Origin of the sequence: Mycoplasmopsis felifaucium ATCC 43428 (assembly GCF_000687775.1) — a bacterium.
GTDB classification, from domain to species: domain Bacteria; phylum Bacillota_I; class Bacilli_A; order Mycoplasmatales; family Metamycoplasmataceae; genus Mycoplasmopsis; species Mycoplasmopsis felifaucium.
Window position 1 is genome coordinate 1 of the sequence record NZ_JHXS01000004.1, and the last position, 52,789, is coordinate 52,789.

Annotated in this window: 52 protein-coding genes, 1 tRNA gene and 1 rRNA gene; 42 read left to right on the plus strand and 12 right to left on the minus strand. The window is 30.2% G+C overall.

Annotated elements, in window-relative coordinates:
* Window positions 1-299: 299 nt before the first annotated feature.
* Entirely contained in the window at window positions 300-845 is a 546-nt protein-coding gene (locus T390_RS0100890; RefSeq protein WP_027334663.1) for a DJ-1/PfpI family protein, read from the minus strand.
* 26 nt (window positions 846-871) lie between these two features.
* The gene (locus tag T390_RS0100895) at window positions 872-1,777 is read right to left on the minus strand and encodes an MSC_0882 family membrane protein (protein ID WP_027334664.1); all 906 of its coding nucleotides are present in this window, start codon (window positions 1,775-1,777) and stop codon (window positions 872-874) included.
* Between the two features lie 410 nt (window positions 1,778-2,187).
* Here T390_RS0100895 and T390_RS0100900 point away from each other — a divergent pair, with 410 nt between their 5' ends.
* From T390_RS0100900 to rpmG, 15 genes are all read left to right on the plus strand, one after another.
* Window positions 2,188-5,046, plus strand: coding sequence for an OppA family ABC transporter substrate-binding lipoprotein (locus T390_RS0100900; RefSeq protein WP_027334665.1), 2,859 nt, complete (start codon window positions 2,188-2,190; stop codon window positions 5,044-5,046).
* Between the two features lie 12 nt (window positions 5,047-5,058).
* Entirely contained in the window at window positions 5,059-6,147 is a 1,089-nt protein-coding gene (locus T390_RS0100905) for an ABC transporter permease (RefSeq protein WP_027334666.1), read from the plus strand.
* Between the two features lie 12 nt (window positions 6,148-6,159).
* A complete protein-coding gene (locus T390_RS0100910) occupies window positions 6,160-7,506 on the plus strand; it encodes an ABC transporter permease (protein WP_235732215.1) in 1,347 nt (448 codons plus the stop codon).
* An 11-nt stretch (window positions 7,507-7,517) separates the two neighbouring features.
* Complete coding sequence (locus T390_RS0100915; protein WP_036435941.1) at window positions 7,518-8,609, plus strand: ABC transporter ATP-binding protein; 1,092 nt, start codon at window positions 7,518-7,520, stop codon at window positions 8,607-8,609.
* Entirely contained in the window at window positions 8,599-11,064 is a 2,466-nt protein-coding gene (locus tag T390_RS03690) for an ATP-binding cassette domain-containing protein (protein WP_084260946.1), read from the plus strand. The genes T390_RS0100915 and T390_RS03690 overlap by 11 nt, the downstream gene beginning before the upstream one ends.
* A 79-nt stretch (window positions 11,065-11,143) precedes the next feature.
* A complete protein-coding gene (locus T390_RS0100925) occupies window positions 11,144-11,632 on the plus strand; it encodes a DUF3899 domain-containing protein (protein WP_027334669.1) in 489 nt (162 codons plus the stop codon).
* Between the two features lie 104 nt (window positions 11,633-11,736).
* A complete protein-coding gene (locus T390_RS0100930) occupies window positions 11,737-12,924 on the plus strand; it encodes a YitT family protein (protein ID WP_027334670.1) in 1,188 nt (395 codons plus the stop codon).
* A 57-nt stretch (window positions 12,925-12,981) separates the two neighbouring features.
* Window positions 12,982-13,057: transfer RNA gene (locus tag T390_RS0100935), tRNA-Thr, on the plus strand.
* Window positions 13,058-13,136: 79 nt separating this feature from the next.
* Window positions 13,137-13,478 (plus strand): 30S ribosome-binding factor RbfA, encoded by a 342-nt coding sequence (gene rbfA / locus T390_RS0100940; RefSeq protein ID WP_027334671.1) that lies wholly within the window; start codon window positions 13,137-13,139, stop codon window positions 13,476-13,478.
* A gap of 139 nt (window positions 13,479-13,617) precedes the next feature.
* Entirely contained in the window at window positions 13,618-15,003 is a 1,386-nt protein-coding gene (locus T390_RS03695; RefSeq protein ID WP_051590833.1) for a BMP family ABC transporter substrate-binding protein, read from the plus strand.
* Between the two features lie 170 nt (window positions 15,004-15,173).
* A complete protein-coding gene (locus T390_RS0100950) occupies window positions 15,174-16,562 on the plus strand; it encodes a BMP family ABC transporter substrate-binding protein (RefSeq protein WP_027334672.1) in 1,389 nt (462 codons plus the stop codon).
* 267 nt (window positions 16,563-16,829) lie between these two features.
* A complete protein-coding gene (locus tag T390_RS03700) occupies window positions 16,830-18,449 on the plus strand; it encodes an ABC transporter ATP-binding protein (protein ID WP_051590834.1) in 1,620 nt (539 codons plus the stop codon).
* Window positions 18,439-20,904, plus strand: coding sequence for an ABC transporter permease subunit (locus T390_RS0100960; RefSeq protein ID WP_027334673.1), 2,466 nt, complete (start codon window positions 18,439-18,441; stop codon window positions 20,902-20,904). Before T390_RS03700 ends, T390_RS0100960 begins: the two co-directional genes overlap by 11 nt.
* Window position 20,905: 1 nt before the next feature.
* On the plus strand, window positions 20,906-21,892 hold the full coding sequence (locus tag T390_RS0100965; RefSeq protein ID WP_027334674.1) for an ABC transporter permease: 987 nt from the start codon (window positions 20,906-20,908) through the stop codon (window positions 21,890-21,892).
* A 207-nt stretch (window positions 21,893-22,099) separates the two neighbouring features.
* Window positions 22,100-22,252, plus strand: coding sequence for a 50S ribosomal protein L33 (rpmG, locus tag T390_RS0100970; protein ID WP_027334675.1), 153 nt, complete (start codon window positions 22,100-22,102; stop codon window positions 22,250-22,252).
* A gap of 67 nt (window positions 22,253-22,319) precedes the next feature.
* Here rpmG and T390_RS0100975 read toward each other — a convergent pair whose 3' ends face one another.
* The 3 genes from T390_RS0100975 to T390_RS03980 form a co-directional block, all read right to left on the minus strand.
* Window positions 22,320-23,213, minus strand: coding sequence for a 5'-3' exonuclease (locus T390_RS0100975; RefSeq protein ID WP_027334676.1), 894 nt, complete (start codon window positions 23,211-23,213; stop codon window positions 22,320-22,322).
* Window positions 23,206-26,142, minus strand: coding sequence for a DNA polymerase III subunit alpha (gene dnaE, locus T390_RS0100980; RefSeq protein ID WP_027334677.1), 2,937 nt, complete (start codon window positions 26,140-26,142; stop codon window positions 23,206-23,208). The genes T390_RS0100975 and dnaE overlap by 8 nt, the downstream gene beginning before the upstream one ends.
* A gap of 62 nt (window positions 26,143-26,204) precedes the next feature.
* Entirely contained in the window at window positions 26,205-26,879 is a 675-nt protein-coding gene (locus tag T390_RS03980; protein ID WP_027334678.1) for a leucine-rich repeat domain-containing protein, read from the minus strand.
* Window positions 26,880-27,098: 219 nt separating this feature from the next.
* Here T390_RS03980 and rplJ point away from each other — a divergent pair, with 219 nt between their 5' ends.
* Entirely contained in the window at window positions 27,099-27,614 is a 516-nt protein-coding gene (gene rplJ, locus T390_RS0100990) for a 50S ribosomal protein L10 (protein ID WP_027334679.1), read from the plus strand.
* Between the two features lie 26 nt (window positions 27,615-27,640).
* Window positions 27,641-28,012: a 50S ribosomal protein L7/L12 gene (gene rplL, locus T390_RS0100995; protein ID WP_027334680.1), complete on the plus strand. Its 372-nt coding sequence runs from the start codon at window positions 27,641-27,643 to the stop codon at window positions 28,010-28,012.
* Between the two features lie 44 nt (window positions 28,013-28,056).
* On the opposite strand, the gene T390_RS04055 is transcribed toward rplL, so the two are convergent.
* The gene (locus T390_RS04055) at window positions 28,057-28,317 is read right to left on the minus strand and encodes a hypothetical protein (protein ID WP_156930734.1); all 261 of its coding nucleotides are present in this window, start codon (window positions 28,315-28,317) and stop codon (window positions 28,057-28,059) included.
* A 69-nt stretch (window positions 28,318-28,386) separates the two neighbouring features.
* Here T390_RS04055 and T390_RS0101000 point away from each other — a divergent pair, with 69 nt between their 5' ends.
* The gene (locus T390_RS0101000) at window positions 28,387-28,653 is read left to right on the plus strand and encodes a hypothetical protein (protein WP_156930735.1); all 267 of its coding nucleotides are present in this window, start codon (window positions 28,387-28,389) and stop codon (window positions 28,651-28,653) included.
* Between the two features lie 162 nt (window positions 28,654-28,815).
* On the opposite strand, the gene T390_RS0101005 is transcribed toward T390_RS0101000, so the two are convergent.
* Both T390_RS0101005 and T390_RS0101010 read right to left on the minus strand, forming a co-directional pair.
* The gene (locus T390_RS0101005; protein ID WP_027334682.1) at window positions 28,816-29,055 is read right to left on the minus strand and encodes a hypothetical protein; all 240 of its coding nucleotides are present in this window, start codon (window positions 29,053-29,055) and stop codon (window positions 28,816-28,818) included.
* A gap of 217 nt (window positions 29,056-29,272) precedes the next feature.
* Window positions 29,273-29,668 (minus strand): hypothetical protein, encoded by a 396-nt coding sequence (locus tag T390_RS0101010; protein ID WP_027334683.1) that lies wholly within the window; start codon window positions 29,666-29,668, stop codon window positions 29,273-29,275.
* Between the two features lie 306 nt (window positions 29,669-29,974).
* Between T390_RS0101010 and rpoB the strand changes: the two genes are divergently transcribed.
* Window positions 29,975-33,634, plus strand: a complete 3,660-nt coding sequence (rpoB, locus tag T390_RS0101015; protein ID WP_027334684.1) for a DNA-directed RNA polymerase subunit beta — start codon at window positions 29,975-29,977, stop codon at window positions 33,632-33,634.
* On the plus strand, window positions 33,627-38,090 hold the full coding sequence (locus tag T390_RS03710; protein ID WP_051590835.1) for a DNA-directed RNA polymerase subunit beta': 4,464 nt from the start codon (window positions 33,627-33,629) through the stop codon (window positions 38,088-38,090). The genes rpoB and T390_RS03710 overlap by 8 nt, the downstream gene beginning before the upstream one ends.
* A gap of 36 nt (window positions 38,091-38,126) precedes the next feature.
* On the opposite strand, the gene T390_RS0101025 is transcribed toward T390_RS03710, so the two are convergent.
* Both T390_RS0101025 and recA read right to left on the minus strand, forming a co-directional pair.
* Complete coding sequence (locus T390_RS0101025) at window positions 38,127-38,960, minus strand: TIGR00282 family metallophosphoesterase (protein ID WP_027334685.1); 834 nt, start codon at window positions 38,958-38,960, stop codon at window positions 38,127-38,129.
* A gap of 98 nt (window positions 38,961-39,058) precedes the next feature.
* Window positions 39,059-40,042 carry a recombinase RecA gene (gene recA, locus T390_RS0101030; protein WP_027334686.1) on the minus strand — a complete coding sequence of 328 codons (984 nt, stop codon included), beginning with the start codon at window positions 40,040-40,042 and terminating at the stop codon, window positions 39,059-39,061.
* A 183-nt stretch (window positions 40,043-40,225) separates the two neighbouring features.
* On the opposite strand from recA, the gene recU reads away from it, so the two are divergent.
* The gene (recU, locus tag T390_RS0101035) at window positions 40,226-40,720 is read left to right on the plus strand and encodes a Holliday junction resolvase RecU (RefSeq protein ID WP_036435944.1); all 495 of its coding nucleotides are present in this window, start codon (window positions 40,226-40,228) and stop codon (window positions 40,718-40,720) included.
* Here the strand turns inward: recU and T390_RS0101040 are convergent, their stop codons facing one another.
* Window positions 40,721-40,996, minus strand: a complete 276-nt coding sequence (locus T390_RS0101040) for an HU family DNA-binding protein (RefSeq protein WP_027334688.1) — start codon at window positions 40,994-40,996, stop codon at window positions 40,721-40,723. It lies immediately after the preceding gene.
* 563 nt (window positions 40,997-41,559) lie between these two features.
* On the opposite strand from T390_RS0101040, the gene rpsJ reads away from it, so the two are divergent.
* The 20 genes from rpsJ to rplO all read left to right on the plus strand — a co-directional run bounded on the left by rpsJ (window position 41,560) and on the right by rplO (window position 51,128).
* Window positions 41,560-41,865 (plus strand): 30S ribosomal protein S10, encoded by a 306-nt coding sequence (gene rpsJ / locus T390_RS0101045; RefSeq protein WP_027334689.1) that lies wholly within the window; start codon window positions 41,560-41,562, stop codon window positions 41,863-41,865.
* Window positions 41,866-41,920: 55 nt separating this feature from the next.
* The gene (rplC, locus tag T390_RS0101050) at window positions 41,921-42,730 is read left to right on the plus strand and encodes a 50S ribosomal protein L3 (RefSeq protein WP_027334690.1); all 810 of its coding nucleotides are present in this window, start codon (window positions 41,921-41,923) and stop codon (window positions 42,728-42,730) included.
* Entirely contained in the window at window positions 42,730-43,677 is a 948-nt protein-coding gene (gene rplD, locus T390_RS04255; RefSeq protein ID WP_051590836.1) for a 50S ribosomal protein L4, read from the plus strand. The genes rplC and rplD overlap by 1 nt, the downstream gene beginning before the upstream one ends.
* Entirely contained in the window at window positions 43,677-44,153 is a 477-nt protein-coding gene (gene rplW, locus T390_RS0101060) for a 50S ribosomal protein L23 (protein ID WP_027334692.1), read from the plus strand. The genes rplD and rplW overlap by 1 nt, the downstream gene beginning before the upstream one ends.
* Window positions 44,154-44,219: 66 nt before the next feature.
* Window positions 44,220-45,065, plus strand: coding sequence for a 50S ribosomal protein L2 (gene rplB / locus T390_RS0101065; RefSeq protein ID WP_027334693.1), 846 nt, complete (start codon window positions 44,220-44,222; stop codon window positions 45,063-45,065).
* Window positions 45,065-45,340 (plus strand): 30S ribosomal protein S19, encoded by a 276-nt coding sequence (gene rpsS, locus T390_RS0101070; protein WP_027334694.1) that lies wholly within the window; start codon window positions 45,065-45,067, stop codon window positions 45,338-45,340. Before rplB ends, rpsS begins: the two co-directional genes overlap by 1 nt.
* 2 nt (window positions 45,341-45,342) lie before the next feature.
* Window positions 45,343-45,684: a 50S ribosomal protein L22 gene (rplV, locus tag T390_RS0101075; protein ID WP_027334695.1), complete on the plus strand. Its 342-nt coding sequence runs from the start codon at window positions 45,343-45,345 to the stop codon at window positions 45,682-45,684.
* Window position 45,685: 1 nt separating this feature from the next.
* Window positions 45,686-46,360 carry a 30S ribosomal protein S3 gene (gene rpsC, locus T390_RS0101080; protein WP_027334696.1) on the plus strand — a complete coding sequence of 225 codons (675 nt, stop codon included), beginning with the start codon at window positions 45,686-45,688 and terminating at the stop codon, window positions 46,358-46,360.
* Entirely contained in the window at window positions 46,338-46,763 is a 426-nt protein-coding gene (gene rplP, locus T390_RS0101085; protein ID WP_027334697.1) for a 50S ribosomal protein L16, read from the plus strand. Before rpsC ends, rplP begins: the two co-directional genes overlap by 23 nt.
* Window positions 46,763-46,963 carry a 50S ribosomal protein L29 gene (gene rpmC, locus T390_RS0101090; RefSeq protein ID WP_027334698.1) on the plus strand — a complete coding sequence of 67 codons (201 nt, stop codon included), beginning with the start codon at window positions 46,763-46,765 and terminating at the stop codon, window positions 46,961-46,963. Before rplP ends, rpmC begins: the two co-directional genes overlap by 1 nt.
* Complete coding sequence (gene rpsQ, locus T390_RS0101095; RefSeq protein WP_027334699.1) at window positions 46,963-47,229, plus strand: 30S ribosomal protein S17; 267 nt, start codon at window positions 46,963-46,965, stop codon at window positions 47,227-47,229. The genes rpmC and rpsQ overlap by 1 nt, the downstream gene beginning before the upstream one ends.
* Window positions 47,230-47,231: 2 nt before the next feature.
* Window positions 47,232-47,600 carry a 50S ribosomal protein L14 gene (rplN, locus tag T390_RS0101100; protein ID WP_027334700.1) on the plus strand — a complete coding sequence of 123 codons (369 nt, stop codon included), beginning with the start codon at window positions 47,232-47,234 and terminating at the stop codon, window positions 47,598-47,600.
* A gap of 12 nt (window positions 47,601-47,612) precedes the next feature.
* Window positions 47,613-47,942 carry a 50S ribosomal protein L24 gene (gene rplX, locus T390_RS0101105; protein ID WP_027334701.1) on the plus strand — a complete coding sequence of 110 codons (330 nt, stop codon included), beginning with the start codon at window positions 47,613-47,615 and terminating at the stop codon, window positions 47,940-47,942.
* Between the two features lie 2 nt (window positions 47,943-47,944).
* Window positions 47,945-48,490 carry a 50S ribosomal protein L5 gene (rplE, locus tag T390_RS0101110; RefSeq protein ID WP_027334702.1) on the plus strand — a complete coding sequence of 182 codons (546 nt, stop codon included), beginning with the start codon at window positions 47,945-47,947 and terminating at the stop codon, window positions 48,488-48,490.
* Between the two features lie 2 nt (window positions 48,491-48,492).
* Window positions 48,493-48,678 (plus strand): type Z 30S ribosomal protein S14, encoded by a 186-nt coding sequence (locus T390_RS0101115; RefSeq protein ID WP_027334703.1) that lies wholly within the window; start codon window positions 48,493-48,495, stop codon window positions 48,676-48,678.
* Window positions 48,679-48,680: 2 nt separating this feature from the next.
* A complete protein-coding gene (rpsH, locus tag T390_RS0101120) occupies window positions 48,681-49,076 on the plus strand; it encodes a 30S ribosomal protein S8 (RefSeq protein ID WP_027334704.1) in 396 nt (131 codons plus the stop codon).
* Window positions 49,077-49,086: 10 nt separating this feature from the next.
* The gene (gene rplF, locus T390_RS0101125; protein ID WP_027334705.1) at window positions 49,087-49,626 is read left to right on the plus strand and encodes a 50S ribosomal protein L6; all 540 of its coding nucleotides are present in this window, start codon (window positions 49,087-49,089) and stop codon (window positions 49,624-49,626) included.
* 24 nt (window positions 49,627-49,650) lie between these two features.
* Entirely contained in the window at window positions 49,651-50,001 is a 351-nt protein-coding gene (gene rplR / locus T390_RS0101130) for a 50S ribosomal protein L18 (RefSeq protein ID WP_027334706.1), read from the plus strand.
* Window positions 50,001-50,666 (plus strand): 30S ribosomal protein S5, encoded by a 666-nt coding sequence (gene rpsE / locus T390_RS0101135; protein ID WP_027334707.1) that lies wholly within the window; start codon window positions 50,001-50,003, stop codon window positions 50,664-50,666. Before rplR ends, rpsE begins: the two co-directional genes overlap by 1 nt.
* A gap of 27 nt (window positions 50,667-50,693) precedes the next feature.
* Window positions 50,694-51,128 carry a 50S ribosomal protein L15 gene (gene rplO, locus T390_RS0101140; RefSeq protein WP_027334708.1) on the plus strand — a complete coding sequence of 145 codons (435 nt, stop codon included), beginning with the start codon at window positions 50,694-50,696 and terminating at the stop codon, window positions 51,126-51,128.
* A 104-nt stretch (window positions 51,129-51,232) separates the two neighbouring features.
* On the opposite strand, the gene T390_RS0101145 is transcribed toward rplO, so the two are convergent.
* Entirely contained in the window at window positions 51,233-52,219 is a 987-nt protein-coding gene (locus tag T390_RS0101145; protein ID WP_027334709.1) for a histidine-type phosphatase, read from the minus strand.
* A 282-nt stretch (window positions 52,220-52,501) separates the two neighbouring features.
* On the opposite strand from T390_RS0101145, the gene T390_RS0101150 reads away from it, so the two are divergent.
* Window positions 52,502-52,789: ribosomal RNA gene (locus T390_RS0101150) — 16S ribosomal RNA — on the plus strand; the annotation flags it as partial.

A 52,789-nucleotide genomic window follows, 5' to 3' on the forward strand; every position in this document is an offset into this window, starting at 1 on the left:
TAGGTTATTTATCTGCTATTGATGTTTACACAAAACTTAGTCAAGAAAACCCGTGAAATGAAATACCAGAAAATGAAAATTTATACGGATGACAAAAACGAGGACACGCAAGCAACGCTAATAGAAACAAATTTTTTAAAAAGCTAATAGATTAATTATAAAAATTGAGATGTCTATCTTGATTTTTTATTATTTAAGTTTTTTAAAATATATAAAAAAGATATACCTTGTAAATAAGATATATCTTTATTTTGATTGTAGCTTTTGAAATTACAATCTGGGAGCTGGTTTCCCAGCTTTTATTTTTCGTGATTTCCGTATACATCGTTTTTTATTTGTTCATATAATTTGTTTCCAAAAACCACTTTTATAATTAGCAACCCTAACGTTAAAGCAGCAGCTGGGCATTTACCTGTGATAATTTTTTTGTCTGCACAAGCATAGGCAACTCTTCTGTTTTTGCCTGCTAATAAATTTTCAATTGGATATGATACATAGGTGTTTTCGTCAGTTATAATGTCATTTTCATATAGTACATTTGGTGCATCACATATAGCAAAAATGTATTTATTGTTTGTTTTAAATTCTCTAATTACATTTAAAGCTTCTTCATCTTTTCTTAAAAAGTTAGCTCCTTTACCGCCTGGGATGAAAATTGCATCAAAATCATTAAGTTTAAACTTATTAACCATTTTTAAAGATACAATGCCGTGTTGTCCGGTAGCTTCTTTAACTTCAGGATTATAAAAAGTAATATTTACATCTTTAGTTCTGTTTAACACACTTAAAACATCAACCAATTCCATATCATTAAATTCTGAGTGGACTAACACTAATAAATTCATAAATCTCCTTTATACAAAAAGCAGCATTATACTGCGGAAGCTGCTTTCTTTCTTCTTAAAACTCCTCTTCAAATTGCTACAATCATTAATGCAAGTGGAAGAAGTATTGTTAAGATAACAACAACAATGTAAATTCTAAATCACATTTTATTGCGATCTTTTTTAGCTTTTTCAATTGCTTCGTGAATTTCTACGGATTTTTCACCAAGAAAATCACTAATATCTGCTAAACGTTTTTTATCAAATAATTTAATTATTATATAAGCACCAACTAATGAAGCCATAATAATAACACTTATAATGCAAAAAAGTTGTGTATTACCGAATGCTTGATCTAATCATACTCTTCATTCAAGATTAATATGGAAGACACCATTAGGTTTTCCTGCTTCTCATGCACCTGTTTTATATAGCCCAAAGATAATTAAGGTTAATAATCCTAAGTATGTTAATATGAAAATTAATCCTCATAATAAATTGATATCTTTAAGTACTATTCTTTTATAAACAATATGGAAGGTTGTACTTGATGTATAGTCTCCAGTAGACATTGCGTCGCGATATTTCTGAACTGTATGCGTTCATTGTACATTTTCTATTGCATTTTTTGTGCCTGTTACCATAGCAAAAAATGCAATAGTTCCAAATAATATTAAGTATCCATAAAGTGGTTTTTGATCGCCTGTATTAAAGAATCAAACTTTAAAATAGGCTAATATGAAAAATACAATTGAAGAAATCATTATTGAAAATGCTATTGACATCAAGGAAATCTTAAGGATTTTCTCTGATCTAATTACGTTATAAATCCTTGGAGAAAATTGTTGTTTAGGATCTTGATGTATTTTTTTATTTGAACTAGAGATACCTAATTCTTGATTATTTTGAACAATTTCTATCGTTTTGTTATTTAAAATTGGCTTGTATTTCATATTTCCCTTTGTTAATTAATATTATATATAAGATCAGAACAATTCTCTTTATTATATTTTGCAAGTTAAAAGTTTTAGGACTGTGAAATAAATTTTCACACTGTAAAATAAAAATATTTTTTAGTTTTTTGAATAAAGCTTTATAATTAACGTGTTATGAAGAACATATTTACATGTACACAAATTATTATGAATAAGAACATTAAGTTTTACTTAATGCCATTTTCGTCTTAATTTCCTGTGTTTATGTATTACTACAATATAGCTATAAAAGTAAAAAAATAATAGGTACAGGAACTAAGGTTTCTGTACTTTTTAAAAATTTCATAACAACGATAATATATTAAATTAAAAGAATATAATTTTAGAAAACTAAATAAATAATGTAATTATTTATTAGAAAGGAAATTATGAAAAGAAAATTAAGTGTCCCTTTATTTGCTGCTTCTTTATCAGCAGTTCCACTGGCACTTACTGCTGTTGCATGTGGAAATACACAAAATAAAGCAGCTGATGCAGATAAAGATATTGTTTCGCAATTATTAGACGCAGACAATAAATGAACAGATAATGCAATTAAACCTACTGATGCTAGCGTATCAGATACTTTAGCTCAACGTGGTATCTTTAAAATGTATATTTCTTCAGAACGTCAACCAATTGCATCATACTTTTTAGATAGATCTATTGGATATGGTGGATATACAGGAAGCTCAAGGGAAAATGTTGCAAGTCCTTTAATTAGAACTGAAACAATGCTTCGTCCATATGTAATTGATTCAAATGGTTTAAAAATTGTTCGTCCATCAATTTGAAGATATAAATTAGAATATGGTTCTAAAGTTGTTGTAACTACAAAAGATAATCAAGTTCATACTTTTGACAATGATGAATATGATGTTTATCCTGAAGCTGAAGGCACTGTTTCAGTTAATGGTAAAAATGTAGAATACTATTCAAGAATTCTTTACCAAGTTGGTTCAAATAACGCAAGAAGTATTAACTCAAAAGCTTTTGAAGATGTTTTAGCAAATGCTAAAAAACTTCAAATTGTTGTACGTCCAGGTCTTAAATGATTAACTCAAAGCGGCACAGAAACTAACTATGATGTAACTGCGGATGACTACTATATTTCATGACTTAGAACAGCGTATTTATCAAGCGGTACACGTGCTGAAGCACTTGGAAAAGCTTGGGGATCACAAAGTTTAACTCATGAACAAATTTTAGCTAAAGCTGCAAAATTAGATAGCGACGCTAACTCATTACTAGAAACTGGATCAAGATACTTTACTGAAGGTCAAGAATATCCAAACGAATATCTTTTCTCTTTATACAACATTAAATCAGAAGATTTCTATGAAAGAGATAAATTTATTACTCAAGTAGATGGTCAAGATGCTCTTACATTTAACGTAAGCAATGAAAATGAACAAGCCTATTTTAAAGACTTATTCGCTCAAATCGCAAATGATCAAACCTTTTTAGCTGCACCAAGTAAATATATAGCTGAAAAAGCTAAAAACTTCACAATCAAACCATTCCAAGAAGGTAAAACAGCTGAATTACAATCATTATATGATACCGTTAAAGCTTTACCAGAAGATAACCCAATTGTTAAAGCGGGTATTTACTGATATGGAATTAACTATGAAGATACACTACTTTCAGGAAGATATTTATTCGGCGGATATGATTCAGGTTCACAAACTGAAAAATGAGTTAAAAATGAAAAATACTTTGATGCACAAAATACAAAAACTAAAGAATACCAACTAAAATACAAAAACCAAACTGACGATAACCAGTATAAATCAGTACTATACAACGAATATTCACGTGGTTTAGTTTCAAGAATTAATCCAAATGACTTGAATGAAAAAGACAGATTGGAAGCTGGTAAAAATAGAAAAACTATTGGTGAATACTACACAAAATACTACAATACAAACAGCTCAGCATATACAATGATGCCTTTAATTCTTCCAAAAACATTTGAAATTCCTAAGGATTCAGGAGTTGATTCATTTAACTTCAATGAAAACTACTCTAAATTAGTTTATGGTATGTCAAGACAAGAAATCATTGACGGATCTCAAAAAGGTGAAGACTTTTATACCAAAATATTTGCTGGAAATGGTTTAGTATTTAGAACATTAGTAAATGCGGCAATTAACTGAGAACAAGTAGCTTCAACAGTTAGTGATGGTATGAGCAAAAGCTGAGTTAGTGGATATGCTCCTGATGCTTTAATTGGTGCTTCTGATTCTAAAGATTTAACTACAGTTGACAAATACCAAGAAATTTCTGGTTTATTCGCCTTAGATTCAAACCTAAACAGATTACAACTTAATGGTGGTGTTTCATCAATTACCCCCGCAATGAATGCAGAACTTATTACTGACTTGCAAGATGATGCATTAAGAATTAGATCATATGGCTATGATCAAATCAAAAAACAAATTACAGCTTTACTTGATAAATTTTATGCAGATAATAACATTCCAGAAACACAAAAAATTGAATGAGTAGTACCATTTAGATACATTAACTATAACCCAGTTACATATAAAGATTTATTTGAAAATGTTGTTCCGAACTTAGTTAGAAGTTTAGATGAAAAAGGTAGACTTGCTCCTTCATATCAAAAATACAATGAAGGTAAGGAATTATGAAAAAATGTTCAACAATTTTCATCTGTTCAATTAGCTGGTTGAGGTTATGATGTTAACAGTATGGGTTCTGGTATTGATGGATTCTTAAATAGTGCACAGCTTAATATAATTTTAGGTGTAGTTGGAAATAGCGAAAAAATTGCACAAAAATTACAACCTGCTTTCCCCGAGCTTGTTAAATTGGCTAAAGAATATGCAAAATTTGCTCAAACATCAACTGATTTAACTGGCGGTGTGCCTGTTTCAATGTTTAAAGACATAGACTTAAGAACGCTTTCAGCATTTAGAAAGAACTATGAACGTTACAAAGTAGATAATGGACAAGTTGTTACAACTCTTACACCTGTGCATGCAAGTTTATCAACTGCCACAACTAAATTTATCGTAGCTTATGCTTCAAAATTATCAACTGACGAAGTTATTAAATTAGCAAATGAAATTTCAAACTATGTTGGACCACTTATTGACACTGAAAGAAGAATACCTAAAGACTTTACACTATCATTTGTTAACCCATATGTAAACTTCCCTTACTTTGGTGTTAATGCCTTATGATTTAGTGATATTTCTTATGCTAATGATTCTGTAAAATAGAGTTTTTAGTAAATGACTAGATATTTATTAAAGAGAATAGTTTTGGCTATTCTCACTCTATTTATTATTTTAGTTTTTTCATATACATTAATCGTTAGCTTTATTGAAAACCCTTTTCAAATTCAGCTCCCTACTATAACAAATGTTAAGGACAGGGAAAGAATTTTACAGCTATCAAAAGAATATGATAGCGTTCCTATTTTCCAAAAAGTTATTACTTATTTTGGAAAATTCTTTAAAGGGGATTTCGGAGAAATATATTTCTTAAAAACAGATTACAAAAACATTCCTGACTTGTTCTTTAAGCCTTTAAAATGAAGTATTATGGTTTCGTTACCTTCATTCGTTTTTAGTTCAATTTTAGGAATCTCTTTAGGTGTTTTTGCAGGTTATAAACGGGGGACTATTTGAGATAGCATTATAAATATTTTTGTATTTATCTTTGTGGCTATTCCTTCGTTTATTATTGCTCCTTTCTTAATAAATTTATTTACAAAAGCAGGCTTTCCAAACAGCTTCGTTGCTCCAGGAGCAACTATTAGCAACGGAAAAGCAACAATTGTAGATTCATTCTATAGTTTAATTCCTGCTATTATCGTTGTTACATTAGGTTCTCTTGCTGTTTATACTTTATATTCAAGAAACCAAACTGTTACCGTTTTAACAAGTAATTACATTTTGATTGCTAAAACTAAAGGTTTAAGCGGCACACAAATTTTCTTTAAATATGTTTTAAGAAACATTTCAATTCCTTTAATTGCATTAGTATTACCTTCTTATATTGGATTGCTTTCTGGAAGTATTGTAATAGAAAAATTTTGATCAATTCCAGGTACTTCAAGCATTATAGCTTCAGCATTCCCTAAAGGCGAAATTAATGTTGTTATGTTTAATATCTTCTTCTTTACAGCTTTATCATTATTTACTGAAATTATTGTAGATATTTCATTTACCATTCTTGATCCTAGAATTGTTTATGAATCAGGCAGTGGTTTTGATTTAGTTAGATATATTAAAGCTTCACACGCTAGAAGAATGAAATTAAGAGAAATCTTTAAACAAAATAAAAATGTTGTTTTTGCACAACAAGCACAAGAATAGGAGGTAGAAAAAATGAATTACCAGATTAACCCTCAGTTATCTGCTGAAGAGTTTAATAAAAAATACAAAATAAATAAAGAATTCGCAGCTAAACTAGTTTTTTCAGAAAATTCTAAAAGTTCTAACTCCATAGCCGGAAAACCTAAAATTTTAGCTATTGAAATTCTTAAAAGATTTTTCTCAAACCCTGTTGTTTTAATTTCTACTATTGTATTTTTAGGAATTATTATTACAGCCATTGTAGTTAAATACACCTCACCATATTTACCGGGCCATAGACTTGATGCTGAATGAAAAGCAAAAGGATACCAAATTACAGGTACATCTTTAAACAGTATTAAATCAATGCCTCCTTCATTTGCACCGATGAAAGAATTCACAGGAAGAAATAATGAAGTAATTGTAAATATAAATCGTTTTACAAGCAAAGATTACATCTTCTATGAATATCTTAAACCATATTTAATAGAAGGCAAAACTTACATTATTGACCCTGCAAGTGATTCTCAAAACCCAATTTACAAAGTTGATATTTATAAATATTGACAAGCATCTGAAATTAACGCTTTTATGGCTAAATTAAGAAAAGAAACTTCTCATCCATTTAACTTAACTAAAGGTGAATTAGATGGATTCTACTTACAAGCTAAAGATGCTCTTGATCAAGTTTCAATTACTACTGTATTTGGAACTACCGAAGAAGGTTATGACATCTGAACTACCGTTTGAGCAGGAACCTTAGAATCGTTATGAATCGCATTAATTGTTGCTACTGTTGAAACAATCATTGGAGTATTCGTTGGTGCTATTTTAGGTTTCTATGCCGGAAAATGAATTGACACAGTATTCAGTAGATTAATTGAAATTTTCCAAGCACCTCCTTCAATTATTTGACTTTTAATGTTTGTTTCTATTTGAGGAACAAGTGCACCAGTTTTAATTGCTGGATTGCTGTTTGTAGGTTGAACATACCCAATTTCGTCAACTCGTTTATTTATTATTACTGTTAAAGATGAAGAATATATAACTGCTGCAAAAAGTATTGGTGCATCACCAATGAGAAGAATTTTTGACCACGCTTTACCTGCTGTAGTTGGAAAAATTTCTCAAAGTTATGTGCGTAGAATTCCATCAGTAATTATTAGTATTGCTTCACTTGCTTTCCTTGGATTCTTCAATGATCCAAATTCATATAACCTAGGTAAGTTTATGCTAGATAATATTTCATTAGCATCAATTAACCCTTGAGTTATGATCTTACCTGCAAGTATCCTATTATTTATATCAATTTCCTTACAATTCGTTGCATTAGGTTTACACGATGCTTTAGATCCTAAAGTAATTAAACTTAAAAAATAGAAAGAGTACTTATGAGTATAAAAATTGACTTTTTAAAAACAGATACACTTAGTGAAAATCAATTGCTTAAAGTTCGTAATTTAACTGTTGATTTCCGCAATGGTAAGAACTCATTAATTAGAATTGTAAGAGGAATTGACTTAGATATTACAAATGGTCAAATTGTAGGTTTAGTAGGCGAATCTGGCAGCGGTAAATCAGTTACATCAAAAGCATTAATAAATGTAAATGAAGCTGCTTTAACGGCCTTTGATGAATTAATTGTTGACAACTTAGATCTTTCAAAAATTAAAAAACCAAAAACATGAGAAGCAATTAGAGGACATTACATAGGCTATATTCCTCAGGACCCTCTTACGAGCTTAAATCCAACTAGAACTATCGGGAACCAACTTCTTGACGCATTAAACTTAAATAAAGACTGAAAAGGAAAAAGCAAACGTGAAAAACGTGCTTACTTAATTGGCTTACTTGGTCAATTCGGCATTCATGAACCTGAAGAAATTTTTGGTAGATATCCACATACGTTAAGTGGTGGTATGAAACAACGTGTGGTTATTACGATGGTTGTTGCTTTAAAACCAAAATTAATTATTGCAGATGAACCAACTACTGCACTTGATCCAACTGTTCAAGCAAGTGTTTTAGCTTTATTTGAACAAATTAGACAAGATTTCAATATTTCAATTATTTTAATCTCTCATAACATTAGTGTTGTTGCTAAATTCTGTGATTATATCTATGTTATGTATGCAGGTAAAATTGTTGAAAGAGGCACTAGAAAAGACATTTTCACCAATCCCGCACATCCTTATACTTGAGCATTAATTTCAGCTATACCTGAAAATGATGACGAACGTTTATATTCAATCCAAGGTACGCCTCCTGATATGGCTAACTTATCTTTAGGTGATCCGTTTGCACCTCGTAATGATTTTGCGATGGAGATTGACTTTGAAAAAGAACCACCTTTGATTCCGATTAATGATCATCATGCAGCTGCTACATGATTATTACATCCTGATGCTCCGAAAGTTGAAAAACCAAAACAACTAGAAATTAGACTTAACCACTTTAGAAAGGTATTTAAAGATGAAGAATAGTGATCGTGTTATTTTAGATATTCAAGGTCTTAAAAAATATTTTTTCAATAATGGTAGAGTAAATAAAGCTGTTGATGGTGTGTCATTTAATGTTAAAGAAGGTGAAATTGTTGGTTTAATTGGTGAGTCAGGTAGTGGTAAAACTACAGTTGGTAAATCACTTTTAAGAATTTATGATGACTTTAATGGATTTGTTACCTTAGAAGGTAAAATTATAAGCGGTAAGAAGATCAAAAGCAGAAGAAATAAATTCATGCGTAAAAATATTCAAATGATCTTCCAAGACCCACACGCTTCATTAAATGGCCAAAAATCAATTTTCAACATCTTAAAAGAACCTTTAGTTGTTAATAACATTATTAAAAATAAAATTAATGATCTTTTTTCAGACTGAAAAGATGTTAAATCTAACTTCAAATATACTTTTATAAGAAAAGCTAAAAAGTTAAAAATACAAAACCTTAGATCAATCAATGATTTAGCGAAAGATTTCTTCCCTAAATGAACAGATAATTTTACTGACTTTTCATTTGACTGAGTTAATAATTCAATTGAAGATAACTTTGTTTCATATTTTGCTTACTTAGAAGAAAAACAAAACATGGAAAGTAAGATTATCAACGACATGTATTCAAATACGGAAGAATTAACTAGTTTCTATTATCAAAAACAAGCTATGTTCCGTGATAGTAATCTTACAGATGATGAAAAGCAATTAATTGACGCAACTAAAAATTATGAAAAAACTAAAGCGTTATCTAAAATTTCAATTAATAAATATAATGCTTTATTAAGAATTAAAGAGTTAGAAAAACAACTTAAAGAACTTCAAAATAAGTTTAATGATGATATAACTGCAACAAAAAGTGCATATACAAACTTCATCGGTGAAGCTAAGAATGATTACAAAATTGCAAATTATTCTAAAATGTTCACCTATGATCCCGAATTTTACTTTTTCAACTATAAAAAAGCCTTAATATTCAAAAAGAAACGTGAATATTTAAAACTTTGAAGAAAAGAGTTAAGATATCTTTCTGTTGAAGAACTTAAAAACTTAATTGCTAACTTAGAAAGATACAGTGAGTTATTTTTCCAAGAGCATCTTGAACGTATACCGCTTATTAAAAGTGATTTTAGACAAGTAGCATCCTTTAGTATAGAGCAAAATTATAATTTTGACTACTCAAAATATTTAATTATTAATGCTAATACATTAAGAGAATACGAAGAAGAAGTTTTACGTATCAAAAAAGAATTAAAAGACTGTAAAACAATCTTAAAAATCAAAGAAACACCTTCGGCTACTCTTGAAGATGTTAAAAAAGCTGAAGAAATTTATTTTAAAGCTAAAGAACATAAAGAATTTGAAGATAATAATTTTGCTGAATCGATTAAAGCTGATATTCGCAAACTTGATAAAGATATTAATGATCAATCCTTCTTATATAAAAATCTTAAATCACAACAAACATATACAGACAAGCAATTTGCATTAATTAATAAACAATTCTTTGATAAATTACAAAGTGATTACAAAAAAGCTAAAGCCGCTTGCGACAAGAAAAATAAAAAAGAAGTTCAAGCATTACAAGCCTTTGCAAAAAACATTTCAATTTACAGAAATAAAATTCAAAACAAATTAACTACTCTTAAATCATTTGAAATTGAAGTCAAATATTTGATTAAAGACGTTCAAACAATTTACTTATTGTTAGGAATTAAAAAATCTAAAATTGATCTTGTTTCAAAATTAATGATTTCAAGATTATTAACTAAGTCAATAATTTATAAAGCTCTTGAAGATGTTGGTTTATTAAAACAATTTGCATATCGTTATCCACACGAATTCTCAGGCGGTCAACGTCAAAGAATAGTTATCGCTAGAGCCTTAATTACAGAACCAAAAGTAATTGTTGCTGATGAACCTATTGCTTCATTAGATATTTCAATTCAAGCTCAAGTTGTTAACTTGCTTAAAGATTTATGTCAAAAGAAAAATATCGGAATGGTTTTTATTGCTCACGATTTGAGTATGATTGAGTACATAGCAGATAGAGTACAAATAATGCACCTTGGTAAAATTGTTGAATCGGGTGATACTAAAGCCGTTTATGATAGACCAATGCATCCATATACAATTAACTTATTCAAAGCTATACCTAAGATATCTAATGCAAATGAAAAATTCCAAAATATCAATTTTGAATTAGACTACTTAAAAGAACAACAATATCCAAATGTTCCCAAAACTTATTTAGTTGAACATGAACACTTCTTGTTCGGCACAAAAGCTCAAGTTGAAAAATGAATTGCTCCTTTTAATTTAATAAATCCAAAGCTATATAGTTTTTTAAAATCAGACAATGATAATTCACAACTCCCTTATGACGGTAAAAATCATAAATGTGAAGATGTAGAGTACACTTCAGTATATAATACAAATAATGAATAGCCTAAAAAGGCTATTTTATTATGTTTTTAGTCAAAAATATCAATAAAATTAACAATTAAATAAATGTTATAATAGACATATGAAAGAATCGACAAAGGAATACTTCAGAAATTCATTTTCCTGAAAAAAATCTATTCATTTAATTGCTTCATTTATTATTGTTATAACTATTTGCTTAGTTTATTATTTTCTTAAAGTTAAGAAAAGTAATTTTACTTCCATAAGACTTGCAAAAGATTTTACTTTTATTATTGGAATTACACTTTTATCATATTCAGGTTTAATGTGAATACTTGAAATGGGATTCGGATTATCCTTATTTAAAGGAAAAAATAATAAATATAATCGTGAAAATGACATTATAAGAAAGCTAGAAGAAGAAAAGAAAAAACCTAATAGCGAAGAAAAACAAATTAGAGTTAAAATTTTAAATGAACAATTGCAAGAAGCGAAACAAGAAAGAATGCAAAAAGAAAACAAAAAACGCTATAACTTTGTATTAGTTTTAATTGCTGTAATTGCAATTTTGACCCTAATTACTGCAGGAATTTTGCAAGCCGTTAAATAATTTAATCTGTCAAATCATATATGACAGATTTTTATTTTTATCTATAAAACAGAAGTTTTGGAAATTTACAATTAAAATAATTATTTTTAAATATAATTTAATTTATGAGAAAAAAGCAGCCTAATACCCCTAAAACTAAATATGAAATTGAAAGAGTTAAAATTAACGAAAAACTTTTGCATTTTGCTTCAATTCATAGAGTAAATAAATTTTGGCATCAAAGTGTTTTTACAATTTTAATTGCTATTGTATTTGCTTTTCTTGGCATTATATTTGTTCAAAATACAGGTATTTATGGCTATGGTGTAGATGCTGTTTGTCATGGGATTGCTCGTTTTAGTGCTGGATTAGTTGACAAATATACCTATAATTCAGCCTTAGCTGAAAAATTGTTCATTATATTATTCTGATTAGTTAATATGTTGCTAAACATACCTCTGTTAATATTAGCCAGTTATAAGATTAATAAAAAATTTTCTATTTTAACAACCTTATTCTTGTTATTTATCACTGTTTTTGGTATTGGTTTTTCATTTATTCCTGGTGTTACAAATATCCAAATTATGGGGAGTGCGTTATCTAAAGATTTTGTTGAAAAGTCCCATAATGTAGTTCAAATTGCAACTTGATCAAAACCAGATGACGCTGGGAAACATTTAGCAATTGTTATGTATGGTTTAATATGAGCATTAATTCAAGGTATCGCAGCTGCTTTATTATTAATTCTTGATTCTTCAACAGCTGGTTTTGACATTTTAGTGGTTTGGTATGCTAGAAAAAAATTCCAAAATTTAAGTGGTATGTTTGCCATATTCCACGTGTTTAGTTTGCTTTTTGGAAATTTTCTAGGTACTTATATACCTGCTAGCTTATATGCTTCACAAGTAGATATGAAGCCTTGAACTGCAGAACTATTCTTTAATCCTAATTTCTGTAGTTCATTAATTATGATTTTAATTAATGGGCTTGTAGTTGATGTTATTTTTCCTAAATACAAAATGGTTAAAATTGAGATCTACTCAAATAAATATAAAGAAATTCTTAGTGAGATTTATTCACTTAAGGACAAACGTTTTGCGGCTAGCGTAGGCACCGTTAAAGGTGGATATAGTGGCCAAGAACAACAAAGTGTTATAGTAAATTGTTTCTATGTTGATGCTCCAATAATTATTAATATTGTCAATAAAGTTGACGAAGGAGCCTTAATTACAATCTATGACATCAAAAAGATGTTGGGGCACGTTTATATAACTAAAGAAATGAATGAAGTTAGAACACCTAAAACAAAATAATTTAAAGCTTGTTATATTATTATAGTTGTGGCTAAAATTTAATATAATAAGCTTAATGCCATCATAGCTCAGTCGGTAGAGCACATCCATGGTAAGGATGGGGTCGCAGGTTCGATTCCTGTTGTTGGCACCATTTGTTAAAGATCTTTGAAAGAAGGTCTTTTTCTTATTTTTATGACCAACCTTATAAAACAGTTTTATAGTAAAATATAATTATGAAAAGCATAAATGTTTTAAAAAGAGAGTCTCAAATTAGACAATTAATTGCCTCAATTATTACTCAAGATTTAACTAATTCTAATATTTACAATCCTACTATCGTTGACGTTGTTTTATCAGCAGACTTATCACATGTTAAAGTTTATTTAGCTTTTGAAGATAAAGAACAAGAAGGTTTACAAGCTGTACAAAACGCATCAGGATACATTAGAAAAGTTTTATCAAAATCATTAACCTGAAGAAAAGTTCCTGAATTACATTTTTACATAGACGAAGTCGAAAAACAAGGAATGAGAATAAACGAAATTCTTGAACAAATCAAGAGCGAAAATTAAAATAAAAACTATGTGTTTTTATTTTTTTATGCAATTTTTTCATTATTTTGCGATCATTAATGACTATAAAATTAACAAAACTTTTTATTAAGTAAAATTAAGATATATAAAACAAGAACTTTTATATCAAGGAGTTAAAATGAACAAAAAATTATTGATAGGTTTAGCATCAACATTTGCTATTGCACCTGTTGCTGTATCTGCTGGTTGCAACAAAGATCAATTCTTCAAAGAAGAACAAATGAAAGATGCAAACGGTACACCAGTTGAAGGAAGAAAAACTATATCTACTTTAGCATCAATTACATCTGATCCAGCATTTAAAGTTGGCGAAAATCAAAAGAACTTTAGAACGGTTTATATTTCTGGCGAAGGTTCAATTGAAGATAAATCATTCAACCAATCAGGGTGAGAAGCTGTTCACAAACTTTCATATGAATTAGGTTTAGATATTGCACAATCAAAAGGCAATAAAAACCTATTTAACAGTTATCGTCAACCTGCGTCAGATAGATTTGTTGAAGCATATACTGAAGTTATTGAAAAAGGTATTTATAAATATGTTGTAGTTTGTGGATATACACTATCTGCACCACTTGAAACAGTGTTTAAAGATGCAAAACTACTTAGAAAAATTAAAGACCAAAATATGTTATTTATCTGTGTAGACTTCACACCTGAATCAAGCGACCCTGCTGTTGCTAAAGAATTAAAAGACTACACAATTGCAGTTGAATATGATATTGCTGCAGCAGGATATATGGCTGGTTATGCTTTAAGTAACTATTTAAGTGAAAAATATCCTACAGAAGCTGCTAAAAGAACTCTTGGAGCATTTGGTGGATATAAATGACCATCAGTTAGCGATTTTATCATTGGTGCCTTCAAAGGTGTTGAAGATGCCAATAAAACACACTTAGATAAAACAACTAGATCAATTAAAGATTTAGTTAACTTAGATTCAGGTTTTGAAGCCGGTTCACCTAATGCTTTTGCTGCTATTGATGACATTAAAGATGCACAAGCTTGATATCCTGTAGCTGGTTCTATAACAACACAAGCCGCTAAAAAGTTAACTAAAGACCAATTCTTGATTGGTGTTGATGCTGACCAAGCTAAAGCTTTAACTAATACTAGAATATTTACATCAGTTATGAAACAAATTGGTCAAGCTATCTACAACATTTTAGGTAACTTATATACATATGGAGATGTTTCAAGAATTCCCGAATTAGCTAAATGAAAAGATACTAAAACAGCAGAATTCTTCGGATATAGTGTAGAACATCCAGGACAAAGATATGTAGATATTGCAGAAGCATCATTAATTGACGAAAATAACACTAAAATTGCTCAAAAATGATTAGACCAAGCTAAAAATTACTACCACGAAAATCACGTTGCAATTCAAACTGAAATCAAAGGATTGAAACAAAGATTTGCTAAGAATGGTGATGTTTCTGAACCTCAAATTTATCAAACAATTACAGATGGATTAGCTAAAGCAATTAATTCTCAAAAATAGTTTTATATAAAAAATCATTTTTTAAGGTTGAATATTTAAAATATTTGGCCTTTTTATTTTTGTCATATTTATAGGCAAAACTTTGAAAAACAAAAAAAAGAAATATAATTAAAATGTTAAATTCTTTAAGAGTTTAACAGTGTATACACAAATAAAATTTAGGAGAATTTATGAATAAAAAAATTCTATTAGGCTTAGCACCTGTCGCAACACTTGCTCCAGTAGCAATGACAGTTAGCTGTGGCGAAACAGATGAATTTTTCAAAGAAGGGCAAATGAAGGATGCTAATGGCCAAGTTGTTGAAGGTAGAAAATCTATTTCAACATTAGGTCACATCGCTTCAAACCCATCATTTAAATTAGCTGACAACCAAAAAAATAACAAAACAGTTTTCATTACTGATGAAGGTACAGTTGAAGATAAATCATTCAACCAATCAGGATGAGAAGCTGTTCACAAACTTTCATATGAATTAGGTTTAGATATTGCTAAATCTAAAGGTAACAAAAAATTATTTAACAGTTACCGTCAACCAGAAGCTGGTAAATTATTACCAACATATGAACAAGTAATTGGTTCAGGACAATACAAATACATCGTTTTATGTGGATTTACACACGGTAAACCTCTTGAAACAGCATTCAAAAATGAAAAATTATTAAAATTAATTGAAGAAAAAGGAATGATTTTCATTTGTGTTGACTTCGCTCCATCTTCAGATGATGCTACTACAGCAGAAAAACTTAAGAAACATTCAATTTCAGTTATGTTCGACACAGCTGTAGCTGGCTATATGGCTGGATACGGTTTAGCAAATTACTTCGCTGAAAAATATCCAACAGATGCAGCTAAAAGAACAATTGGTGCCTTTGGTGGTATTCCATGACCAGCAGTTTCAGACTTTATTATCGGTACATTCGCAGGTATTGAAGAAGCTAATAAAGCTAACGCAGGCAAAACAACTCACTCAATTAACACAAGAATTAACTTAGACTCAGGTTTTGAATCAGGATCTCAAAAGAGTTCACAAGCAATTAACGAAATTAAAGCTGCTCAAGCTTGATACCCAGTTGCTGGTTCATTATCAGTTCAAGCTTCTAAATTATTAGACAGCGACAGATTCTTAATTGGTGTTGATGCTGACCAAGCCGTTTCACTTACAAATGTAAGAATTTATACATCAGTTATGAAACTTGTTGGTCAAGCTATATACAACATTTTGGGTAACTTATATACATATGGTGATGTTTCTAAAATTCCTAAATTGGCTACATGAGCTACAGATCACACAGCTAAAATGTTTGGTTATAATGTACAAGATGCAACACAAAGATATGTAAACGTTGCTCCAGCACACTTATTAAACGCAGAAAATGATAAATTAGCTGAAAAATCATTAAACGCAGCTGTAGCATACTACCAAGCAAATGCATCTACAATTAATTCAACATTAGCAGGCTTACAAGAAAGATTTAAACCATCAACAGGAATTGCTTACCCAGCAATCTTCCAACAAGTTACAGATGGTTTAGCTGCTGCTATTAACGCTCAAAAATAAAAACCTTAGTTTTCCCTCGCTTTTAGTGAGGTTTTTTATTTATTAATTTTTACAAAAATGACTATAAAATGATTAATTTAAAAAAATATGTAAAAATGTGCTAAAAATTATCTTTTTAAGTCTACGAATTCTAATTTTTTAAATAATATTTAAATATTATTTTTAGTAAAATAAATATAGATTTAATACTGATAAATATTTGTGAAGATTTCCTAAGATATCGGATGTTAAATCTTTCGATTAATATATTAAAAATAAGGAGGGTAAATGGAACATAAATATGCTGTTGAGTTTGATCATATAACCAAAGAATTCCCGGGAATAAGAGCAAATGATGATGTAACTTTTAAAGTTCAAAAAGGCCATATTCACGCTTTAATTGGTGAAAATGGTGCCGGAAAAAGTACATTAACATCTATTCTTTTTGGATTATATGAACCAACAGAAGGTTCTTTTAAAATCAATGGTAAAACTATGATTATTAAGGACCCTAACCACGCAAACAGCATTGGTATAGGTATGGTTCACCAACACTTTAAGCTCGTTGATGTGTATTCAAACCTAGAAAATGTTGTTATGGGTGCTGAATTTAATTACGGTTTCACTAACCTTATCGATTTAAAAACAGCAGCTCTTAAAGTTAAATCAATTCAAGATTTATACAACTTGCATTTTAATTTAAAACAAAAAACTGGTAAAGCAACTGTTGCAACACAACAAAAAGTTGAAATTATGAAAATGCTTTATCGTGATGCAGAAATCTTGATTTTTGACGAACCTACTGCTGTCTTAACTGATCAAGAAATTCAAGGTTTACTTCAAACAATGCTTGAATTCAAAAGAAATGGCAAAACAATCATCTTCATTTCACACAAGCTAAACGAAATTAAACAAGTTTGTGATGAAGCTACAGTTCTTAGAAAAGGTAAAGTTATTGGTACATACGATGTTAAGACTACCTCAATCGAAGAATTAGCTGAAGCTATGGTTGGTAAAAAGGTTGTTATGCCTAAAAATACTGCTCCTTTTGATCATGATAGTCAAGAAGTTCAACTAGAATTTAACAATGTTAGCGTTAAAAATACATATGGAGTTTCACTTAAGGATGTTTCATTCAAAGTTAGAAAAGGTGAAATTTTAGCCTTTGCTGGGGTTGAAGGTAACGGTCAAGAAACTCTTGAATATGCTTTAGATGGTATGTTAAAGCCAAATCATGGTTCAATTTTATCTTACGATCCAGATAAAGGCGAACTTGTTGATATTACAAAATGAAGCGTTGATAAGAAAAATAGAAAAGCTAAGATTAATGTTGTTCCTGGTGACAGACATAAACACGGTTTAGTGCTTGACTTTACAATTAGAGACAACTCAATTCTTAGATTATTAAATGATAAAAAATATGCTCCATTCGGTTGAATTAACTCTAAAGCTAAAGAAGCTCTGTTTAGGAATATTGAACATGATTATGATGTTCGTGGAACAAATGATGGTGACTCATTAGCAAGATCACTTTCAGGTGGTAACCAACAAAAAGCTATTGTTGGTAGAGAAATGTTTAATGATCACAATTTATTGGTAATTGTACAACCAACTCGTGGGCTTGACGTTGGTGCTATCAACTTAATTCACAGCAAAATTATTCAAGAAAAAATTAATGGTAAAGCAATCATTCTTATTTCATATGAATTAGATGAAGTTTTAGCATTAGCTGACACAATTGCTGTTATTAATGATGGTAGAGTTCTTAGTGTTAAACCAGCTAAGAATTACACAAGAAGTGAAATTGGTTTATTAATGGCTGAATCGAAAACAAACAGTGAAAAATCTGGCGAGTTAAGAGTAGATGAAAGCACAGAGATAGAGAAAGGAGATGAAGATGCAGAATAAATTACAAGCACCTACTTTTAGTGAAAAAGTTCGTAAGTTCTTTATGATGGATTCAACTAAGAAGTCTCAAAGAAGTATTTTTAACTCGTTATGAGCTGTCTTCTTTGGTATCTTAATTTCATCATTATTTATTGGTGTATTCTATCAAGAAAATCCTTTTGCTTACTTTGCAACCTTATTTGACCAAGGTTTTAGTGTTAACCAAACTGCACTTGTATATATCTTTATTGTTTACGGTGTAGCATCTATTGGTGTCGGATTTGCCTTTAAATCAGGATTATTTAACATTGGGGTATCTGGACAAATGGCAATGGCTGGTATCGCATCAATTCTTATTTTCAGTAAAGCAATTGGTGGTGGTGTTACAGGTGGTGGTGATGGCTTAGGCTTAGGTTTATTACTATTATCTATGCTTATAGGTTTTATATACTCTGCTATTGCAGGGGCACTTAAGGCATATTTTAAAATTCATGAAGTTGTTACTACAATTCTTTTAAACTGAGTTACAGTATTTATTGCTCAATTTTTCTTCAATAAATTCAATTTAGAATCAATTGGAATAGCAGTTAATGACTCAGGTAGATCAAACGTATTTACTATTACAGGTGTTCTATTTAACAAAGATAACTTCTGAATCTTTGGATTAGTATTCTTAGTTATCCTAGCTGCAGGTACATTTGTAGTTATGCAATTTACATCGCTTGGTTACAAAATCAAGATGAATGGTCTTAACAAAGATGCAAGTACATACGCTGGTGTTAACCAAAAATTAACAACTATTTTAGTAATGGGATTCAGTGGTGCCTTAGCTGGTTTTGCTGGATTTACGTACTTCTTTATTTATAACCAAGGTATGGAAGGAGCTAAGTTTACTCAGCCAATTTTAATTGGTTTTGATACTATAGCTATTGCCTTACTTGGCATGAACTCTTCAATTGGTATTTTAGTTTCATCTATTTTCTATGCAAGCTTACAAAATGGTGCTAATAACATTGCTGGTGTTCAAGAATATACATCATCAACAATCGTTGAAGGTGGTGACAAAATTGTTGTTGGTATTATCTTATATGTAGCTGCATTATCTGGTGCTTTATCTAACTTTAAACCAGTTGAATTCATCAAAACTTTAATTGCTAAATATACTCAAAAATCATTCAAGGAATATTGCAATAATAACTATCTTCCAAGAATACAAGAAATTAAAAGAGAATATAGAGTTGCTGTTGCTAGAGCAAAAGCATTAAAACAATATAACTCTGCAGAATATAAAGCAATTCTTAAAGAAATTAAAGAACATGAAAAATTAGTAGTTCAAATTTTACAAACTCAATCTAAATTCAGAAACAATCCTAAATTTGCTTTTGATGAAGCTAAATTTAAAGTTGCAAGCGAAGCATATAATAATGTCAAAAATCGTCTTGTTCAAATTGAAATTGAATTAGATAAACTTGGATACTACGAAATTCAAAAATTAAATAGAGAAAAAGCTTTCCATATTGAAACTTCAAAAATTGAATATCAATATGAAACAACTAATAAAGAATTTTTATCTACTTTAAGTGCAATTGATAATCACATTAAAGCTGAATATCAAAATATTGAAATGGTTCAAAAACTTAAAGCTCAAAAACTTGCTTTATTTGAAGAACTTAAAGCTCAAAGAGAAGCCTCAATTAAAGAATTTTCAAGTGAATTTGACCTTAAAATTGTTGAAGCGTCAAAAGTAATTGAACAAAACAAACAACAAATTGATACATTATTAGCTGAAAAATCTTCTATTGCAAAACAAATGAAGAACTTAATTAATGATTATGTTCATTCATTCAAGTTATTATCATCAAGAGAAATTGAAGCTATGTTTAGTGAATTATCTAAAGCTAAAATTAGTGCTAAAGAAAAATTAGATGAATTAGGTTATTCACAAATTGAAGATATCAAATTACTTTCAAAAGCTAAATTAGCACAAGCTAAAGTTAACTACAACAAACGTGTTAAATTGGCTGTTGATAGATACGATTTCTTATCAAAAGTTGTTATTGGATCATTAAATATAAATGTTTCTACAACATTCTTGGATAGTGTTGAAGCAAAAATTGAAAAATTAAAAGTTGACTATCTTGAGAGATACAATGCAGGTGAAATTTCTCAACAAGTATATGAAAATTCAATTGCTTCATTAGACGAAGAATATAAAACATTCTGTTCATATGATTCTGTAGCATTAATGTTGAATAAAAGACATGCTAAATTAGTTCAAAAAGAATTAGTTTCAGTAACTACAGAAAAAGATAAACTTAAAAATATATTAGAACAACATAACATCATTTATGAAAAAGTTAAAAATGAAAGAAAATGATTAAAAGAAGAATATTCTAAAGAACTTAACCCTGCTAAATTTGATCAATTTAGATCCCTATATGAACATATGGTTAAAATAGAAAGAGGAGGTCAATAATATGCAAATGTTTAGTGACTTTACAGTCTTAGTTGTGCTTTATTCAATTATTCTTGGCCTTGGTGCTTTCGCTGGTATTTTTTCTGAAAGAGCTGGAATTATCAATATAGGTATCGAAGGTATCATGTCAATGGGTGCTTTAGGTTATGCTATTGGCGGTGGTATATTGCACAAAATTTCACCAGGTAATCTAACAAGTGGATGATTACAATTTGTATTATTTGGTTTTGCCATTGCATTTGGTATTCTATTCTCGTGCTTACACGGTTTTGCTACGATTAAACTTAAGTCTGACCACACAATTAGTGGTGTTGCTTTAAACATTTTAGCTTTAGGTGTTGCTGTTGTATTATTAAACCCAAGTCTTTTAGGTGACAACAACAAACAAATTCCACTTGACGTGAAGGAATTAGTATTAGATTTAGGCGACAGAAGCAAAACGTATGGTTTTGAGACAATCATAAGCCTTAAGTTATTTATCTTCATTGGTTTAGCAATTTTAGCTTATGTATTGTTAAACAAAACAAGCTGAGGTTTACGTTTCAAAGCTGTTGGTGAAAACCCTCAAGCTGTTGACGTTGCTGGTTTAAACGTTTATAAATTTAAATGACAAGGTATTATCCTTACCGGTGTATTTGCTGGTGTAGCTGGTGGTATCTTCGCTCAAAACTTACAAGGTGCCTTCACAGGAACTACTTTAGGTTTAGGTTTCTTAGCTTTAGCTGTTATGATTATGGGGCACTGAAACATTGGTTATGTAGTATTATGTGCTATTGGTTTCTCATTATTCCAAACAATCGGTACATTTGCTGTTGGTTCAGGTTTCAGAACCTTAACAATCAACTTATTCAAGAAAGACTTAGACGTATATGGACCATTATTCCAAACAATTCCATATATCTTCACAATTGTCGCTCTTGTTGCCTTTAGTAAATTGAGCCCAGGCCCTGCTGCCGCTGGTATAAACTACGATAAATCAAAACGTTAATCATTATAAAAAATCAAGGCATATCCGCCTTGGTTTTTTGATACTATAAAACAGCCCTAAAAATAAATTATTTAATATTAAATTGCCTGAAAAAACATTTTATAAGCATTCTAAAAATTCTTATGAATATTTTAAGTTTTTAACGGTGTTTTTATTAAATTACTTTATAATATAACAAGTTTATAAATATATTATTAAGGAGTAATTATGCCAAGAGACGGATTTACATTAGTATGTGCTGACTGTAAAATGGAAAACTACATTAGCAAGAAAAACAAGAAAAATACACCAGAAAAAGTTGAAATGAAAAAGTATTGCTCAAAATGCAATTCTCATACTAATCACAAAGAAAAGAAATAATAATATATTCTTTTAATTCAAATATTTATATTTAAAAAGTTAACTTTCGTTAACTTTTCTTTTTTTATTATTTTAAATATGTTCAAAATGCCTTTAAAACAGCGTTTAAACCATATTTATTGAATGCTTCTGTAGTGCCTGCTTCATCAATATTGATTATGTATGAATCTATATTTTTATCCATATCAACATTTTCATTTAAGGTAGCTAATTGTTTACAGAAAAAACCGCTTTCTTTATCATTTAGTAGATTTTCTTTAACTTTTCCTTTTAATGTTTCAATGTTGTTATAAATATTTTCAAGTGTGCCAAATTCATTTAGCAATGTTATTGCTGTCTTCGGGCCAATGCCTTGAACACCTTTTAAATTATCAGATGAATCACCTGCTAAACCTTTATAATCAGGTATTTGTTCTGGATTAATTCCATATTCCTCTTTAAAGTTATGTAAATTAATAACCTTATAAGTTAAGTTGCCTCCGAAGCTCTTAGAAGTCTGTAAAATAGATGTATTAGTACAAACTAATTGTAATAAATCCTTGTCTTTTGAAAAAACAATGTTATCAAACCCTTTATTATTACTTGCCAAAGTAGCTATTAAATCATCTGCTTCATCTCCGATTTTTTCAAATCACTTAATTTTCATACTAGTTAAAATTTCTTTAACTGCATCAAATTGTTCATAAATAATTACAGGTGCCTTAGATCTGCCTGATTTATAGTCCTCGAAGATTTGATGTCTTTTAGTTTCACCGTGTGCATCGAATGCTATGAATAAATGTGTTGGGTTAACTAACTTTAATACTTTGAATAAAGTTTGAAAGAAAACATGAACTCCATTTGTGGTTATCCCGTTTGGTGCCCTCAGAACATTATCAGGAAAATTAGGATTAAAAGAAGCATAGAAAGATTGAAACATTAATAAATTTCCATCAACTAAAAGCAATTTATTTTTAGACATTTAACACTCCTTTTCATTTTTCTAAATAAATCTTTCCACCTTTACACATTATTTGGCATTCTAACAATTGTCCTTTTTTAATTGGACTCATATCTCTTAGTATATTATTTTGAACGAAGAAATTGTGTTCTAAAGAACTATCTTTAAGGATTATTAATGAGTAAGATTTATCTCTGAAGTTTTTAACTTCTGCCACTTCAGCAATTATTACGTATGAACCTGTTTTTTTGAATAATTGTGCAAGTCTATATTGATATTGTTTTTCTAATTTTGATGTCTTGAAAATGTTATAAATATTTCCTAAAAGTGTTTGTTCATTAAGACTTTCGGTTTTTTCATCATAGGTTGCAAAATCTTTAATATTTTCAGTGGCATTTTTCAAGCGTTCCCAATTTATAAGCTTTTTAGCTTCATTGAATTGAGTTATTTTTTTGTCAATTTGATTATATTCATCATCAATGAAATCACACACTTGATGTACATAATTTTGATTTCCAAAGTCTCTAAAAACACTTGCTTTCGCTAATGTATCTAGTGTAGCATTTTTTATCCCTGCAAATTTAAGTCTAAGCAGAATTTCTGTAAGACTTAAATTTTCATATGATCCATTTTTATAGATATCTTCGCTTATTTTGTTAACACCTTCAGTTCCGAAGCCTTTAATCATATTAAAAGGTAAATATATATCGCCATCATAAATTAGAGCACTATTTGTGAAATGCAAAATATTAGGCGAAAATACGCAGAAATTCATTCTTCTTAATTCTTTAACATATAAATCAATTTTCTTTTGATCTCCATAAGAATTAGAAATTAACGAAGCAAAGTAAACTTGCGGGTATCTAGCTTTATAATATGCCATTTTCATTGTTAAATAGGCATATGAAACTGCGTGAGATTTATTAAAACCATATTGAGCGAATTTCTCTATTTTATTGTATATTTCGGTTAAAATATTTTGACTTAAACCGTTTTTTAAGCCACCTTCAAAAAATTCTTTTTTGTATTTTAGAACGTCTTCTTCGTTTTTCTTACTTATAGCTCTTCTTAGCATATCTGCTCTAGCAAAAGACATATTTCCAACTTGTTGAGCAATTTGCATTATTTGTTCTTGATAAATAATAATTCCAAATGTTGGTACAACAATTGCGTCATATGAAGGATAAATTTTTTCAATTAAATCAGGACTCTGTCTATTTTTGGCATATTCAGAAATATAATCTTTTGGCCCAGGTCTAAAAAGTGAAATAATAGCATATAAATCTTCAAATGACTTAATGCCAACTTTCTTAATGGTGCTTTTCATTCCTGAGGATTCTAATTGAAATAATCCTTCGGTTAATCCTTGGTTAAGATAACTAATTGCAAGCGGATCTTGTAAAATTAACGGATCATTTTGCACTAGTTCATCAAATAATTTAACACCAGTAAGTTTATTCTCAATATTTTTTATTTCTGTCAGTGTTTTAAGGCCTAATAAGTCAATTTTAAGCAGACCAAAATTTTCTATATATTCCATCGGAACCTGAACCTGTTGGTAAACTTGAGATGAATTCACAAAAACTGGAACATAATTGCTAATTGATTTATCTGCTATTATAAAACCAGCAGCGTGAATACCAAATTGTCGTGGCAATCCTTGAATTTTCTTAGCGTGCTTATATAACTCTGGATATTCATTTATTTCTCTTTGGAATAATAAATTATTGTTATATTCATCTTCAATTGATTCTGATGATATAAAAGCATTTATTGATTTGCTAATTCTATTTATAGTAGCTAAATCTATATTTAAAATTCTGCCAACATCTCTAATAGACTGTTTAATTCCGAAAGTTTGGAATGTGGAAATTAATGCGGTATTTTCTGTGCCGTATTTATTACGCAAATATTCAAAAACTTCATCTCTTCTGTCGTCCTGTATATCAATATCAATATCAGGTCAAGAAACTTTTTGTGGATTTAAAAATCTTTCAAAAAGCAGGTCAAACCTTAATGGATTTATTTCAGTTATGCCTAAAAGGAATGAAATTAAGCTTCCAGCGGCACTACCTCTACCAGGACCAACTGATATATTTTTACTTTTAGCATATTCAATTAAGTCAGAAATTATTAAAAAGTAATTAATAAAACCTAATGATTTAATAATCTCAAACTCTTCTTGTATCCTATTTTTATAGATATTTTGGTAATTTTTTAATTCATTTTTATGTTTTTGAATACCATCATTAATTTTTTTAATAAATAGCTGTTCATTTTCAATATTTGAATTACAGAATGAAGCTAATCTTAACTCTTTTTTAGGGAATTTAACGTTACATTCACTAATGATTTTATTTATTCTATCGATAATAACGCTGCTGATTTCAAAGTTATCAAAGTAATTGAAGTAATATTTTGATAGTTCTTTGTTACCCAATTGTTGCAAAACGTTTAGAGTGTCATTATCATCAACATCAAAAAGCTTATTTTCTCTTAGAAAAATAGCGTTAGGTATAGTTTCATCAGATGAGTGTATAAAATAGCTGTTTCAGTCAATAAGATGATTAATTTTAGTTGTAGCATATAAACCTTTTTGAGGGTGATCTAAAATGAAAATATCATTTGATTTTAAATCATTTATTAAAATAACCTTACCTTTGCTTTTTTCTAAAATTAAATTATTAATAAACCTAAAACCATCATAATTTTTTGCAAGTAATATAAACCTATATTCTTCAACATCTAAATCAACGCCAATAATTGGTTTGATATGATACTCTGCACACTTTCTTAAAAAATGACCTAAGCCAAACATATTATTATAGTCAGTTAAAGCTACTGCCTCAAGATTATGTTCAGCAGATTTTTTGACCAATTCATCTATTTTAATGAGAGAATCTAAAAAACTATATTCAGTAGTGTTATATAAATTAGTGAATTTTTCCATAATACAATTATATTTATTTATGGTCTTTTATTATTGTAATAATAAAAAAAGAGCATTAAGCTCTAATTTTTAAATTCAATTTGGTTAGGTGTTAAACCTTGTTTTCAGTTTACTATAGATGAACTGCCTTCATTGATTTTATCTTCATTGATTTTTGAAAAGATAATTTTGAAGCTATCAGAAACATTTTGGAAAACGTTTGAACCTATAAATAACTTGTTTTCGCCAGTTATAGTTATTTCAAATTTGGCACCATTACAATCTTTAAAAGCATTATTACCTATGTATTGTAATGATTCGGGCATTGTTATTTTTTCTAATGATGTACATCCTTGGAAAGCTGCTTCGCCAATATTTGAAAGTTTAGAACCTTCTTCAAAAACTATTTCTTTCAAGTTGTTAGCATCTTTAAATGCACCAGCACCAATAGTTTGGATTGAACTTGGAATTGTTATTTTTGTTAATGTATTTAAACCATAAAATACTTCTGGTGAAATTGCTGTAACTGCTTTACCGTCTCAAACTGATGGAATAACTAGTTCGCTAATTACAACAGGGTTTTTTCCGTCAAATTTAATTCTGTCTACACCTGATACAAAATATGTTTTTGTTTGGCTATCATATTTGAAAGTAAGACCTGAATTATTTTCAACTGTTTTTTTACATCCTGCTGAAATAATTACTGGTGAAATTGCTGAAATTGATAATACTGATGTTAAGAAAATTTTTTTGTTCATAGTTCTCCTTATTCTTATGAATAATATTATAAATTAACTAATAAAAAATGTTAATGTTTTTAGTTTCATATTTTGCTAAGCATTATATAATATAAACTGCAATACATAAAGACAGTAACGGCTTAGCTTAAAAATGTTACCGAGTGTACAGATATTTATTTCACTCAAATTATGCTCTTGTATTGTAATTATTTATTTAATTATGAAAGGGGGATATTAATGCAATCATCAAATACAGTTAAAGAATCAGCTTTAAAATTAGCTAAAAGAGAAACTGTTGCTGAAATTAGTGCAAAATTAGCTTCAGCGAAATCAGTTATTCTTGCTGAATATCGTGGTTTAACTGTTGCTGAATTAAAACAACTTCGTATTGTTGCAAAACAAGCTGGTGTTGAAATTAAAGTATTCAAAAACAGATTATTCAAATTAGCTGCTAAACAAGCTGGTTATGATTTAGACGAACATTTAGTTGGTCCTAACTTATTTGCATTTAGTAACCTAGATGACAATGCTGCTGCTAAAGTATTAGTAAAATTTGCTAAAGAAAACAAATTACTTTTACCTAAAGCTGGTATTTTTGAAAACAAAGTTATTGATGCTAAAGGTGTTCAAGAAGTTGCTACACTTCCAAACTACGAAGAAGCACTTGCAATTCTTGCTCGTTCACTTATGGCACCATTACAACAACTCTCTCTTTCTCTTAACTTATTAAGTGAAAAAGAAGAACAACAATAATAATTAATTTTTAGAAAGGATTAATCATGGCAAAATTAACAAAAGAAACATTTATTTCATCATTAAAAGAAATGTCAATTAAAGAAGTTATGGAATTAGTTGAAGCAATGAAAGAAGAATTCGGTATCGACCCAACAGCTGTTGTAGCTGCTGCTGCAGCACCTGCTGCTCCTGCTGAAGAAGCTAAATCAGTTGTTTCAGTTATTATTAAAGGCGACAATGGTAAAAAATTAGCTATCGTTAAAGCTGTTAAAGAATTATTAAACATCGCTTTAATGGACGCTAACAAATTAGTTTCAACACTTCCTGCAACAATTAAAGAAAACATTCCTACAGCCGAAGCTGAAGCTCTTAAAGCTAAATTAGTTGAAGCTGGTGCTGATGTTGAATTAAAATAATATTCAATCATTTAAAAATTCTGGGCGACCAGAATTTTTGTTTATTAATAGGTTCTAATATAAATAGGCAAGAGAATTAATAATACTTTTCTGCCTATTTTTAAGCCTTTATTGGTTAAAATTACAATCATATTAATTAGTAGTTTTAAACCAATAAAGACAGGAACAACTATAGCTGGATATCAAATTAAGAAGACAGTGTTATATTTATAAAGTGGTAGTCTAAGATCTTGATATGTTTTAGCGAGTCAAGAGACATTGCTTATAAATATTAAATATGTGATAAATATTAAACACCGATTCATAATGAAGTCATAAAATTGTATAAAATAGCTATTTTGGTAATTTCCTTGTCAATTTTTAAAGTTGTAAATGTGTACGATAAGTCAAAAATCATAAATTTTAATAATCAAATTATTAAGATAGATAAATTTAATCAAAATAAACTTGAATCAGTTAAGTGTGTTGAATGTTTGTTTGATTCTTCAAAAAATACTATAAATGATGTTAATCAGGCGATAAGGAATATTAATGTAAAAATGGAAATTGATGAAAAGTTATTTACAACACCTTTAAGAATGTTATTTTTTGTTTCTATTTGTTGTGAGCAGAAGTTCAATATAAATAAATTGATGACATAGTAAATAATAGTTATTGGTGTTAAAACATAAAACGTAATTTGTGTATTTTTACCTAAAAAATAAAATGGCGGAGCACTAAAACAACAACACTATGAGAATCTTTTGGATCATTTTGATAACTTGGCATAAATAAACTATAGATAAGGAATGGTTTACCCGCATTTATTGTTTTTCAAGAAGATATTCTTGATCATCATTGAGTTGAAACGTCAAAACTTGGTTGAATATTTTGTCTGCCTTAATAAATTTACTTATTGCATTCTGTAACTGTTGCCAATATGCAACAATAACACCATTCCCATATATATGCCAAAGATCTCAAATAAATCATTCATTAAATATTAGTGTGGTTGGGTATCTGTGCCGTTTTGCGTATCAGTTTTCAACCTTAGCTAATTCCATGTATTTTTTGGTCTGTTTTTCGCCAAAAAAGTCGCTAGTTTTAAAAAATCAAGAATATTTAACCTCCTTTTCAGCATAAATTAATCCATTTGAATTAATATAGTTCTTATTAGAATCTAAACTAGCTTTTCTAAACTTATTTTCAAGTTTTACTTCAAAATGGTTTTTAAAATGTTCTTCTGTAAGAGAATTAGAATAATTTCTTTTATCAAAATCATTAATGTTTTTTTGATTTTTCTTTATTTATATCTAATTTGTTTATCTCATATTGTTTTATAACATCGTTATTGGTGTTATCTATATAATTTACCTTTTTGTGTTTTTTGAAAGGATGAATTAAGAAAGCATCATTATTTTCTAAATCTATTAAAACCTCACCAAAAGGATCGAAAGTTATTTTCAAACAGAGTTTTTTATCAAATATATAGACTAGTTCTATTGCTTGTATTTTGTAGTTTCTTCCTGGATTATATTTTGAAATTTTGTTTAAGTCAAAATTTATTAATGCTTCGTATTTATCGTTAATAAAATATTTAATGCTTTTAGTATTTTTGTGAGTTATTTGAATATTTTGATTTTCTGCATTATATATATTTTGATTTCACGTGTCCATATAATTCTCATTTACAGCTTTTTATATCTAAATTAGAACATTTTACATCCTTTAAAATTGATTACCTGGAAACGTTTACACTATAATTATTCAGTTTAGGCACATTTTATGGATATAACCGCTAGCACTGTTTTATAGTAATTTTAGGCAAAAATAAATTAATTTTAAAAAAGAGAAATACCTAACAATATTTCCCAAAAAATTAATATCAAATTTTTAAACTTTTGATAAAATTAAAATACATTTATTACTTAATAAAATAAGTACTATTTGTCGACTATATAAACACAAGGAGTATTGTAGAGTATGGACAACTTACAAAAACACGAAAATAAATACCCTTATAAAATTAGAAAATTTGGACCAATCACAGAAAGACGTGATTATTCAAATACTAAAGTTACACTTAATGTTCCAGATTTCTTATCAATGTCAAAAGAATCGTTTGAATGATTCAAGAAATCAGGAATTGAAGAAACACTTAGGGAACATTACCCAATTGTTTTAAATAACAAAAAAATCTCGTTGGATTACATTAATAATTCAGCACGTTTGGAAATTCCTTCTCGTGAATATGAAGCAGTTTCAGAAGCTAGAGCAAAAGGAACAAACTATGCATCTAAGTTATTTGCTAAGTTTAGAGTAACAAGCGACAAAGGTGTTGTTAAAGAAGATGAAGTTTTACTTGGAGAAATTCCTCTTATGTGTTCTGGAGGGAGTTTCATTATTAACGGTAGCGAAAAAGTTATCGTTAGCCAGTTAATTAGATCTCCAGGAGCATATTTTGGTTGTGGTGTTCGTAACAAACAATCAGATGACCTTTTCAACAAAGTAGAAATCTTACCTAGATTAGGTTCATGAATTGAAATTTCACACAAAGTTACAACAAAATTACCTGACTGAGTAAAAATTAAGATTGACAAAAACAAAAACGTTAACTTAATAACTTTCTTAGGCGCTTTAGGTCTTAATACAGCGAATATTCTTTACTTATTTGGGAATTCAAAAGTATTGCAAGAAACCTTAAAGAAAGATAAAAGACTTGAACCAGCTGGTTCAGAAACAACTTCTGGTCCTTCACATGAAGAAATAACAAGAACATGTCAAGATGACTTATTTAGAGTTATCCGCCGCGGTGATTTAGCTACAGAAGCTGCTGTAACTAACTTATTACCAAACTTATTGTTCAATAAAAAACGTTATAGTTTAAGTGCTACTGGTCGTTATATGTTAAACAAAAAACTTAACTTAGTTGACCGTATTACTGAAACATACTTAGGACAAGATCTTGAAATTAAAGATTGAAATAGTGAACTTGATGAAAAACCTATTTTAAACCTTAAAAAAGGTACATTTATTGACCATAATTTAGCTTTATTAATTCAAGCAAACTTTGATTCTGGTTTTCTTTCATCAGAAGAAATTCCTGGAATTAAGGCTGATGTTGTTTATGGTAAATTTTTAAATGATCCTGCAAGTACATCGCTAAAAAGACGTGTAAAAATGATCAAGTTATACGTTTATGCAAATAGAAAACAACTTGATGAAGGTAAAGAACCAACATTAGTTATCGGTAATGATCCTAAAGCAGTTGAACATCACTTATTGGTTTCAGACATTATTGCTGCAATTAATTACTACTTTAACTTAATTGATGGTATTGGACAAGATGATGATCCTGACTCATTAACAAACAAACGTATTGTTTCTGTTGGTGAATTATTGCAAAACCAATTAAATGTTGGTTTAGCTAAATTAGAAAAAACAACTCGTGAAAGAATGTCAGCAAGAGAACCTGAAAAGATTACTCCAAAGAACATTACAAATAACAAGTTAATTTCTAACCAAATGAAGACATTCTTTAACTCTTCAAAACTTTCTCAATTTATGGATCAAATTAACCCATTAGCAGAAATTTCAAACGAAAGACGTATCACGTCTCTAGGACCTGGTGGTCTTAACCGTGATACTGCCCAATTTGAAGTTCGTGACGTTCACTCAACTCACTATGGTAGAATTTGTCCAATTGAAACTCCTGAAGGACCAAACATTGGTTTGATCTTAAACTTGGCTATTTATGCAAACGTTAATGAGTATGGTTTCTTACAAACACCATACTTCAAAGTTAAAAATGGTGTAGTTGATTACAATAAAGTTGATTGATTAACTGCAGCCGATGAATTTGGTTTTAACATTGTTCAATCAACTGTAAATGTTGATGAAAATAATAGACTTGTTGATGAACAAGTTACAATGCGTAAAAATTACACATATATTATGGGTAAACCTGAAGATGTTGATTATATTGAAGTATCATCACGTCAAATGGTTTCGGTAGCTGCTGGATGTATTCCATTCCTAGAAAATGACGACGCTAACCGTGCTCTTATGGGTTCTAACATGCAACGTCAAGCAGTTCCATTATTAGAAACCGAAGCTCCTTTTGTTGCTACAGGTAATGAAGCTGATATTGCAAAATATTCTTCAGCAAACTTTAGAGCAAAAAGCGACGGAAAAGTAGAATATGTTGATGGTGCCAAAATCAAAATTAGAACTGAAAAAGGTACTGCTGAAACATATTACTTAAAAACATTCCAGCGTTCAAACCAAGATACAGTTATTCACCAAAGACCTTTAGTTAAAGAAGGTGATATTATCCAAAAAGGTGATTTACTTGTTGATGGTTCATCATTCAAAAATGGTGAATTATCTCTAGGTAAAAACTTACTTGTTGCCTTTACAACTTATAAAGGTTATAACTATGAAGATGCTGTTATTTTGAACGAAAGATTAGTAAAAAATGATGTACTTACATCAATTCATATTGAAGAACAAATTATTCAATTTAGAACTTCAAAAGCAGGTTCTGATGAATTAACTAGAGAAATTCCTAATGTTTCTAAACACTCAATTAGACACTTAGATGAACACGGTATTGTTTTAGTTGGTTCTGAAGTTACCCCTGGTGATGTACTTGTTGGTCGTGTATCTCCTAAAGGAGATGATAACCCAAGCCAAGAAGAAAAATTACTTGCGGCTGTTTTAGGCCAAAGATCATTAAATGTTAAAGATACTTCGCTTAAAGTTAAAAACGGTCACAATGGTACTGTTATAGGTGTTGAAATTTTAAGTAGAGAAAATAATGATCAACTTGAAGATGGTATTGATAAAATCATCAAAGTTTCTATCGCTGTAAAACGTAAGATTAGAGTTGGTGACAAAATGTCAGGCCGTCACGGTAACAAAGGTGTTGTTTCTATCATTCTTCCAGAAGAAGATATGCCACACTTAGAAGATGGTACACCAGTTGATGTTATGCTTAACCCTCAAGGTGTGCCTTCACGTATGAACATTGGGCAAGTTTTAGAAATCCATTTAGGTATGGCCGCTAAAACACTTCAATGTAAATTTGTAACTCCTGTTTTTGACGGGGTTAAAAAAGAAGAAATTCAAGATGTTATTCAAGAAGCTGGCTTACCAATTACAGGTAAACAAACTTTAATTGATCCAATCACTGGTGAAAAATTTGATAAACCTGTTTCAGTTGGTGTCATGTATATGCTTAAATTGAACCACATGGTTGATGACAAGATGCACGCTCGTAGTGTTGGTCCTTACTCACTTATTACTCAACAACCACTTGGAGGTAAAAGCCAAAATGGTGGACAAAGATTTGGTGAAATGGAAACTTGAGCTATTGAATCTTATGGAGCGACTAATGTTCTTCAAGAAATTCTTACATATAAATCGGATGATATCAACGGACGTAATCAACTTTATGCAGCTTTAGTTTCTGGTAAAGAATTACCTACACCAGGCACACCTGAATCATTCAACGTTTTAAGCTTTGAATTAAAAGGTTTAGGTATGAAACTTGACACAATTTCTGCTGATGAAGAAGATGATTATGACGTTCAACAACATTTTGATATAAATAATATTTCAGATGGAGGTCTTGATGAGTAGTTCAATATTTAACAAAAACTATCAAAAAGAAATTAGAAGAGTTAAACTTTCACTAGCTTCTAAAGAAGACGTAACATCATGATCTTGTGGGGAAGTTACAAAACCTGAAACAATTAACTATAAGAGCTATAAACCAGAAAGAGAAGGTTTATTTGACGAATTAATTTTTGGACCTACAACAGACTATAAATGTCCAATTTGTGGTACAAAATATAAGAAAAGTGATGAGGGCAATAAGTGTGAAAAAACACCAATGTGTCAAAAATATGAACCAACAATTTTACCTAAAATTGTGCGTCGTAGTAGAATGGGACACATTCACCTTGAAAACCCTGTTGTACACTTCTGATTCTTTAAAATAGATCACTCTATTATTGCGAAACTTTTAGGTTTAAGAGTTGCTAACTCAAGTAGAGTTGTATCTAAAAGCGACTTAGAAAAATTAATTTATTACAAAAGTCACATCGTGCTTGAAGATGGTGGATTGACCAAACTTCAAAAGAACGCTATTATTGATATTGCTGATGCAGCTATTATCTATAGAGATGCTCTTTTAGAAATTAGATCAAAATATGAAGAAGATTCTGAAGAATACGAAATTATTACTGAATCACTTTCAGAATTAGAACAATATGCAGTTTCAAAAACTGGTAAAGATTACGGTATTGACTTTTATGAATACAACGAATTAATTCATGAATTTAGTGATGCTAAAATTTCTACTGGTTCAAACGCTATTGAATACTTACTGGAACACATTAACTTAGAAGAAGAAGCAGAATTTGTTGAAGCTGAAATTAAAGCAATTAATGCTTCAATTGCTAAAAACGCTAACGCAGGTGCTAAAGTTCAAGAAAGATCAAAACTTTACAAACGTTTAGCGGTTATTAATGCTTTTATTACTTCTGGACAAGATCCTAAATCAATGTTAATTTATGACTTGCCAGTTATTCCTGCCGACTTACGTCCATTAGTTCAATTAGATGGTGGTCGTCATTCAACTAGTGATGTTAATGAACTTTACCGTCGTATTATCATTAGAAACAATCGTCTTAAAAAATGAGATGAAACAGATGCTCCTATGCTTATTAAGCAAAATGAGTATCGTATGATTCAAGAAGCTGTTGATGCTTTAATTGATAATGCAAGAAAGAAACCAAGTCCAGTTTCTTCAAAGGACAATCGTCCTTTAAAATCAATTTCTGACGCTTTAACAGGTAAAAAAGGTCGTTTCCGTCAAAACTTACTTGGTAAACGTGTTGACTATTCAGGACGTTCAGTTATTGTTGTTGGTCCAGAATTAAAAATGCACCAAGTTGGTATTCCTCGTGAAATGGCGGCTAAATTATTTGAACCATGAATTATTAAAGAATTAATTAATGGAAATAACCACATTAATTCAATTAAAGCTGGTAAAAAAGCAGTTGAAAACTTAGATCCAATTATTTGACCATACGTTGAAAGAGCGATTGAAGGTAGACCAGTATTACTTAACCGTGCTCCAACATTGCACCGTTTATCTATTCAAGCTTATGAACCTGTGTTAATTCGTGGTAAAGCTATTAAACTTCACCCACTTTCATGTACTCCATTTAACGCTGACTTCGACGGGGACCAAATGGCTGTTCACGTTCCAATCAGTGATGAAGCTGTACGTGAAGCTCGTGAATTAATGCTTGCATCTAAAAACATTTTAGGTCCTAAAGATGGTGAACCTATTATTAACCCTGGTCAAGATATTATTCTTGGTTTATACTACTTAACAATGGAAAAATCAGCTAAAGAAACTCCTGAGCTTGCTAAAGGTGAAGGTAAATTCTTTGCTACTTATGAAGATATGTTAAGAGCTTATGAAAATAAAGTAATTTCATTACATGCTCGTGTTGTATTGCCAATTACTGAAGTTCGTAAAAGAAGAATGAATGTAGATGCTGAAAGCAAATACATCATTTCAACTGTTGGTAAATTTATCTTCAATAGATCATTCCCTGACAGTTTTGAATTCATTTTCGGTAAACATGTTGAAGTTGAAAATGGCGAAAAAGAAGTTGTTTATACATCTGCAGATAAATACCAATTAAGCTGTTTTGTAGTACCATACGGAACAAACTTCGCTGAAGTTATTGAAAAAATGCCTCTTAATCTTCCTTTAGGCAAAAAAGATATTGCTAAAATTGTTCGTCGTGTTTATGAAAGATATGTTGCTGTTATTAATATGACAGACGTTGCTTCAATCATTAACCGAATTAGAGAAATTAATTTAGATGACGATACACTATTTAACGAATGTGGCTCACTTAAAGACTTTAAAGGCGAAAATCTTGATGTAAATCATGTTGAAATTCTTGAAAAAATAATTAAAGAAGAATACAAAAAAGTTGAAGAAGAAGTAATTAACAGAGAAAAACACGAAGAAGCAATTTGAACAGTTGATGATTACACAAGATTACTTCAAAGAGTATGATTCAAATATACAAATATCGTTGCTAGTGTGCTTGATTCAATTAAATCATTAGGTTACAACTTCTCAACTAAATCAGGAACAACTATTTCTATTTCAGATGTTATTACCTTGCCAACAACTAAAGGCAAAATTGCTTCTGGTGATGAATATGTTGAAAAACTTAGAGAATGCTACAACAATGGTTTAATGACAGATGATGAAAGATATAACGCAACCATTCAAAAATGAGCTCAAATTAAGGATGATATTGAAAAAGAACTTAAGAAAGTTACAAAACAATATCCAGATAACCCATTATTTATGATGCTTAACTCTGGCGCTCGTGGTAATTCAAGTAACTTCGTTCAGTTAGCCGGTATGCGTGGTCTTATGAACAACAACACTAAGATTTTAAAAGCCGATGCTGAAAATGAAAGAGTTGTTCGTTCTACTGTTGAAATTCCTGTTAAGTCTTCATTCCTTGATGGTCTTACAGCTTATGAATTCTATTCATCTACCCACGGTGCCCGTAAAGGCCTTACCGATACTGCCTTAAACACAGCTAAATCTGGTTATTTAACACGTAGATTAGTTGACGTTGCTCAAGGTATTGTTGTTAGAGAAGAAGACTGTGGAACCGACTATGGTGTAGTTGTAAAAGATATTAAAGATACAAAAACAAACACAGTTATTGAAAACTTATTTAGTAGAATTGAAGGTCGTTTCACTACAAAACCTATTTATTACAAAAACCAATTTGAAGATGCAAATCAACTAATTAACAAACAAATTGTTGGTGCTAACGAATTAATTACAGCCGAAATTGCTAACGAAATTGTAAACGAAGGCATTGAGGAAGTTGAAATTAGATCGGTTTTATCTTGCTACACAAAGAATGGTGTATGTAAAAAATGTTATGGTAAAGATTTAGCTCTTAACCGTGTTGTTAATATTGGTGAAGCTGTCGGTGTTGTAGCTGCTCAATCGATTGGTGAACCTGGTACACAGCTTACAATGCGTACATTCCATACTGGTGGGGTTGCTGGTGTTGAAGATATTACTGGTGGTTTTGGTCGTTTAATGGAACTTATTGATGCTTACGATTCTCCTTGAGGTCAACCAGCTATTATTGCTGAAGGTTATGGTAGAGTAGTAAACATTCAATTTGCTAGAGAAGGTCAAACTGAAAGTGATGTTCTTATTATTACTGTTGAATACAAACAAAGAAATAATGAAACATACACAACAACATATAGTACAAAAGCAGGACGTAAGCTAAGAGTTGAAATTGGTGATACTCTTAAACCAGGACAAAAAATTGTTGAAGGTCCTATTATCTTAAATGAATTACTTAAAGTTGGAGACACACGTTTAGTTCAAAACTACATTCTTAAAGAAGTTCAAAGACTATACCGTTTACAAGGTATTACTATTGCTGACAAATACATTGAAATTATTATCCGTCAAATGCTTTCTAAGATTTTAATTACTGATCCAGGTGATTCTAAATTCTTCAATGGTTCATTGGTTGACATCTTTACATATCAAAGAGAAAGTGCTAGATTAATTAATGAAGGCAAAAAACCTCCTTTTGGTGATGTTATTATCAAGGGCGCAAAACAAACTCCTTTATTATCTGATTCATTCTTATCCGCAGCATCATACCAAGAAACTCCAAGAATTCTTGTTAATGCTTCAATTAGTGCCCAAACTGACAGATTGAAAGGCTTAAAAGAAAATATTATTTTAGGTCATAAAATACCTGCAGGTACAAATACTAATTATGAAGAAAACGGTAAATATGACATTCGCGACCCTCGTTCATACTTCTCGGATAAATATGACCCAACTCGTGAAACAAAAATGTTTGTAGACGAAAATTCAGATTTAGATAAAAGTATTATCGATGACGCAAACGAAATGTTAAGTGAATACCAAACAGAAACAATTGAAACAGCTGATTATGATACTACTGGACTAGATTTCGATGATTCATTAGAATACAATGATTAAAAAACAAAAAACTAAGGCAACAAAAGCCTTAGTTTTTTAATATGGTCTAATATTGATTAGTTTAATAGAATTTAATTTTTTATTTGTATGTAATTTAATTACAGCACCATTTAATTGAGACGGATTTTTTGACGTTAAAAACTTCTTTTGAGCATTATAACGCATATGTTCATAAACTTCGTCAAAATTAGCTCCAATAGCACAATCATAAGGTCCACACATACCGGCATCAGTAAGATAGCAAGTCCCTTTTGGAAGTACGTGAGCATCATTGGTTTGAACATGGGTATGAGTTCCACAGATTGCATCAATTTTACCGTCTAGATATAAGCCAAGCACGTATTTTTCACTGGTAGTTTCTGCATGAAAGTCTACAAAGTGAAAATCAGTTTTTTCTTTGAACTCTATAATTGAGTCGATTGTGTCAAAAAAGCTATCTGCCGTTTCTTGTCCTCAAGGTTTTAATAATTTATTGAAAGTGATACCCATTAACGATGTTACACGTAGTGAAATATCGTTTTTTAAGTAAAAAACATTAGAGCCACTTCCGGGATATGAATTATCTATATTTGCTGGTCTAACTAGTTCGTTCTTGTTAATTATTGATAAAATATCATCTTTAGCTCAAACGTGATTTCCGAGAGTAAAAATATCTACTCCTGCACTTTTAAGTTTTTCGTAATCTGATCTATTTAAACCTTTGCGACCTGAAACATTTTCACTTTGAGCAATTACAACATCAATATTGTGTTTTTTTCTTAATTCAGGAAGATATTTTTTGACAATTTTGATACCTGAACTACCAAAAATATCACCTAAAAATAATATATTTAGCGTTTTTTCTGTGCGAATTTTATTTTCAACTTGCATAAAAACAAAACCTCAAATCTACGTTTTAATAACTCATAAATTATATTACATATTTAAAAGTAATTAAATGAATGTATAAACTAAACAAAATGCCTGTTTTATAGTATTTTTTGTTCAATTTCCTGTTTAAATTCTGGATTAGATTGCAAGAATTCCTTTAGTGATTTTTTGCCTTGAGCTAGATTTTTTTCATCATATGAGTATCAAGCGCCTTTTTTGACGAAAATACCTTTTTCACAGGCTAATTCAATTAATTCATTTAAGGTATCTATACCTTTTGAAAATAGTATTTCAGTGGTAAAGCTTTTATAAGGTGCTGCAACTTTATTTTTGACTACCTTTATTTTAATTTCATTTCCTGTGATATCTTTTCCATCGGTTATTGAGGTTGATTTTCTTACTTCTATTCTAATTGATGAATAGAATTTTAAAGCTCTTCCACCAGTTGTTGTTTCAGGGTTTCCAAAAATTACTCCAATTTTTTCTCTAATTTGGTTAACAAATAAAACTGTTGTCTTCTTTTTACTTAAGTTTGCAGTGATTTTTCTTAAGGCTTTAGACATCAATCTAGCTTGAATACCAATTTGCTGATCCTTCATATCGCCTTCAAGCTCAGCTAAAGGTACTAATGCGGCAACACTATCAACAACAATCAAGTCAATAGCTCCTGATTTAGCTAAAATATCTACAATTTCCATAGCTTGCTCACCGCTGTCGGGTTGACTTAAAATTAAATTATTTAAGTCAACGCCTAAATTTTTAGCGTAATTTGGATCAATTGCATGTTCTGCGTCTATAAAAGCGGCAATCCCACCACTTTTTTGAACCTCCGCAATTGCATGTAAACATAAGGTTGTTTTTCCACTACTTTCAGGGCCATATATTTCAACGATTCTACCCTTAGGATAGCCCCCAACGCCAATTGCATTATTCAATAAATAAGATCCAGTTGAGAACGTTTCTATCTTTTCGTCTATTTTATCTCTATTAAAAAGCATAATTGCTTCTTCGCCAAATCTTTTAGTAATTTCTTTTAATGTATCTTTAATTATGGTTGAGTTTTCATTATTATTTTTGTCCATTTTAATCCTTTCAACTATTAAAAATACATTTTAAAAGTTATGCCTAAAAGTTTAAAAAAATGAAAAAAACAAGCGTTTTTTATTTATAAAATTATAAACTTTCTAACATTTGAAAAATTCATTATTAAATTATTTTTCTTTTCCTTTTTAAAACTATTAGCGTAACAATCTAAATATAAAAATATGACATATAAAAATAGGGGAATGTTACTAGAAGATATTATTAACAGAACAATTTTATATTATTATGAAAATGGTATAGCATTCATTGAAAAGAAAAATCTTCCCATTAAATTTAAAGGAATTAAAACAATAAATAATCAACTTAAAGCTGAAGAAGCTTTTGTTTATAAAAAATCAACAGTTGACTATATCGGCTGTTTTAAAGGCAAATTCGTTGCATTTGAAGCAAAAACAACTAATGAAAATTATTTACCTATATCTAATATAAAAAAACACCAAATTGAATATTTAAAACAAATACATGCAAACGGTGGTATTTCATTTTTGATTGTGTTTTTTAATCAAACTAATGAGTTTTATCTATTGGATTTTGGCCATTTACTTCAAATGTATAATACAAAAGAATTCAAATATTTAGAAATTAAAAAAATAGGCAAAATCATACCTTTAGTATTTCCTGGCATTATTGATTTTTTACCTATTTTGAATATATAACTAGAAGTTAACTAGTTCTTTTAAATATTTAGATGGTGTAAATTTAACTACACGTTTTTCAGGTACTGATAATTCTTCTGAAGTAAATGGATTAATTGTTTCACGTCCTCTTCTAATTTTTGTTTCAAAAATACCTAAATTAGAAAGTTGAACTTTGTTTTCAGCGATTAATTCTTCTTTTAGCACAAATAAGAATGCATCGAAGTATTGATCTGCAACTCTAACTGGAACTTCTAATCTTTCAGCAACTGCTTTAATAAATTCTTTTTTAGTCATTTTAACTCCTTCTTTTTATTAATAATATAATACTATATTTTTAGTTTTACATTTATAAATAAAAACTTTTTTAACTATATTTAAGATATTAACGGAAAAATTATGAAAATTTTATATATATCATTTCTTACGAATTAAAGACTATATTTTTGTTTAACAACGCATTTCAAATTTGTTCTTTTATCAGCATATAATATTTTGTTATATACATTTTAAATATTTTTTGTTACTGCGATATCACAACGCTTATTTGTGTTTCATTTTCTAATTTATTTAACTGCAAAACTAAAAATATATTAATCTAAAAAACCGATTAATAGTTTCAAAATACTCAAAAACAATATATACTTGTATATATTGCGTTTTATTTTAAAAACCTTTATGTAACTTCATAAACATCTAATATTTTTTTATTTTTTCCTTTTTAAAAATGCATTTTCGTCTATAATTGAAAATGTAACTATTTACTAAGAAGCAAAAGGTTGTCAAATTGCCAATGTTGTCAAGGACATTTTGAGAAATTTTTGCGGAGTAAAGTTCATTAATGAACAAAGGAGGCAACGATGAGTAAATTAAATATCAAAGTGAAGAGTTTTGACCACTCACTTGTAGATTTTGCGGCAAGAAAAATTGTTGAACTTGCTGAAAAAACTAAAACAGAATTCAGTGGACCAGTTCCTCTTCCGACAAAAAGAGAAGTTGTTACAATTCTTAGAAGTGTTCACATTAACAAAAAATCACGTGAACAATTTGAAAGTAGAACTTTTCAAAGATTAGTTGTTTTAATCAACCCAGATTCAAAAACAATCGATCAAATTAAAAGACTTGAATTACCTTCAGGTGTTGAAGTTCAAGTATCTGAAAAATAAATTCCATCTTGTTTTAAACAAGCAATGGTCATCATAAATTTAAAGGAGATGAGATATGAAAGGAATCTTAGGACGTAAGGTTGGGATGACTCAAATCTACACAGAATTCGGTAAAAGAGTTCCTGTAACAGTTATTGAAGTTAAACCAAATGTTGTTACAAAAGTTCTTTCAGTAGAAGCTAATGGCTATGTAGCTACACAATTATCTACTGGTGAAAAGAAAGCTAAAAGAACAAACAAACCTGATGCAGGTCAATTTGCTAAAGCTAAAACAACACCTAAGCAATACACAAAAGAAATTCGTAACATGGATGGTTATGAATTAGGTCAAGAAGTAAATGCAAGCATTTTCGCTGCTGGTGAACTTGTTGACGTTATCGGTACATCAAAAGGTAAAGGTTTCGCCGGTACAATTAAAAGATGAAACCAACACATAGGACCTAAATCACACGGTGGTGGTGGTGGTAGTCAACCTATTAGACAAACTGGTTCTCTTGGTGATATTTCAGGAAACAGAGTTTACAAAGGTATGACAATGCCAGGTCATTTAGGTAATGTTAGAACAACAGTTCAAAACTTAGAAATTGTTAAAGTTGACTTAACGAACAATTACCTATTAGTTAAAGGTTCAATTCCTGGTGCTAAAAATTCATTTGTAGTTATTAAAGAAGCTGTTAAAGGTTTACCAGCTAAAGAAGCTATTAAACTTGTTGATGTTAAAGAAGTTGTTAAAATGAATGAACTTGTTGAAAGAGCAAAGAAATTCAATATTGAAGTATTAGCAGGAATGACTTCAGCAGAATTAGAACCACTTATTCTTAAAGCTGAAGAAGAAGCAAATGCAAAAGCTGAAGGAGATAAATAATGGCTGAACAAGAATTAAAGAAAACAGCTAAGTCTACAACAACTAAAAAAGCTACTGCTAAAAGTGAAACTTCTGTAGCAAAAACAACAAAAGCTAAAAAAGCAACTACAAACGAAATGAAAGCTCAAGAAGCTAAAGTTAAAAGAGCTACAAAGAAAACTGCAGACGAATTAGCTCAAACTAAAGTTAAATCAACTGCTTCAGTTGCAAAAGAAACTTTAGATGAAGTTAAAGAAACAGTTGCGAAAACAAAAAGAGTAAGCACAAAGATCGAAACAGCTAAACCTAAAGTTAAAGTGTTAGCTTCAAAATCTCGTGGTGTTGAAGAAGAAAGTTTTGCAAAGGTAATGGTATTAGACTTTGATTCTAAATCATTAAACCCTTCATTATTTGCTTCTGAAAAGATCTATGCACAAGCTATTTTCGACACAATTATGTCAGACCGTGCAGCAATGCGTCAAGGTACACATGACACCAAAACTCGTGCAGAAGTTAGAGGTGGTGGTAAAAAACCTTGAAGACAAAAAGGAACAGGACGTGCTCGTTCAGGATCAACAAGATCACCAATATGAGTAGGTGGTGGAACAGTATTTGGACCAACTCCAGAACGTAATTACAACTTAAAAGTTAACAAGAAAGTTCGTAAAGCTGCCTTCATTTCAGCTTTAACATTATTAGCAAAAAACAACGCTGTTATTGTTGATGACTTGAAATTAGAAAAAATTTCAACAAAAGCTGCTTTAAATAAATTAACATCACTAAAAGTTGCTAACTTAAAACACGTTTTAGTAGTTACAACAGATGAAGTTGTTTACAAATCATTAAACAACTTACAAAATGTTATTTGTGTTAAACCAAACTCTGTTTCAGTTGAAAACTTAATTTGAGCAGACGTATTAGTGTTATCTAATGAAGGTTTAGCAAACTTCGAAGGGAGAGTTAAATAATGGAACTTACACGTATTATTCGTAAACCTATTATTACTGAAAAAACAAACGAACAATTAAGTAAAAACGTTTATACATTCGAAGTTGATTACGCTGCAAATAAATACCAAATTAAAAAAGCTGTTGAATTCATTTTCAAAGTTAAAGTTCTTGATGTTAACACAATTAAAGTTGATAAAAAACCTACAAGATTAGGTCGTTTCTCAGGTTTTGATAACCGTTACAAAAAAGCTATTGTTAAATTAGCTGAAGGTTACTTAATTCAATACTACCCACAACAAGAAGAAGCTAAAGACGCTGAAAAAGCTGAATTAGACAAAAAAGCTAAAGCTGAAGAAAAAGCAAAAGCAACAGAAAAAGAAAATAAAGTTGCTGAAAAATTAGCAGCAAAAAAAGCTCAAAAATTAGAAGCTGCTAAAACAGAAAAAAAAGAAGCTAAAAAAGTAGCTCCTAAAAAAGAACCTAAAAAAGATTAATAAACGAGGATTTAATTTTGCTTAAAAGAAAAATTCCTCAACTATTTTTAAGCAAGGAGAAAAGAAATGGCAATTAAACATTACAAGCCAGTTACAAATGGTCGCCGTAATATGTCATCTCTTGATTACACAAAGAATTTATCTGGTCATGCACCTGAAAAATCTTTAATGGTTATTTTAAAGAAAAACTCAGGTCGTAATAACCAAGGTAAAATTACAGTTCGCCACCAAGGTGGTCGTGTAAAGAGATACTACAGAATTATCGACTTTAAACGTAACAAAGATAATATTCCAGCTATTGTTAAAACAATTGAATATGATCCAAACAGATCAGCAAACATTTGTTTATTAGCATACTTAGATGGAGAAAAAAGATACATTTTAGCCCCAGAAGGCATTAAAGTTGGACAAACAGTTATTTCAGGATCAAAAGCTGATATTCTTGTTGGTAACTGTCTTCCATTAGCAAACATCCCTGAAGGTACATTTGTACACAACGTAGAAATGCAACCAGGTGGTGGAGGTATTATTGCAAGAAGTGCTGGTACATCAGCACAAATCTTAGGTAAAGATGACAATGGTAAATATGTTGTTTTACGTCTAAAATCAGGTGAAACTCGTAGAATTTTAGCTCGTTGTCGTGCAACAATTGGTTCAGTTGGCAATGAAGAACATTTACTTGTTGACTTAGGTAAAGCTGGTAGAAATAGATACTTAGGTGTTCGTCCTACAGTTCGTGGTTCTGTAATGAACCCAATCGATCACCCTCATGGTGGTGGTGAAGGTAAACAACCAGTTGGACGTAAAGCTCCTCTTACACCTTGAGGTAAAAAAGCTCTTGGTGTTAAAACAAGAAAAACTAAGAAATCTTCAAACAAATTAATTTTAAGAAGAAGAAAGGACTCTAAATAATGTCACGTAGTCTTAAAAAAGGTCCATTTGCTGACGAACACTTACTTAAAAAAGTAGATGCTATCGTTGAAGGCAAAGCTCCAAAAAAACCTATTAAAACATGATCAAGACGTTCAACAATCTTCCCAAGTTTTATAGGTTTAACATTCCAAGTTCACAATGGTCGTCAATTTATTGATGTTTATGTAACTGATGATATGGTTGGTCACAAATTAGGTGAATTTGTACCTACAAGAACCTACAGCGGTCACGGTGCAGATAAAGGTAAAAAATAATTATGGCTCAACAAGCAAAAGCACACGTTAAAATTCAAAGAGTTTCAGCTCGTAAAGCTCGTTTAGTTGCTGATTTATTTAGAGGCAAAGACGTTAGAGTTGCTCTCGGTATTCTTAACAATACAAACAAAAAATCATCAGAATTATTTATTAAATTATTAAACTCAGCCATTGCTAATGCAACAAACAACCACGGAATGGATGCCACAAAATTATTTGTTAAAGAAGTTTTAGTTAATGAAGGTCCAACACTTAAAAGATACCAACCTCACTCACAAGGTAGAGCATACTCAATTTTCAAAAGAACATCTAACTTATCAATTACATTAGAGGAAAGAGAATAATATGGGACAAAAAGTTAATCCAAATGGTTTCCGTTATGGAGTTACTAAAGAAATTAACACTGTATGATTTGCTGAAAAGAAACATTACGGTGAAAACTTAGTAATGGATGCTAAGATTTACAAATTCTTCGATAAATTAGTTAGAAAATACCAAATTGGAAATGTTCAAATCAAAAGAAACCAAGCTAACAAAGTTACAGTTTTCATCCACTCAGCACAACCTGCTAAAGTATTAGGTGAAAATGGTGTTAACATTGAAAAATTACTTACAGATTTACACAAATACCTTAAAAACAAACATGTTGATATTAATTTACAAGTTGTTCTTCTTAAACAACCTGAATTAAATGCAAGATTAGCTGCAGAAGCTATTGCTCAAAGATTAGAAAACCGTGAAAGTTTCCGTATCGCTCAAAAACAAGTTATTAATGAAGCATTAAAAGCGGGAGCTAAAGGTATTAAAACTCAAGTTTCTGGTCGTCTTAACGGTGTTGATATGGCTAGAGCTGAAGGTTACAACCGTGGAGAAATGAGACTTCACACACTTAGACAAGATGTAGATTACGCTACAGCGACAGCTAGAACAATCTATGGTGCTATTGGTGTTAAAGTTTGAATCTCTAAAGGTGAAATTTTAGAAGGGGGTGCTAAAGATGCTTCAACCAAAAAGAACTAAATATCGTAAGCCTTTCTCAGTACCTCATGATAAAAGAAAAGCACACAAAGGAAATACAGTAGCATTTGGTGAATTTGGTTTACAAGCTGTTACCTCATCATGAGTTGACGCTCGTCAAATCGAATCGGCCCGTATTGCTATTACACGTAGAATGGGTCGTGAAGGTCAAGTTTTCATTAGAATCTTCCCTCACTTCGCAAAAACAAGCAAACCTATCGGTGTACGTATGGGTTCAGGTAAAGGTTCTCCAGATAAATGATATTGTGCAGTTAAAGTTAACACAATGATGTTCGAAGTTTCAGGTGTTAGCGAAGATGTTGCACGTGATGCTTTAAGATTAGGTGGACACAAATTACCAGTTTCATGAAGAATTGTTGCTAAAAATGAAGGAGGTCAACAATAATGCTTTATAAAGATATAAAAGTTAAATCAGTTGATGAACTTCAAAAATTAATCCAAGATTTAAAAGCTGAATTATGAACATTAAGATTTAGAAATGCTACAGGTTCATTAGACCAAAGTCACAAAATTAAATTAATCCGTCGTGATATCGCAAAATGCTTGACCGCATTAAAATTAAAAGAAACTGAAGGAGCTAAATAATGGAAAGAAATACACGTAAAACATTACAAGGTCGTGTACTATCAACTCGTGGTGATAAAACAATCATCGTTGAAGTTGAAAGCTACCGTTCACATAACTTATACTCAAAACGTTATAGAGTTGTTAAAAAATTCGCAGTTCATGATGGACAAAACCTTGCTAAAGTAAATGACATCGTTACAATTATGGAAACACGCCCATTATCAAAAACAAAACACTTCCGTTTAGTATCAATTAAACAAAACGCAACTGAAGGAAATGAATAGTTATGGTTTTAGAATTATCTAAATTAAACGTAGCTGACAACTCGGGTGCTAAGGAAGTTGGTGTTATTAGAGTGTTAGGCGGTTCTCGTAAGAAAACTGCTAACATTGGTGATGTTATTATTTGTTCAGTTAAAAAAGCTATTCCTAATGGTTTAGTTAAGGAAGGTCAAGTTGTTAAAGCTGTTATCGTAAGATCAGTTTATGGCATTCACCGTGAAAACGGTTCATACATTCGTTTTGATGACAATGCAGTAGTATTAATCAAAGATGATAAATCATTAAGAGGAACTCGTGTGTTTGGTCCTGTTGCTCGTGAATTACGTGATAAAGGTTACTTAAAAATCGTTTCATTAGCACCTGAAGTATTATAGTTCGAGGTAAATATGAAAATTAAATTCAAGAAAAACGACGAAGTTGTTGTTATTGCTGGTTCACACAAAGGCAAAACAGGCCGTATTGTTAGAACAGATTTCAAAACAAACACAGCAATCGTTAAAGATGTAAATATAGTAACAAAACACGTAAAACCAACACAAGGTAACACAGAAGGTTCAATCAAAAAACACGAAGCTCCTATTCATATTTCAAACTTATCTATTTTAGTTAAAAAAGCAACAAAAAATTCTCCAGCTACATATTCAAAACTTGGATACAAATTAAACAAAGACGGATCAAAAACGCGTGTATTACGTAAAACTAAGAAGGAATACTAATTATGAAATTAAAAGAAAAATACATTAAAGAAGTTGTTCCAGCATTAATGAAGGAATACAAATATGATTCTGTAATGCAAGTTCCAAGATTAGAAAAAATCATTTTAAATATGACAGCTGGTAAAGAAGTTACTAACTCTAAAGCAATTGAAGAAGTTCTTAACGAACTAACCTTAATCTCTGGTCAAAAACCATTCCAAACCCGTGCTAAAAAATCAAACGCTTCATGAAAATTACGTGAAGGTATGCCAATGGGTGGAAAAGTTACATTACGTAGAGAACGTATGTGAGATTTCCTTGAAAAATTAATTAACGTTGCAATGCCACGTATTCGTGATTTTAGAGGTGCAAACCCTAAAGCATTCGACGGTAGAGGTAATTATTCTTTAGGAGTAAAAGAAGAAATTATCTTCCCTGAAATTGAATTTGACAAAATTCGTAAAATTAAAGGTCTTGATGTTCAATTAATTACATCAACAAACAGCGATAAAGAAGCAAGAAGTTTATTAGAATTAATCGGAATCCCATTTGCTAAAGGAGAAAAATAATTATGGCTAAAGTTTCATTAAAAGCAAAGCAAAAGAAACACGCTAAATTCTCAACACGTGCTTACACACGTTGTGAATTATGTGGACGTCCACACGCTGTTTTAAGAAAATACAAAGTGTGCCGTATTTGCTTCCGTGTATTAGCTCATGAAGGTAAAATTCCTGGCATGAAGAAAGCGAGTTGATAATTATGTTTATAACAGATCCTATTTCAGATATGATTGTTAGAATTAAAAATGCTAACCAAAGAAAATTCAAAACAGTTATGATTCCATTTTCTACTAAAAAAGAAAGAATTCTAGACATTCTATTAAACGAAGGTTATATCGCTAGTGTTACTCCAAAAGGCAAAGGCAAAGACAAAGTTCTTGAAGTGGCTTTAAAATACAAAGGTAATCAATCAGCTATTGTTGATTTCAAACGTGTTTCAAAACCAGGTTTAAGAGTTTATGCTCAAGCAAGCAATTTACCAAGAGTTTTATCAGGCTATGGTACAGCTATAATCTCAACTTCAAAAGGCATGATGACAGAAAAACAAGCACGTAAGGAAAATGTAGGTGGCGAAGTTATCGCCTACATTTGATAGGGAGGTGTAGATGTCTCGTGTTGGAAACAGAGTTTTAACTATTCCAGCTGGTGTTACTGTAACATTAAATGGTACATTAGTTACAGTTCAAGGTCCACTTGGAACACTTGAAAGAACATTCAGCCCTCTTATTGCTATTAAAATTGAAGGTCAAGAACTTTCGACAATTCGTGCTAATGAAGAAAAACACACAAAACAATTACACGGTACAACAAATGCTGTAATTGAAAACATGTTAGAAGGTGTTTCTAAAGGTTTCAAAAAAGAATTAGTAATCAAAGGTGTTGGTTACAAATTCACAATTAAAGGTAATATTTTAGAAGTTGCTGCAGGTTATTCACACTTAGTTAACATTGAAATTCCATCAAGTGTTAAAGTTGAATGTCCAAAAGCAACTGAAATGACAGTTTCAGGTATTGACAAAGAAAAAGTTGGTCAATTTGCTACAGTTGTTCGTGCAGTTCGTAAACCAAACCCTTACTCAGGTAAAGGTGTTGCATACAAAGACGAAGTTATTCGTCGTAAAGAAGGAAAAACTGCTTCTAAGTAGTTTGATAAGAAAGGATTTTAAAAGATGGCTATTTTATCAAGAAATCAAGCACGTAAAGTTAAACACTTGCGTGAACGTCAACACATTAGAGGTACAGCAGTTAAACCTCGTTTATGCGTATTCAAATCACTTCAAAACTTTTATGCACAATTAATTAACGACGAAACTGGAATAACAATTTTAAGTGTTTCAACACTTGAAAATGGAAAATACAACGGTGGTGTTAAAGCCGCTACTGCTCTAGGTGAAAAAATGGGCGAACTTATTAATAAAGCTAAAATCAGTCAAATTGTTTTTGACCGTTCAGGATACATTTACCATGGACGTGTTAAAGCTTTCGCAGAAGCTGTAAGATCAAAAGGAGTTAAATTCTAATGGCAGAAGAAAAGAAATTAAACGTATCTAAAGCTAGTGCTACTAAAGTAGTTAGTGCTCCTAAAAAACCAGCTGACAAAAAACAAATTTGAGAAAGCAAAGCAAACCAAGATCAAAAATCACAACAAGGTAAATTTGAAAGAAGAAGACCAAGAGTAAATAGAAATGAATTTGGCGATTCACATAATGACTTTTCTGAAAAAGTTGTTATGATCAGCCGTGTAACTAAAGTTGTTAAAGGTGGTCGTAGATTCTCATTTGCAGCATTCGTTGTTGTAGGTGACAAAAAAGGTCATGTTGGTTTCGGTCACGGAAAATCAAATGAAGTTCCTGACGCAATCAAAAAAGCCGTTAAAGATGCTAAAAACCACTTAATTACAGTTCCAATTTACAACAAAATTACAGTACCTCACGAAGTACATGCTAAATTCTTAGCTTCTCGTGTTATGTTAAAACCAGCTCCAAAAGGTAAAGGTATTGTAGCTTCAGGTACAGTTCGTGCTGTAGTTGAATTAGCAGGTTATACAGATATTTATACAAAAACTTATGGTTCTCGTTCAAAAGCTAACATCGTTAGAGCAACTCTTAAAGCATTATTAGCATTAAGAGAACCTGAAAAAATTGCTGAAATCCGTGATAAAGACGTTAAAGATCTTCTTGGATAGAAAAATAATTATTAAGGAGATAAATTTATGAAATTACATGAATTAAAAAGTACACCTGGTTCACGTACAGACAAACACCGTGTAGGTCGTGGACACGCTGCTGGTAAAGGTAAACAAGCAGGTAAAGGTCAATCAGGTCAAAACAAACGTCACGGACACAGATTAGGATTCGAAGGTGGTCAAACTCCTTGATTCCGTCGTATTGGTAAACGTGGATTCACAAACGTTAACCACGTTGAATACCAAATTGTTAGCTTAGCAGACTTAGAAAAAACATTTGAAAATGGTGCTACAGTTGATTTAGAGGCTTTATTCAAAGCAAACTTAGTAAAAAGACAATTACCTGTTAAATTACTTGCAAACGGTAAATTAACAAAGAAACTTAATGTAACACTTCATTCAGCTAGTGCATCAGCTATTGAAGCACTTGAAAAAGCTGGAGGTAAATTCACAGAATTATAATTCTATAATTCACATAATATAATAGGCAGTAATGCCTATTTTTATATTCTTAATTTTTTATTAATAAAAAGTAAAAGGACTACTTCATCCTTTTACTTAAATTATTAATACTTGAATTTTAAACCTTTACCAAGTGAAATAACCTTAGGTGTTGCATCAATTTGAAAGTTTCTAATATCTTCATAATCAAAAAAGGTATATTCTAAATCAAATGTTTCATCATCGTGTATTGTAAATATTACTTTAGAACCAATTGGATATTTCTCAAGTTGATTATGCTCGGGCATTTGTATATCTAACATACACAACAAACTAGCGATACTTGTATCGTGTCCCACAATTAAAGTTAAATCAGTATCATTCTTAGCTTCTTTTTTAATTAACTTATAAATATTTTGCTCACCATCACTTAAAAGTTTTTTGTTAGCAAAAATAAAATCTAAAACCCTATCTTTTGCCTTAAGCATCATTTTCAAATCGTTAATAAAATCAACAGATTTAAAGATATCTGCCTCTTTAAAACCTAAATAATATTTAAGTTGTAAAACATCCGAAAAACTTGAAGACATAAACAATGGACCACTTGTTTTATATCAAACTGGTGCTAATTCAAAGTTAGTTTTCTCTTGATTATATTTGCAGTTATTATCAAGTTTAAAAATATGATTTATTTTTTGATAAATATCCTTTGAAGTTTCATCAAAATCATGTAATTTTCGTCAATCTATATAGCTTTCATTAATATATCTAGCTTGAAAGTTATCATCTTCACTTTTAAAAGTTTTATCTTTACATTCTATATATGTATCTTGTCCTGGTTTTAAGCCTAATGATAATAATTGAGCAGTTTCATATGTTCTATAAGTTGAATTAGCGATTACTTTTAAAGATGTATCTTCCTTAACTTGTAAATAATCCTTTAATCATTGCCCAAATCTTAGCTCGATTAACGCGCCCTTTTTAGTTAAAGTTGGATTACCTACGTTTTCATCTTCTCAATTTAATATATCTTTATTAAAAAAGTTTAATGACTTCTCTTTAGTGAAAAAAGGATATCTTAAACCATGTCTACTAAAAATTATTTTTTTCATCGTTCCCTTTCTTATAAATATAGTAATATATATATTATATATAAGCATTTCATTAAATATAAAGCAATAGTTAATGAATATTGATTAAAAAATTAAAAAAATTTATTTGCTTTTTTGAAACTTATATATAATAAATATTGCTTTTACATCAATGATGAATTAGCTAAAAAAAATATTAAAAAATATTCTTCTTTTTATTAGATTTTATATATAATAAATAAGCTATATTTTTTAGCAGAAAATTGTTCTTTGAAAACTAGATATATAAACATGACAGTCAATTTTTTCGAGAGTTTGATCCTGGCTCAGGATGAACGCTGGCTGTGTGCCTAATACATGCATGTCGTGCGATGCTAGCAATAGCATAGCGGCGAATGGGTGAGTAACACGTACTCAACGTACCTCTCAGATTGGGATAGCGAACGGAAACGTTCGATAATACCAAATACTTATTAAGATCGCATGATCATAATATAAAAGAAGCGTTTGCTTCGCTGAGAGATCGGGGTGCGCAACATTAGCTAGTTGGTGAGGTAACGGCCCACCAAGGCGATGATGTTTAGCGGGGTT